The 57,671-nt window shown below is 57.0% G+C and carries 51 protein-coding genes, 1 tRNA gene and 1 pseudogene (1 of these 53 running past the window's edge); 26 read left to right on the forward strand and 27 right to left on the reverse strand.

The features are described 5' to 3' along the window. From HMPREF0183_RS13020 to HMPREF0183_RS01410, 5 genes and pseudogenes are all read right to left on the reverse strand, one after another. Window positions 1-343: pseudogene (locus tag HMPREF0183_RS13020) on the reverse strand (HNH endonuclease signature motif containing protein); the annotation flags it as partial. Between the two features lie 43 nt (window positions 344-386). After that, window positions 387-647 (reverse strand): hypothetical protein, encoded by a 261-nt coding sequence (locus HMPREF0183_RS12720; RefSeq protein WP_040347655.1) that lies wholly within the window; start codon window positions 645-647, stop codon window positions 387-389. 593 nt (window positions 648-1,240) lie between these two features. Next, window positions 1,241-1,462, reverse strand: a complete 222-nt coding sequence (locus tag HMPREF0183_RS01400) for a hypothetical protein (RefSeq protein ID WP_005882019.1) — start codon at window positions 1,460-1,462, stop codon at window positions 1,241-1,243. After that, the gene (locus HMPREF0183_RS01405) at window positions 1,459-1,767 is read right to left on the reverse strand and encodes an ArsR/SmtB family transcription factor (RefSeq protein ID WP_005882021.1); all 309 of its coding nucleotides are present in this window, start codon (window positions 1,765-1,767) and stop codon (window positions 1,459-1,461) included. The genes HMPREF0183_RS01400 and HMPREF0183_RS01405 overlap by 4 nt, the downstream gene beginning before the upstream one ends. Before the next feature lie 98 nt (window positions 1,768-1,865). Further along, window positions 1,866-2,369 carry a DUF4192 family protein gene (locus HMPREF0183_RS01410; RefSeq protein ID WP_005882023.1) on the reverse strand — a complete coding sequence of 168 codons (504 nt, stop codon included), beginning with the start codon at window positions 2,367-2,369 and terminating at the stop codon, window positions 1,866-1,868. A gap of 652 nt (window positions 2,370-3,021) precedes the next feature. Here HMPREF0183_RS01410 and HMPREF0183_RS01420 point away from each other — a divergent pair. Beyond that, window positions 3,022-3,531, forward strand: coding sequence for a hypothetical protein (locus HMPREF0183_RS01420; protein ID WP_005882026.1), 510 nt, complete (start codon window positions 3,022-3,024; stop codon window positions 3,529-3,531). Here HMPREF0183_RS01420 and dapD read toward each other — a convergent pair. Next, window positions 3,451-4,383, reverse strand: coding sequence for a 2,3,4,5-tetrahydropyridine-2,6-dicarboxylate N-succinyltransferase (gene dapD, locus HMPREF0183_RS01425; RefSeq protein ID WP_005882027.1), 933 nt, complete (start codon window positions 4,381-4,383; stop codon window positions 3,451-3,453). The genes HMPREF0183_RS01420 and dapD overlap by 81 nt on opposite strands. Window positions 4,384-4,434: 51 nt before the next feature. On the opposite strand from dapD, the gene dapE reads away from it, so the two are divergent. Genes dapE through HMPREF0183_RS01445 form a run of 4 tightly spaced genes read left to right on the forward strand, consistent with a single transcriptional unit; the run spans window position 4,435 to window position 7,791 of the window. Continuing rightward, window positions 4,435-5,526, forward strand: coding sequence for a succinyl-diaminopimelate desuccinylase (dapE, locus tag HMPREF0183_RS01430; protein WP_005882029.1), 1,092 nt, complete (start codon window positions 4,435-4,437; stop codon window positions 5,524-5,526). Next, the gene (locus tag HMPREF0183_RS01435; RefSeq protein WP_005882030.1) at window positions 5,523-6,269 is read left to right on the forward strand and encodes an LOG family protein; all 747 of its coding nucleotides are present in this window, start codon (window positions 5,523-5,525) and stop codon (window positions 6,267-6,269) included. Before dapE ends, HMPREF0183_RS01435 begins: the two co-directional genes overlap by 4 nt. 2 nt (window positions 6,270-6,271) lie before the next feature. Beyond that, window positions 6,272-6,628 (forward strand): hypothetical protein, encoded by a 357-nt coding sequence (locus HMPREF0183_RS01440; RefSeq protein ID WP_005882032.1) that lies wholly within the window; start codon window positions 6,272-6,274, stop codon window positions 6,626-6,628. Then, entirely contained in the window at window positions 6,625-7,791 is a 1,167-nt protein-coding gene (locus tag HMPREF0183_RS01445) for a hypothetical protein (protein WP_005882034.1), read from the forward strand. Before HMPREF0183_RS01440 ends, HMPREF0183_RS01445 begins: the two co-directional genes overlap by 4 nt. Window positions 7,792-7,886: 95 nt before the next feature. Here the strand turns inward: HMPREF0183_RS01445 and HMPREF0183_RS01450 are convergent, their stop codons facing one another. Both HMPREF0183_RS01450 and HMPREF0183_RS01455 read right to left on the reverse strand, forming a co-directional pair. Continuing rightward, the gene (locus tag HMPREF0183_RS01450) at window positions 7,887-9,668 is read right to left on the reverse strand and encodes an oleate hydratase (RefSeq protein WP_040347657.1); all 1,782 of its coding nucleotides are present in this window, start codon (window positions 9,666-9,668) and stop codon (window positions 7,887-7,889) included. A 68-nt stretch (window positions 9,669-9,736) separates the two neighbouring features. Then, complete coding sequence (locus HMPREF0183_RS01455; protein ID WP_040347658.1) at window positions 9,737-10,366, reverse strand: TetR/AcrR family transcriptional regulator; 630 nt, start codon at window positions 10,364-10,366, stop codon at window positions 9,737-9,739. 132 nt (window positions 10,367-10,498) lie between these two features. Here HMPREF0183_RS01455 and HMPREF0183_RS12390 point away from each other — a divergent pair, with 132 nt between their 5' ends. After that, window positions 10,499-10,669, forward strand: a complete 171-nt coding sequence (locus HMPREF0183_RS12390) for a DUF3117 domain-containing protein (RefSeq protein ID WP_005882039.1) — start codon at window positions 10,499-10,501, stop codon at window positions 10,667-10,669. 59 nt (window positions 10,670-10,728) lie between these two features. On the opposite strand, the gene HMPREF0183_RS01460 is transcribed toward HMPREF0183_RS12390, so the two are convergent. Next, window positions 10,729-11,361, reverse strand: a complete 633-nt coding sequence (locus HMPREF0183_RS01460; RefSeq protein ID WP_005882041.1) for an O-methyltransferase — start codon at window positions 11,359-11,361, stop codon at window positions 10,729-10,731. A gap of 53 nt (window positions 11,362-11,414) precedes the next feature. Here HMPREF0183_RS01460 and HMPREF0183_RS01465 point away from each other — a divergent pair, with 53 nt between their 5' ends. Beyond that, window positions 11,415-11,807 carry a twin-arginine translocase TatA/TatE family subunit gene (locus tag HMPREF0183_RS01465; RefSeq protein ID WP_040347675.1) on the forward strand — a complete coding sequence of 131 codons (393 nt, stop codon included), beginning with the start codon at window positions 11,415-11,417 and terminating at the stop codon, window positions 11,805-11,807. On the opposite strand, the gene HMPREF0183_RS01470 is transcribed toward HMPREF0183_RS01465, so the two are convergent. Further along, the gene (locus tag HMPREF0183_RS01470) at window positions 11,804-12,901 is read right to left on the reverse strand and encodes an Mrp/NBP35 family ATP-binding protein (protein ID WP_005882044.1); all 1,098 of its coding nucleotides are present in this window, start codon (window positions 12,899-12,901) and stop codon (window positions 11,804-11,806) included. The genes HMPREF0183_RS01465 and HMPREF0183_RS01470 overlap by 4 nt on opposite strands. A 99-nt stretch (window positions 12,902-13,000) precedes the next feature. On the opposite strand from HMPREF0183_RS01470, the gene HMPREF0183_RS01475 reads away from it, so the two are divergent. Further along, complete coding sequence (locus HMPREF0183_RS01475; protein WP_005882046.1) at window positions 13,001-13,462, forward strand: YflT domain-containing protein; 462 nt, start codon at window positions 13,001-13,003, stop codon at window positions 13,460-13,462. Here the strand turns inward: HMPREF0183_RS01475 and HMPREF0183_RS01480 are convergent. Continuing rightward, window positions 13,459-14,514, reverse strand: a complete 1,056-nt coding sequence (locus HMPREF0183_RS01480; protein ID WP_005882049.1) for a P1 family peptidase — start codon at window positions 14,512-14,514, stop codon at window positions 13,459-13,461. The two genes, HMPREF0183_RS01475 and HMPREF0183_RS01480, sit on opposite strands and share 4 nt — an antisense overlap. After that, window positions 14,498-16,021: an aminopeptidase P family protein gene (locus tag HMPREF0183_RS01485; RefSeq protein ID WP_005882051.1), complete on the reverse strand. Its 1,524-nt coding sequence runs from the start codon at window positions 16,019-16,021 to the stop codon at window positions 14,498-14,500. Before HMPREF0183_RS01485 ends, HMPREF0183_RS01480 begins: the two co-directional genes overlap by 17 nt. A gap of 78 nt (window positions 16,022-16,099) precedes the next feature. Here HMPREF0183_RS01485 and HMPREF0183_RS01490 point away from each other — a divergent pair, with 78 nt between their 5' ends. Next, window positions 16,100-16,939, forward strand: a complete 840-nt coding sequence (locus HMPREF0183_RS01490) for a PHP domain-containing protein (RefSeq protein WP_005882053.1) — start codon at window positions 16,100-16,102, stop codon at window positions 16,937-16,939. Window positions 16,940-16,956: 17 nt separating this feature from the next. Here the strand turns inward: HMPREF0183_RS01490 and HMPREF0183_RS01495 are convergent, their stop codons facing one another. Then, entirely contained in the window at window positions 16,957-18,336 is a 1,380-nt protein-coding gene (locus tag HMPREF0183_RS01495) for a DEAD/DEAH box helicase (RefSeq protein ID WP_005882054.1), read from the reverse strand. A gap of 56 nt (window positions 18,337-18,392) precedes the next feature. Here HMPREF0183_RS01495 and HMPREF0183_RS01500 point away from each other — a divergent pair, with 56 nt between their 5' ends. Continuing rightward, a complete protein-coding gene (locus tag HMPREF0183_RS01500; protein ID WP_005882056.1) occupies window positions 18,393-19,004 on the forward strand; it encodes a ferritin-like fold-containing protein in 612 nt (203 codons plus the stop codon). Window positions 19,005-19,053: 49 nt separating this feature from the next. On the opposite strand, the gene HMPREF0183_RS01505 is transcribed toward HMPREF0183_RS01500, so the two are convergent. Both HMPREF0183_RS01505 and HMPREF0183_RS11965 read right to left on the reverse strand, forming a co-directional pair. Next, on the reverse strand, window positions 19,054-19,278 hold the full coding sequence (locus tag HMPREF0183_RS01505; protein WP_005882058.1) for a DUF3107 domain-containing protein: 225 nt from the start codon (window positions 19,276-19,278) through the stop codon (window positions 19,054-19,056). Between the two features lie 25 nt (window positions 19,279-19,303). After that, window positions 19,304-19,939, reverse strand: a complete 636-nt coding sequence (locus HMPREF0183_RS11965) for a TetR family transcriptional regulator (RefSeq protein ID WP_083801413.1) — start codon at window positions 19,937-19,939, stop codon at window positions 19,304-19,306. Between the two features lie 61 nt (window positions 19,940-20,000). Between HMPREF0183_RS11965 and HMPREF0183_RS01515 the strand changes: the two genes are divergently transcribed. Together HMPREF0183_RS01515 and HMPREF0183_RS01520 are read left to right on the forward strand one after the other, a co-directional pair. Next, window positions 20,001-23,126, forward strand: coding sequence for a PD-(D/E)XK nuclease family protein (locus HMPREF0183_RS01515; protein ID WP_005882062.1), 3,126 nt, complete (start codon window positions 20,001-20,003; stop codon window positions 23,124-23,126). Then, window positions 23,123-26,434, forward strand: a complete 3,312-nt coding sequence (locus HMPREF0183_RS01520; protein WP_005882064.1) for an ATP-dependent helicase — start codon at window positions 23,123-23,125, stop codon at window positions 26,432-26,434. Before HMPREF0183_RS01515 ends, HMPREF0183_RS01520 begins: the two co-directional genes overlap by 4 nt. A 29-nt stretch (window positions 26,435-26,463) precedes the next feature. Here HMPREF0183_RS01520 and HMPREF0183_RS01525 read toward each other — a convergent pair whose 3' ends face one another. Further along, window positions 26,464-27,561, reverse strand: coding sequence for a phosphotransferase (locus HMPREF0183_RS01525; protein WP_156798039.1), 1,098 nt, complete (start codon window positions 27,559-27,561; stop codon window positions 26,464-26,466). 126 nt (window positions 27,562-27,687) lie between these two features. Between HMPREF0183_RS01525 and nudC the strand changes: the two genes are divergently transcribed. Continuing rightward, window positions 27,688-28,668: an NAD(+) diphosphatase gene (gene nudC, locus HMPREF0183_RS01530; RefSeq protein WP_005882068.1), complete on the forward strand. Its 981-nt coding sequence runs from the start codon at window positions 27,688-27,690 to the stop codon at window positions 28,666-28,668. Beyond that, entirely contained in the window at window positions 28,665-30,701 is a 2,037-nt protein-coding gene (locus tag HMPREF0183_RS01535) for an ATP-dependent DNA helicase UvrD2 (RefSeq protein ID WP_005882071.1), read from the forward strand. Before nudC ends, HMPREF0183_RS01535 begins: the two co-directional genes overlap by 4 nt. Here HMPREF0183_RS01535 and HMPREF0183_RS01540 read toward each other — a convergent pair. Further along, entirely contained in the window at window positions 30,662-31,558 is an 897-nt protein-coding gene (locus tag HMPREF0183_RS01540) for a hypothetical protein (protein ID WP_005882073.1), read from the reverse strand. The genes HMPREF0183_RS01535 and HMPREF0183_RS01540 overlap by 40 nt on opposite strands. Before the next feature lie 518 nt (window positions 31,559-32,076). Here HMPREF0183_RS01540 and HMPREF0183_RS01545 point away from each other — a divergent pair. Further along, on the forward strand, window positions 32,077-32,625 hold the full coding sequence (locus HMPREF0183_RS01545) for a M48 family metallopeptidase (protein ID WP_005882075.1): 549 nt from the start codon (window positions 32,077-32,079) through the stop codon (window positions 32,623-32,625). Here the strand turns inward: HMPREF0183_RS01545 and HMPREF0183_RS01550 are convergent. Next, window positions 32,591-33,142, reverse strand: coding sequence for an NUDIX hydrolase (locus tag HMPREF0183_RS01550; RefSeq protein WP_005882077.1), 552 nt, complete (start codon window positions 33,140-33,142; stop codon window positions 32,591-32,593). The genes HMPREF0183_RS01545 and HMPREF0183_RS01550 overlap by 35 nt on opposite strands. Further along, window positions 33,139-34,449: a zinc-dependent metalloprotease gene (locus tag HMPREF0183_RS01555; RefSeq protein WP_005882079.1), complete on the reverse strand. Its 1,311-nt coding sequence runs from the start codon at window positions 34,447-34,449 to the stop codon at window positions 33,139-33,141. The genes HMPREF0183_RS01550 and HMPREF0183_RS01555 overlap by 4 nt, the downstream gene beginning before the upstream one ends. 183 nt (window positions 34,450-34,632) lie before the next feature. On the opposite strand from HMPREF0183_RS01555, the gene HMPREF0183_RS01560 reads away from it, so the two are divergent. The 9 genes from HMPREF0183_RS01560 (at window position 34,633) to HMPREF0183_RS01600 (ending at window position 47,489) form a co-directional block, all read left to right on the forward strand. Further along, window positions 34,633-35,709 (forward strand): YlbL family protein, encoded by a 1,077-nt coding sequence (locus tag HMPREF0183_RS01560; RefSeq protein ID WP_005882081.1) that lies wholly within the window; start codon window positions 34,633-34,635, stop codon window positions 35,707-35,709. Between the two features lie 12 nt (window positions 35,710-35,721). Further along, entirely contained in the window at window positions 35,722-38,694 is a 2,973-nt protein-coding gene (locus HMPREF0183_RS01565; protein ID WP_005882083.1) for a UPF0182 family membrane protein, read from the forward strand. 122 nt (window positions 38,695-38,816) lie between these two features. Then, window positions 38,817-38,893: transfer RNA gene (locus tag HMPREF0183_RS01570), tRNA-Met, on the forward strand. Window positions 38,894-39,064: 171 nt separating this feature from the next. After that, the gene (locus tag HMPREF0183_RS01575; protein WP_005882087.1) at window positions 39,065-41,065 is read left to right on the forward strand and encodes a type I restriction-modification system subunit M; all 2,001 of its coding nucleotides are present in this window, start codon (window positions 39,065-39,067) and stop codon (window positions 41,063-41,065) included. Then, window positions 41,058-42,224: a restriction endonuclease subunit S gene (locus HMPREF0183_RS11970; protein WP_005882089.1), complete on the forward strand. Its 1,167-nt coding sequence runs from the start codon at window positions 41,058-41,060 to the stop codon at window positions 42,222-42,224. The genes HMPREF0183_RS01575 and HMPREF0183_RS11970 overlap by 8 nt, the downstream gene beginning before the upstream one ends. A 1-nt stretch (window position 42,225) precedes the next feature. After that, window positions 42,226-45,765, forward strand: a complete 3,540-nt coding sequence (locus HMPREF0183_RS01585; RefSeq protein ID WP_005882090.1) for a type I restriction endonuclease — start codon at window positions 42,226-42,228, stop codon at window positions 45,763-45,765. Between the two features lie 76 nt (window positions 45,766-45,841). Continuing rightward, the gene (locus HMPREF0183_RS11975; RefSeq protein ID WP_005882092.1) at window positions 45,842-46,318 is read left to right on the forward strand and encodes a GNAT family N-acetyltransferase; all 477 of its coding nucleotides are present in this window, start codon (window positions 45,842-45,844) and stop codon (window positions 46,316-46,318) included. 36 nt (window positions 46,319-46,354) lie between these two features. Then, the gene (locus tag HMPREF0183_RS13160; protein ID WP_005882094.1) at window positions 46,355-46,627 is read left to right on the forward strand and encodes a hypothetical protein; all 273 of its coding nucleotides are present in this window, start codon (window positions 46,355-46,357) and stop codon (window positions 46,625-46,627) included. A gap of 79 nt (window positions 46,628-46,706) precedes the next feature. Then, on the forward strand, window positions 46,707-47,489 hold the full coding sequence (locus HMPREF0183_RS01600) for an aminotransferase class V-fold PLP-dependent enzyme (protein ID WP_245527077.1): 783 nt from the start codon (window positions 46,707-46,709) through the stop codon (window positions 47,487-47,489). A gap of 66 nt (window positions 47,490-47,555) precedes the next feature. Here HMPREF0183_RS01600 and HMPREF0183_RS01605 read toward each other — a convergent pair whose 3' ends face one another. The 5 genes from HMPREF0183_RS01605 to HMPREF0183_RS01625 form a co-directional block, all read right to left on the reverse strand. After that, the gene (locus HMPREF0183_RS01605; protein WP_005882098.1) at window positions 47,556-48,782 is read right to left on the reverse strand and encodes an aminotransferase class I/II-fold pyridoxal phosphate-dependent enzyme; all 1,227 of its coding nucleotides are present in this window, start codon (window positions 48,780-48,782) and stop codon (window positions 47,556-47,558) included. Beyond that, entirely contained in the window at window positions 48,779-49,552 is a 774-nt protein-coding gene (gene hisN, locus HMPREF0183_RS01610) for a histidinol-phosphatase (RefSeq protein WP_005882100.1), read from the reverse strand. The genes HMPREF0183_RS01605 and hisN overlap by 4 nt, the downstream gene beginning before the upstream one ends. 87 nt (window positions 49,553-49,639) lie before the next feature. Then, entirely contained in the window at window positions 49,640-50,656 is a 1,017-nt protein-coding gene (gene rsgA, locus HMPREF0183_RS01615; RefSeq protein WP_040347661.1) for a ribosome small subunit-dependent GTPase A, read from the reverse strand. Further along, window positions 50,653-51,936 carry a 3-phosphoshikimate 1-carboxyvinyltransferase gene (aroA, locus tag HMPREF0183_RS01620; protein WP_040347662.1) on the reverse strand — a complete coding sequence of 428 codons (1,284 nt, stop codon included), beginning with the start codon at window positions 51,934-51,936 and terminating at the stop codon, window positions 50,653-50,655. Before aroA ends, rsgA begins: the two co-directional genes overlap by 4 nt. Next, entirely contained in the window at window positions 51,933-52,379 is a 447-nt protein-coding gene (locus HMPREF0183_RS01625) for a DoxX family membrane protein (protein ID WP_005882105.1), read from the reverse strand. The genes aroA and HMPREF0183_RS01625 overlap by 4 nt, the downstream gene beginning before the upstream one ends. Window positions 52,380-52,588: 209 nt before the next feature. Between HMPREF0183_RS01625 and HMPREF0183_RS01630 the strand changes: the two genes are divergently transcribed. Continuing rightward, the gene (locus tag HMPREF0183_RS01630) at window positions 52,589-53,203 is read left to right on the forward strand and encodes a sigma-70 family RNA polymerase sigma factor (RefSeq protein ID WP_211205307.1); all 615 of its coding nucleotides are present in this window, start codon (window positions 52,589-52,591) and stop codon (window positions 53,201-53,203) included. Beyond that, a complete protein-coding gene (gene rsrA / locus HMPREF0183_RS01635; protein WP_005882110.1) occupies window positions 53,200-53,475 on the forward strand; it encodes a mycothiol system anti-sigma-R factor in 276 nt (91 codons plus the stop codon). Before HMPREF0183_RS01630 ends, rsrA begins: the two co-directional genes overlap by 4 nt. An 89-nt stretch (window positions 53,476-53,564) precedes the next feature. On the opposite strand, the gene HMPREF0183_RS13465 is transcribed toward rsrA, so the two are convergent. The 3 genes from HMPREF0183_RS13465 to HMPREF0183_RS01645 all read right to left on the reverse strand — a co-directional run. After that, window positions 53,565-53,639, reverse strand: coding sequence for a 50S ribosomal protein bL37 (locus HMPREF0183_RS13465; RefSeq protein WP_102238326.1), 75 nt, complete (start codon window positions 53,637-53,639; stop codon window positions 53,565-53,567). An 85-nt stretch (window positions 53,640-53,724) separates the two neighbouring features. Further along, window positions 53,725-54,333, reverse strand: a complete 609-nt coding sequence (locus HMPREF0183_RS01640; RefSeq protein ID WP_005882112.1) for a GDSL-type esterase/lipase family protein — start codon at window positions 54,331-54,333, stop codon at window positions 53,725-53,727. Next, window positions 54,334-57,671: the 3' portion of a multifunctional oxoglutarate decarboxylase/oxoglutarate dehydrogenase thiamine pyrophosphate-binding subunit/dihydrolipoyllysine-residue succinyltransferase subunit gene (locus tag HMPREF0183_RS01645; protein WP_040347663.1), read on the reverse strand. The gene runs 391 nt beyond the window's last position; the window shows 3,338 of its 3,729 coding nt (coding positions 392-3,729); the start codon falls outside the window, past its right edge — the gene reads right to left on this strand; its stop codon occupies window positions 54,334-54,336.

Here is a 57,671-nt window from a genome sequence, read left to right on the forward strand (position 1 = left end):
GGATACACACCCCAGCACGACCAACCCTGCTAGCCGTGTAGAGGACCCGGTCAAACCCGATCACACCCTGCTTCGCTAACGACCAGAGTTTGGGCATGAGCACCACAGCCGTCATGATCTTCCGCACCTGGGTCACCACCTGGGCACGCGTACAATCCAACACTCTCGCTAACACGCCCTCAGTCGGAGTCGGTAACTCGTCTGGTACGCGCTCAACACTGGCAACCGTGCACACCTCACCCGAAGGCAAAGCCACACACGCCACCACATCATCCACACCAACAGTGGCGCGCGGACCACCCGCAGAAACAACCCCAGCGCCTGCCTGAGAAGCAACAGCCACCGGTCCGAAAACTGAAGACGAACCCGAAGCTGAGTGTGAAACCTTACCCCGCGTTGGAGCTTTGTCCTGCTTTCCCGTTAGTAACCAGTGGGCCTGTACCCGGGTTGGAGGTGAACACTGCGTGCATGCCGTCAGTGAAATCATCCAACGGCGTCACGTGGGCGCTAATCAACGCAGCGACTGCTTCTGCTTGTTTCACACGTGCTTCGTCCATGATGCGCGTGGTGGTTTTGACTGTTTCGAATAGTTCAACAGCCGGCCCGTCATACATGTCATTGCGTACATGGTGATCTGTTGTGGTCATGCGGTTTCACCTCCTTGCGTGTTTCCATTCTATTTGTGTTCGAATGCAAGAGTCAAGGGTTTTGTTCGTTTTGTTTCGATTTATTCTCGAACGAGTGTTCAGTCAAAGAAACCAAAAGCATCCAGTTGAGGGGACAACGAACGCTCAACCATGGCGACGACGGGCGTTGAGTTGAGGAGACGACAAGCGCTCAGACATTGGCACGGCGAACGCTTAGCTGCGGGCACGGCAAGCGTTCAGTGAAACGCATTCAGCTGTTGAGAAGACGGCGAAGCTCGTTGTGGACGTTAGCTCGAAGCTCGCTAGTGAGAGTCACGGCCCCCACTACTGCTTTAGGGGAGTGAGGCAGGCTGGTTCAAACTTCTAGCCGTTCGCACCACGCCGGACGTAACCGCACAATCCGAGCATGACGGCGCAAAACGAGCGAAACTGCGCAATATAATGCGCCGTTTCGCTCGCTTCGCGCCGTATGCACTGACGCATAAAGCGGGAAGTCACCAGTAGACCCCGCCACAACCCCAGAGCAACAGGCCCGCCACAACCCCAGGCAGAGCTAGAGCTTGTTAATGCATTCTAAAAACGGAAGAGCCTGATTACTCGGGGATCTCGCTGAGTTGGGCCTCAATCCGATCCAACCGCTCGGTGATGTTGCGTAGGTGCTCCACGATGAGTTGGTTTGAACCATCGATCGCCGTCGCCGTTTCGCGTCGTGCGCTGGTGACGGTGCGTACCACCCAGACGGTAAGAACAACGAAGATCGCGAGTGGTAGTGCGGCGGCGAGGATGATAAGAAATACGGTAGCGGTAAGTGTCATGAAGATTCCCTTTTCTGTTCTTGATTAATCAGGTGCCTAATGTGGTCTGGAGTTACTTCAAGCTGAAACGGAGCGACCCAGTAGTGCTTCCTCACTCGGCTCTCTCCGAGCTGTTCCAGGCCACTCTCGATGAGTCCAGCAGCTTCCAAGCGGTTGAGGTGCTGGTAGAGCAGTGGCCGAGACATCCCGAGTCGGCGGGCCAGCTCACTGACGTGGGTCGACTCCGTCTCTAGGGAGGCGATAATTCGCAACCGAGGCTCACTTCCGAGAGCACTGAGCATCTGAGCGAGCCGTGCTGCGTCCATCACTCCTCCGTATCGTAATCGAACGATGTCAGGTGTAAGTATATGCTTACAGTCAGCGGTGCGCAAGTTCTGCCGGGTCTGGCGGAGACGCTGGCTGCTCACCCGGGGTGGCCGGTCGGACTGCGGGCCGGCCTGCACCGCCGGCGAGTACGGGAGGGGTCGACCTCATGGGGTCGGGTGCCCTGGCCCGCTGTTGTGCCGAACAGCAGTCGGTAGGCGGCCCCGGTTGCGATTTCCGAGACATGCCAGCAGGCGTCTACCAGGGCTGTGCCATCGGCGCCCGCGGCGCAGAATAGCAGCTCTTGGGCTTGCAATGCCTCCCCAGAGTCAGGGTCGTCGGTGATGATGACGGCGAACAAGCTGGTTATCGACGCTTGGGCGTCGAGTGCCGCCACGGCCCGGTCGAGATCACCGACGCGGTCGAAGTCGGCGCGAAGCACCGGTCCGATCAGTGCGACCTCATGCGGGTTGATGGCGCAGCTCGTCTCGTCGTTTAGCGTCGTGCAGAGCGTCACCACGACGACGCAGTTCGTCGGGTAGAAGCCCAAGATGCCGGGGATGTTGGCGATGAGCTGGCCTGGCTGGGTGTACGGGGTGGACATTACTGGCGCCTCCTTGCGTGTGAACTGTTGTTGTCCACACGCGCACCTGGGGCGGCAGCAGCCGCCTTGGGCGCGTGAGGTGGGAGGGGATCGTCGGTTGGCGCGGTGGCCGTCGGCACCACCCCGGCGCTCCCGTCACAGGCGTCGGCGGCGCACCGGCAGGGTCTACTGCGGCGCATCAGGCGCTGCCGACGCAGCAGGTTCTGGGGTTGAAGTGCTCAGCCCGAAAAGGCAAAAATTTAAGCCACGAGCATACTTTTGAGCATACTGTCGCGGCTTTTGCGTGTTTTAGGCTGTGTATTAGCCGGTCAAGCGCCCCAGAGAGGAATCGAACCTCCGACACCGGCTTTAGGGGGAGCGAGGCAGGCTGGTTCGAACTTCTAGCCGTTCGCACCACGCCAGAAGAAACCGCGCAAAGCGAACGAAACCATGCAATATAACGCGCCGTTTCGCTCGCTTTGCGCCTTCTGATCGTGAAAGACGAACCAAGAACGCAAGCCCCCAGCCACCCAGGAACCTGCAACCCGCCCATCGCACATAGCGTCACCGAGCCCCCGTGTAGCTAAACAAGCACACGCCCAACACGTCCTGACACTCCAGAAGTGAGAGCGTAAAAACAACGAACTCTTCACGAAGCGGAGTACAAACAAAAATGAAAACATCCAAGTGGGTTGCAATCGGCTGTCTGCTCGTATCCATCGCAGCCGGAATAATTGCATGCACGTTTCATCTAGCAGTCTGGACGGGACCGCAAGGCACCCCACTGCGTCTGCTTGACGACATCAACGCGCTTACGGTCCTGATCCTTATCGCCCTCTTTGTTCTCCCTGCTATCGGGACCCTCGTAGCGCTCACCTATAAAAAGCCCCTTATTCCAGCCATTCTCGCTGCAGCAAGCACTCTGCTCTTGCTAGTAGTCACACTTACTTTGGCAGAGGTGGTGACCAACGGAATCTTGATGTGGGACGGCCAAACACCCGACGGCACACCAATCGGTGGCATGGAAACAACACGGCCAGCTACAGGGTACTTCGCGCTGGTGTGCGCGAGTATCCTCCAGCTGGCCGCGACTGTGTTCTTCTTAGTGCAGGTCAGGGTTGAGAGAAACTCCCGAGGTGCGAGGAAGGGCCTCGACGATACCGGACTCGGAGTTTCGGCGTAGTAGCATATCGCTCTGTCCAGACAGCTCTGATGCCTTCACGACGGTTCCGTCCTCCAGAGTGACGCGGGTACCTGCAGTCACGTACAAGCCGGCTTCGACAACGCAGTTGTCTCCAAGCGAGATCCCAATACCTGCGTTAGCACCCAAAAGACACTTGGTGCCAATCGTGATCTTGGACTTTCCACCACCTGACAAGGTGCCCATGATGGAAGCCCCACCACCAATGTCTGACCCGTCACCCACGACGACGCCCTGCGAAATGCGTCCCTCAACCATCGCAGCACCCAAGGTGCCCGCGTTGAAGTTGATGAAACCTTCGTGCATGACAGTCGTTCCGGGGGAGAGGTACGCACCCATGCGCACACGGTCAGCGTCGGCAATGCGCACACCAGACGGCACCACAAAGTCGGTCATGCGCGGGAACTTGTCGATCCCGTACACCGCAACCGGCCCACTTGCCTGCAACCGCACCCGCGTAGCCTCGAAATTCTCAGGCGAGCAAGCACCTCGGGACGTCCACACAACGTTTTCCAACTGCCCGAAAATGCCATCCACATTCACCTCATTAGGGCGAACCAGCCGGTGCGACAGCGCGTGTAGGCGCACGTACGCGTCCTCGGCGCCCTGCGGAGCCTCATCCACCGCAACGGTGACGGTCACGATCTCGGAAGACACACCTCGGACGGGGTCCGTGCCGGTCAAAGGACTCAAGTCCAAATCTTGAACGGCAACCTCCGCGGCGCTCTGGGCTTTTTCTTCCGTGTCTTCAAGCACGGGAGCCGGGTACCACACAGCAAGCGTCGTGTCCTGATACTTGGTCGCCACACCTGTGGCAGAAATATACGAACTCATAACACCAACCTTAACGGCCACGCGAAAGTCAGGCAGGTAGGCTTAACAAACATGACTGATGTTTCACGGCTCATCCCACATTTGGCAGACCCAGTAGCCCTGACGCGCGAACTCATTGACATCGAATCCGTGTCGGGCAACGAAAAACCAATCGCCGACTCTGTGTACGCGGCTGTCGAACACATCAGCGACACAGGTGTTGAACTGGAGCTCCTGCGCGACGGAGACACGATCGTCGCTCGCACACACCAGAACCTGGGGCAGCGGATCGTCATCGCCGGACACCTGGACACCGTACCCATTGAAAACAACGTGCCGTCCACCCAAAGTGACGACATCATCTACGGCCGCGGGGCCTGCGACATGAAGTCAGGCGTCGCCATGCAGCTGTGCGTGGCCGCTGCACTCCGCCAACCCGCATACGACATCACCTGGGTCTTCTATGACCACGAAGAAGTCGACGCCTCACTCAACGGGCTGGGGCGAGTCGCGCGCAATCACCCAGACTGGCTCCACGGCAACTTCGCCATCCTGGGCGAACCGTCAAACGCCGGAATCGAAGGCGGGTGCAACGGAACCATCCGCGTGGAAGTGCGCTCCACAGGTGTGCGCGCCCACTCAGCACGCGCCTTCGTGGGAGTCAACGCGATCCACGGGATCGCCCCAGCGCTGGCTCAACTCGCTGACTTCGAAGCGCCCACCATCACCGTTGACGGGCTGGACTACCGCGAATCCCTCTCGGCTGTGGGCATCACCGGTGGCGTAGCCACCAACGTCATTCCCGACGAATGTGTTCTCACCGTCAACTACCGTTTCGCACCGTCGAAAACCGTGGACGACGCGGAACAGTTCCTCTGCCACTTCTTCGACGGCTACGACGTCACCGTCACAGACGTGTCGCCGGGCGCACGCCCCGGTCTGAACCAGGACATGGCCGCTGAGTTCGTGAAGACCGTCGGGCAAGAGCCCAAACCCAAACTGGGCTGGACCGATGTTGCGCGCTTCTCAGAACTGGGCATTCCAGCAGTCAACTACGGTCCCGGCGACCCGCTGTACGCTCACCGTGCCGACGAACAGGTGCCCGTTTCCGATATCATCACGGCTGTTGAGAAACTCCACGCATTTCTTGAGGCTGACTCGTGACCGACCAGAATGTTTACCGCAAGGGGCCCATGTACTTCAAAGGGCGCCACGTCCCAACCACCACAACAGATCAGCGACTCCTAGCTCCGCAGTCGGAGGTGTCATGGCTCCACGAAGACCCATGGCGAGTGTTGCGCATCCAAGCGGAGTTCGTCGAAGGTTTTAGCTCATTAGCCGAGCTGGGGCCGGCTATCTCGCTGTTTGGGTCCGCCCGCCTGCGTGAGGGAACGCCGGAGTATCAGTGCGCACGCGACGTGGCCGCAGGAATTGCGAAGGCCGGGTATGCGGTCATCACGGGAGGTGGCCCCGGACTCATGGAGGCCGGTAACCGTGGGGCCACCGAGGTGGGAGGCACCTCGGTGGGGCTGGGTATTGAGTTACCGTTCGAGCAGGGCATGAACCAGTACGTGGAAATTGGAATGAACTTCCGGTACTTCTTCGTCCGCAAAACCGTGTTCTTGAAATACTCCCACGGCTTTGTGGTGCTTCCCGGTGGGTTCGGGACACTCGATGAGCTGTTTGAAGCCCTCACCATGGTGCAGACCAAGAAAATGTTGGCCTTCCCGATCGTGCTCGTGGGCAAGTCGTACTGGTCGGGGCTCATCGAGTGGATCCGTGAACAGATGTTGGCGAACCAAACGATTTCCGCCAACGACCTCGATTACGTGACGGTGGTGGACACTGCTGAAGAAGCCGTCGCCGCGGTGACGAGCGGGGTTGGCCCGCACTCAAAGGTGAACTAATCATGTGGATACTTCTGGGAATCATCGCCGCGCTTGCCGTTCTGGCCGTGGCTGTCGCAGGTTCAATGGGACTGTTCGACTCACCCATGACCCAGAACACCGACCAACTGTCGGAGCTTGACGAAACGGAGGACAATCCCCGTTTCGCCCCCGCGATGTTCGGGTACAGCCGAAACGACGTCGACGCCTATCTCACGCGGTTGCAGGACCGTATTCGTGACCTCGAAGGTGAGCCCGGGGCAGCAGGGGAGTCCAGCACCTCAGCGAAGCCCGGGCAGTTGAAGAAAGGTTCCGCCGAGGTGTCAAAGAGTTCCCGCGCAACGTCCGCCAGCGTGAAGAAAACGGCACGTGACAAGTGACACGTGACGCTGTGGCCACCCGCCTGATGCGAACCCCCGTGTGGGTTCAGGCGCTTGTCGTCTATGCCTTGTCGAGGCTGCTCACGCTCACGATTGTGGCCAGCGCGGCACAACACCAAGGCGAAACTCCGTGGAATGGCCCCGACGGGCCCAGCGTCATCGAGTACCTCAACTTCTGGGACGCCGGCTGGTACGAACGGATATGGAAAGACGGGTACCCGGCCCCACTCCCGCTCAGAGAAGACGGCTCTGTGGCACAAAACGCATGGGCCTTCTACCCGCTATACCCATGGCTAGTGGGTGCTCTGTGCTCGGTAACCGGACTGGAGTTTAAGACTCTGGCGGTCATCACCTCGGTGGCGTGCGCGGGGGCCGCGTCCGTGGTCATTCTGTACCTGTTCCGGAAGTTCGCTGACCCTGCTCAAGCGCTCACTGGGCTCGCATTCTTCCTGGTGTTCCCCGCGACCGCAACCCTCATGGCAGGCTATGCGGAAGCCATGGCAATTCTCTTCCTTGCCGTGGCCCTGTGGCTCACCGCCCAGCGGCGCTATCTCCTCGCCATCCCTGTGGTCGTTCTCATGGACGTGACACGGCCCATCGGCGTGGGTTTTTCCTTCTTTATGCTCATTCACCTGCTATGGCGCTGGCTGGGCCCGGAACCGTATCCCAAACGCGAAGTCTTCACGTCGTGGACCCTGGGTGTGCTCAGCTGCGTCGCTGCCCTGCTGCACCCCGCGTTCGCGTGGTGGAAAACTGGCCAGTTTGACGCCTACACATCGACGGAATCCGCCTGGACCGGGCACTCAGATTTGTTCATCCAGTGGATTGATCGGGCGGACCGCATGGCCGGGCCCCTGGGCATCGTCCTGTTCCTAGCGCTCTTAGTTGTGGCCGGAGTGATCCTGTTTACTGAACCCGGAAAAGCGATGGGGCACGAGAACCGCCAGTTCGTCCTGGGCTACTCCGTATACCTGTTGCTGTTTTTCACACCGCAGACCTCGACGTTTAGACTTCTGCTCCCGTTGTTCCCACTGGCTCTTGTGATTGCGCGACCATCGTCGTGGACTCTGCGGTGGGTCGTTGTGGTGGCGTCGGCGCTCTTGCAAATCTGGTGGGTGACCGCGCTGTGGAGCTTAGGTGGCTCGTTCAATTCGCCACCGTAAATAACCGTCGCTCGGCTGGGTTCCTCAACCCAGCCGAGCGACGGTTGTTCTACCGCGTGATAGCGGTCAGTTACAGAGTGCCATCCGTGCAGGTGTCACTCTTCGACGATGTGGTATTCAGCGAGTAGCTGGCTGATTTCGGTGTTTTTGATGCGCTTCATGAGCATCTTGTGACCAAGCTTCCCACCGGGAACCTTGAGCTCTTTCCCATCACGTAGGTGGTTCAGAGCAGACAGCATCTTGCGCACGTCGTACGTGGAGTTGTACACCTCGGGAACCGGACGTTCAATGTCGAGAAGTGTGTACACAGCTTCCATAGGGGTACGCACCGAGTACTCGGTCGTGAAGATGGTGTCCCGTTCCTTGGATTCCGCGAACTGTCCGATGAACGCAAAATTGACGGACCCTTCGGGAACCACATCTGGACGGTCTCCTGCCTGGCGTGGCATGAAGAATGCCGTCACATACGGCATCATCACTGGGACAGTCTGAGCTCCGGTAGCAGCGAGCTCCTTGATTTCTTCTTCGGGAACACCGATGTGGTATAGCCACTCTTGGGTGATCTCTTCACCTGTGGATTCTTGGATGGTCTTGCCAGTGAAGTCACCTGGCTCATCCGACAATAGCGCGTATACCCAGATGACCGCTTCGTCTGGTGCTTGCTGTTTGAAGTGAGGCTGTCGGTTGACCGTCCACGACATCAGCCAGCTCGAGTCCTTCACCGTGACGACCCCACCGGTGACAACCTTGCCAGTGAAGAGGTCGCGCTTGGCGATCTTCTCAATGTGTTGGTGGATGCGCGGGTCTGAAGTGGTGACGGTGGCAGATTCCCACTTGGTTTCGGGGATGTGACCACCGAATACGTCTGGACGGCCGAACGATGGGTCCTTTGCGGCGATTCGACGCCAGAAATCCCATGCGGGGGCGGGGCCTTCGTCGAGCTTCGCAGCTGTGTGGTGGTCGCCGTCGCTGGAGTTTTCGGTCAGAGATCCGATTGTCATGAACAACAGATCGTCTTCAGTGAGGTCCACGCCGTCGCTGGCCACGCCATCGGCAGTGGACTCCCAGTGAATCCGAGTGGCCTGTTTACGGCCGGTGGTTGCGTCAATGTCGAAGTCGACGTCAGTAACCTTGGTGTTGTACTGGAACACCACTCCCTGGTCTTTGAGCCAAGCCACAAGTGGAAGCACGAGTGATTCGTACTGGTTGTACTTGGTGAATTTCAGGGCTGAAAAGTCAGGCAGACCACCAATGTGGTGGATGAAACGGTGCACGTAGAGTTTCATCTCCAGCGCGGAGTGCCATTCCTCAAACGCAAACATTGAACGCCAATACAGCCAGAAGTTGGACTCGAGGAAGTCTTGCGAGAATACCTCGTTGATGCGTTTGTTCTCGACTTCTTCGCGACTTGCGAAGAAGAGCGTCATGAGTTCTTTTTGCGCTTTCTCAGTGAGCGTGAACTTTCCGTCGGTGTGGGCATCTTGACCTCGGTTGACGGTAGCACGCTGTTTCGAGTAGTTCGGGTCGTCCTTGTTCAGCCAGTAGAACTCATCCAAGACGCTCGCGCCTTCGATTTCAAGAGACGGGATGGAACGGAAAAGGTCCCAAAGCGTTTCAAAGTGATCTTCCATTTCGCGTCCGCCTCGGATCACGAAACCTTTCTCTGGTTTCTTGATGCCGTCGAGGGCACCGCCGGGTAGATCGAGTTCTTCCAGGATGGTGATTTTGTTGCCAGCCATCTGTCCATCACGGACGAGGAAGGCCGCGCCTGCCAGTGAAGCCAGTCCGGAGCCTACGAACCAAGCGCGCTTGTCGTCGACTCCTTGGGGCTTGCGAGGTCGGGCGAATGCGTAGTAGTTGCCGCTGTTGTATTCCATTTCCATTCCTTTCGCTACGACCTGGTCTCGCGGGCCGGGTCAAGGATGCAGGATTTTTCCGGCGACGTTTATGTCGCCAGCTCAAGAGTTCCGGTGACAATCTGTTCAACCTGTAGATTCAGGTCTTCGACACTGTCTTCCGGGTTGTGAGTGCGAGCGGAAAGGCGAGCAATGGCAAGAGTCAGCGCACCGAAAATCGCGGCGCTTGCGGCGCGAAGCGCTTTGTCGCTGATAGAGATTTTGCGCGTTTGTGCGGCGCGCTCAAGAAGATCGCCGATACAGCTTTCCATGCGGGCCATGAGAGCAATGCTTTCTGCACGGTGTGGCTGTTCATCTGAACCAAAAATTAGTTCACGTTGGTAAACCGTACTGTCAGGTTCACGTTTGATGGCCAAGGCCATGATGGGGGCGATGAGTTCTTGAACTTGAGCGGATATGCCCTCAGTCTTGCGGGCAACCGCTTCACCGTGTTCCAGAGCGGAACGAAACTCCTCGTTCAAGACCATGAGGAGCAGTTCACTCTTACTTGCCGCATACCGAAAGAGTGTCCCGGTAGCGACATCTGCACGCTCGGAAATCTCCTGCGTGGTGACTCGGTCAAAGCCGCGCTCAGTGAACAGTTCGTGAGCGGCGCGAAAAATGCGCTCGCGCTTATCTCGCATGTTCTGAACGCGTCGTCCAACTGTTAGTTCAGTCATTCAAACTCCATTTCTGACTGCACTCAGTAATGAGTGTACTCCGTTTTTCTGTTCGTCATAATTCACAATGTGGAACAAGCATGCCCGATAGTGGATAATTAAAAGCACAACACGTGATTGAAAGGATTCTTCATGGCAGCTCAGAAGCCACGCACCGGTGACGGCCCCCTCGAAGTGACGAAAGAAGGCCGTGGCCTGGTTCTACGTCTCCCCATCGAAGGTGGCGGACGTCTGGTCATTGAGGTCAGTCAGGAAGAAGCACAGAACCTGGCTGAAACCTTGAACGAAGCGCTGGGTCAGTAACCGTCAGGTGTAAACGGGCAGAATTTCCCGCGGTTCTCCGCGGGATTTTTTGTGCCCGCTCAGTCCGCGCGGATGAGCGCCAACAATCCTGCATCCACAGGTAGCAGGACACGTTCGGTGTTGGGCACCTCGGACACGTACGTGAGCATCCTGCGGGTCGCCGAGGTGGTCGCCGAGCGGTCTGCCGGGTTGGCGACCGCGCCGGCGGCCATCGCGTTGTTCACCACGATCAACCCACCTGCGCGGAGTTTACTCATGGCCATGGGGAAGATTTCGAGGTGGTTGAGCGGGTCCGTGTCTAAAAACACCAGGTCATAAGAGTTCTCAGCCAATCGCGACAAGACGTTTTGGGATTGGCCCGTGATCATGCGGGCGCGGTGTCGCGAAATTCCTGCGACGTCAAAAAGTTCAGGCACCACTGCTTGCCGCTGCGGGTCAGTGTCGATCGTGGTGAGGACCCCGCTGGGCGGCATTGCAGAAAGAATAGTGACCGCTGAAACTCCCGTTCCCGTTCCCACTTCAATCGCCGAGGTGGGGCGGGCTAGCCGTGTCAGCATCGACAGAACGTGGGTGGACGTGGCTCCCAGCGGGGCGCAGTGGAATTCGGAAGCGAGCGAACGTGCCGCGTCAATCACTGCGTCACTGTGGTGAAAACGGTCCGCAAACTGTGCAGCGGCTGGCAGATTGCGCACGCATCCCTCCTGTTCTTTTCCGGTTAAGTTTAACGGTAGATAGAATGGACGGCATGTTTGGCATCAACGGAACAGAGATGATCATTCTGATCGTCTTGGCCCTGATAGTCGTGGGGCCATCGCGGATGCCAGAGTACGCAAAAAAGTTAGGCGAATTCGTTAAAACCTTTCGCCGGAAAGCCCTGGATGCGCGCCGTGCAGTCCGCGAAGACTTTGGCGACGAATTCGACCTTGATTGGCAGAAGCTCGATCCACGCCAGTACGATCCCCGGCGGATTGTCCGCGAGGCACTAGCCGAAGAAGACGGACAACAGATTCAGCAGGGCCAACAGAGCCAAACGGCCACCCAGACAGCAGTCACGGTGGGCCCCATCGAACGCTACATGGAACAGGCCAAGAAACGTGACCGTTCCAAACCGGCCCCCTTCGATTCTGAAGCCACTTAAGACGGGGTGACGCCCAAGGAGCGGCCGGAAAGACCTCGGGAACGGTGGGACAGTTCATGCGCCATTTGGCTGAACACTTTGGAGGCCACGGACTCCGGGTGCGCAATCACCGCAGGGGTGCCTTCGTCACCACCTATGCGGACCGGTGGGTCTAGGGGCACCTGCCCCAGAACTTGTACCGGGTAGTCCAGCGTGTCCGTGAGGTTTTGTGCGACGTCTTCGCCGCCTCCGGAACCAAACACGTCCAAGGTGGAACCGTCGGGCATGATCATGTGCGACATATTTTCAATCACGCCCGCTACTTTCTGGGACGTCTGCACCGCGATCGAACCCGCCCGTTGCGCCACCTGGGCTGCCGCATGTTGAGGCGTGGTGACCACCAGCAGCTCAGACTGGGGGAGCAGCTGGGCTACCGAGATCGCAATGTCCCCGGTTCCGGGCGGCAAGTCTAGGAACAGCACGTCCAGATCACCCCAATGAACATCGGTGAGGAACTGTTCAAGAGCGCGATGCAACATGGGGCCACGCCACACAATCGCCTGGTTGCCACCAATGAACATGCCGATACTCATGACCTTCACGCCGTGGGCCACACGTGGCAGGATCATGTCGTCAACCCGGGTTGGTTGCCCTGTGATACCGAACATGCCAGGGATCGAAAACCCGTAAATGTCAGCGTCGATGACCCCCACTTTGAGGCCCTGCTGGACCATGGACGCAGCCAAGTTAGCGGTCACTGACGACTTGCCCACACCACCTTTTCCAGACGCAACAGCGTAAATGCGGGTCAGGCTGTCCTTAAACGGGTTGGAACGTTTGAGTTTGTTACGCAGTTCGGCACGCTGTTCGGGTGTCATGGTGCCTAAATGGACGGTCACCTCGGTGACCCCATCGACGGCCAAAACTGCCTGTTCAGTGTCGCGTGTAATGGTGTCTTTGAGCGGACAGCCTGCAATCGTGAGCAGAACAGTCACCTCAACGTGACCGGAGTCTACTTTGACGGTGTCCACCATTCCCAGCGTGACAATATCCACGCGAAGTTCAGGGTCGATGACGGTGCCCAGAGCCTTCATTACCGCGTCGCGGTCAACCACAACAACCTCCTCATAGGTCTTTTTAACTCTACTGCCTGACTGCGGGTGTCTCAGGTGTGGGTGATTTAATCTGCAAGGCAGAACCACCATAATGGGAGTATGAGCATGCAACCCAACGTGATGCCCACTGGCGAAGTTTTAGGCACTTATCGTAGTCGTGAAGAAGCCCAGGCTACGATCTCGTATCTCGCTGAGAACGGTTTTAACGTGCGTGCGCTGTCGATTGTGGGATCCGACGTCCGCATCGTGGAGACGGTTATGGGAATCACGTCGTGGGCACAAGCAGCAGGTCGAGGTGCCCTGACAGGTGCCTGGCTGGGTCTGCTGTTCGGTTTGCTCATGTCTTTCTTCTCAGGTGAAGAAACTCTCAGCTCCGGTGGCCTGCTGCCAGGCGTCATCATTGGTGTGGGACTGGGAATGCTGTGGGGGATTGTCACCCGCGCAATCATGGGACGTAAGAACAAGGTCATCGCTCGCCCGCAAGTGATTGCAAACGAGTTTCAACTGCTGTGCAACCCCATGCAGGCAAACGAAGCACGAGCCCTGTTGAGCAAGCGCTAATTTCTGGCCACCTCCCACGCGGACACCGTCTCCGGTGCGAACTGACGCACCGCGGGAATAGCCAACGGGCCCCAATCCTCTTGCGCCCCCGCACTCAGAACCGCGTCAATACACGCCAAACTCATCGCATCGGCCGCCGCGGCACCCACATGCGTGAGCGCCGGTGACGTGTAATCGTTGAGCTTCGATGCATCTGCGTCTGCGGCTGGAACGGACGCAGCGAACACCGTGTCGCCGTCAAACAGTGTGTGCGACGGGTAGATCGCCCGTGATAATCCAGCGTGTGCAGTGGCTGCCACACGGGTGATCTGTGCGTCCGTTAACGGTGCGTCCGTGAGCAGACACGCAATCGTAGTGTTCGTAGCTGAAGCGTTGAGCGCGCGGGCTCGCTCAACCTGCTCATTCAGTACCGCAACGGGCACGGCAGGCACCTCAATGCCATATTCCGCAAGGACACCCGCAGCGTGTAAGCGGCCACGGGCATCAAAAATCGACCCCATGGGATTGGCCGTCACAACAGCTGTCACTCGCCACCCCTCAGAGGTGGACACGGACGCAACGCCTGTGCCGCCTCGGGCGAACCCCCGGCCGGACCACGCACCCAAACCAGCACCCAAAGAACCACGGCACGCCCCTTCACTGTTGCGCGCCGCCAGTGTGGCTGCCGCGCCAGTGTCCGCGTCCGGGGTGTGGGAGGCACCTCGGCCGAGGTCGAAAACAGCGGCCGCGGGAACGATAGGCACGCGGATCCCGGGGAGGGGTTCACAGCCAATCGAGGATGTCGCAAGGGTGTCTTGGACACCTCGGGCGGCACTGAGTCCTAAGGCAGAACCTCCGGTGAGTACCACGGCGTCAGCCCCATAACCCAGGGTGCCGGGCGCCAAAATATTCGTTTCGTGCGTGGCCGGGCCACCACCTCGGGAATCAACCCCCACAGTGGACCCGGGAGGTAGCAACAACACCGTGGTGCCTGACAGACCGCCGGGAACCTCGGCACATCCCATCCGCACACCAGCGGGCAGGGTGAGCGAAAAATCAGCCGCGAGCGCCACGGATCCACTCCTCGATTTCGGCACGCGTGCGTGGGAAGTTCGCTGACAGGTTCTCAACACCGTCTTCGGTCACCAGAATGTCGTCCTCAATGCGCACACCAATCCCACGGAACTCTTCAGGGATCAGCAGGTCCTCGTCCTTAAAGTACAAGCCGGGTTCAATCGTGAACACCATGCCTGGTTCCAGGTAGGCGTCCGTGTACATTTCAGCGCGTGCCTGGGCGCAGTCGTGCACGTCCAGACCCAAGTGGTGGCTGGTTCCGTGCACCATCCAACGGCGGTGCTGCTGACCTTCTGGGCCCAAAGACTCTTCAGCCGAAACCGGGAGCACACCGAACTCTTCGAGCTTGTGGGCAATCACGTGCATGGCAGCGTCGTGGACCTCGGAGAACTTCACCGGGCGTTGGACGTGTTCGCCAGCTTTAGCGAACGCAGCCTCACAAGCTTCGAGGACAGCGTCATAGATCTTGGCCTGGACCTCTGTAAACGTTCCGTTAGCTGGGAGCGTGCGGGTGATGTCAGCGGTGTACAGTGTGTCTACTTCAGCGCCCGCATCCACCAACACCAGGTCGCCGTCGCGTACCTGACCGGTGTTCTTAATCCAGTGAAGCGTGCACGCGTGGTTCCCCGACGCTGCGATCGTGTCATATCCGACGCCGTTGCCGTCGGTGCGGGCAGCCAGTTCAAATGCCGTTTCTATCACGCGTTCACCGCGCTCATGTTCGATGGCGCGGGGGAGGGACTGCACGACATGGTCGAAACCGTCGCGGGTCACGTCCACCGCGTGGCGAATCTGGCCGATCTCGAATTCGTCCTTGATGAGTCGCATTTCTGAAAGCGTTTGGGTGAGTTCGTCGTCACCGGCCGCCGACACATCAGAGTCGGCGCCAACTTGCGCCCTGGCCTGGTCGATTTGTGCATCGATAGTGGTGTCCGCGCCTCGGACCACACGCACAGAGATGGACCCCAGGTCTTTGGTGAACGCGTCGGAAGCTACCGCGATGCTGTCACACGCGATTCCGGTTTTGGTTGCCATGGTCTCAAGGTCCTCGCGTGGACCCACCCAGAACTCGCCGTAGCGGGAGTCTGAAAAGTATTCCTCGGTGTCCGCGCCAGCACGGGGACGGAAGTAGAACGTGACGTCGTGGCCGTTTTCTGTAGGTTCAAAAACCAAGACTGAATCTGGTTCTGAGTCCATTTCCAGACCGGTCATGTGGACGAATGCTGAGTGAGCGCGGAACCGGTAGTCGGTGTCGTTGGAACGGACTTTCAAACCGCCTGCCGGGATGACAAGGCGTTCCCCTGGGAAGGCCCGAGACAAGGCTTCGCGACGTTGAAGCGCGTACGGGGCAACTTCCATGGGTTGTGCGGGAACAGGTGTGCGGTCCCACCCGCTTGCAACAAATTCGCGAAACGCCTTGGTTGCTGGCCTGCGCGAACGGTTGTTGACGCGGTCTGACAAAGGCTGGTCGTTAGATGCGGTCGAAGAAGCGGTATCTTTTGTCATACGGCCAGTCTATGCACTAAGCCCTCATGAGGCACTAAGACCGTATAAGTGCTTACGCGTGGGCACTAGACTTTGAGCATGATCGATCTGCACACTCATTCAGCGTTTTCCGACGGCACCCAGACACCTGAGGAACTGCTCGCACAAGCCTCTGATGCAGGCGTGACGACGCTGGGGCTCACCGACCACGACACGGTCGCCGGGTGGAGCCCTGCGGTGCAGGCAGCGCGCACCCACGGCGTTCAGCTGGTCCGTGGCATGGAAGTGTCGTGCCGTTTTCAAGGTGTGAGCGTGCACATGCTCAGCTATCTACACAACCCCGACGGTGCTCGCCTGACAGCCCAGACAGAAGAGATCCGCAAAGCCAGAGTCACCAGAACACGCAAGATTGTTGACCTGCTCAGTGCTGATTTCCCGATCACCTGGGAACACGTATGTGAGCACGTGGGAGAAGGCGCAACCGTGGGCCGTCCGCACATTGCTGATGCTCTGGTCCACCAGGGGATCACGCGGGATCGCTCAGAAGCCTTTGCCACACTCCTGCACCGCGACAGCCCCTACTACGTTTCAATGCCGGTGATTTCGCCCATTGAAGCCATTGACATGATCCATGACGCCGGGGGTGTGGCGGTGTTTGCTCACCCGGCCGCAAGTTCGCGTGGGCAGGTCGTCACTGATGCCGGCATGCGCACCATCATCGAAGCTGGGCTAGACGGACTCGAAATCGATCACCGTGACAACCCGCTAGCTGAACGTCAGAAGCTTCGCGAACGCGCACAAGAATACGGCCTCATCGTCACCGGTTCGAGCGACTACCACGGGGCGGGAAAACCGAACACGTTGGCAGAAAACACCACCAGTCCACACATGTGTGAACGCATCCTTGAACGCGCCCACGGCGTAGACCTGGTGGTGTAAAAGCAGCGATTGTGCGCTTAGTCGTCAGCCTGGGAGCGCTCAGTCTGGGGACGCTGGGTGGGCTTGCCACCTCGGGTCCGGCGCCGAGGTCGTTTCTGCGCCCGTGGTTTCCGCTGAGGTGCGTTGCCCCGAGCCGAGCGGCTCTTGGCCGGCCTTTGCGAGTTGGAACTCTTTTCGTCCGCGTCCTTGGCACGTGGCATGCGACCCTTTGTGCCCTTAGCGATGTTGAGGTCGCTGAACAGGTGAGGTGACGTCGAGTACGTCTCTACTGGGGCGTCGAAGTCGAGTCCCAGAGTGCGGTTGATGAGCTTCCACTTAGCGACGTCTTCCCAGTCGATCAGGGTGACAGCGATACCCGTGTTGCCTGCTCGACCGGTGCGTCCAATTCGGTGCACATACGTCTTGTCGTCTTCTGGGCACTGGTAGTTGATGACGTGCGTGACATCGTCAATGTCGATTCCGCGTGCAGCTACGTCGGTTGCGACCAGGACGTCAGTTGTGCCGTCGCGGAACCGCTTGAGTGCCTTTTCGCGCATGTGCTGGTTGAGGTCCCCGTGGAGTGCTTGTGCTTGGAATCCGCGGGCTTTGAGCTCGCCTGTCAGACGGTCGGCCGTGCGCTTCGTGCGAGCGAAGATAATGGTGCGTCCGCGGCCTTCGGCCCGCAGGATCCGCCCCACCAGCTCGGTCTTGTCCATCGAGTGTGCGCGGTAGACGTACTGTTTGGTGTTGACTGAGGTCGTAGAAGTGTCCGACGCTTGCGTTGCGCGGATGTGGGTGGGTTGCGTCATGTAACGGCGAGCAAGTGCGATCACCTGACCCGGCATGGTTGCTGAGAACAGCATGGTCTGACGTTTCGCTGGCAGGGCAGCCACGATCTTTTCGACATCAGGGAGAAACCCTAAGTCGAGCATTTCATCGGCCTCGTCAAAGACTGCGGTAGTGATGTGTGAAAAGTTGAGCACTCGACGCCCATACAGATCTAGGAGACGCCCGGGAGTACCCACAACGACATCGGCGCCGTCCTTCAGAGCACGAATCTGCGGCTCAAAGTCCTTACCGCCGTAGATGGTGACGATCGAAGGTGAAAACGTGCGCGAAGCCACGCGCAAGTCATCAGCGACCTGGTGGGCAAGTTCACGCGTAGGCACCACGACGAGCGCTCGCGGGGCACGACCCTGTTCACGGGACTGCTCATCCAAAATGCGCTGCAAAAGCGGGATTCCAAAACCCAGGGTCTTTCCGGTTCCGGTTTTAGCCTGACCAATAATGTCCGCACCCGTGAGCGCGACCGGAAGGGTCAAAGCCTGGATAGGGAACGGGTGCGTAATGCCTGCGTTCGTCAGCGACTCGACGATGGGTGCTTCAACACCCAGATCAGCAAAGGTTTCTTGTGTCACAAAAGTCCTCGTTGTTGTGTGTACCAGGGGATTTACTGTGCGGATAGGCTAGGGGCATGCACAACGACGCCCCAACCGCGATCCTGGCCACTTTGGCTCTCTATGAGCTGTCCGTCTTCCAAAGCACTGCAACGGATGCGCAGTTCGCTCCTCATGTGCGAGACACAGTCGAGCTATCTCGCGTGAGCGGCTACGCGCTCAACCATTTTGAAGCGCTCATGGAACGCATTGGACAGTTAGGTGGCGATGCGCTGGCACTCATGGAAGAAAGGGCGCCGTCTTTAACTGCATTCAACGAACGCACGCAACCGAAGGATTGGCACGAGAGTCTCATGAAGTCCTACGTGCACGATGGACTGTTGCGGGACTATGCCAAAAGCTCTCTTCCGGCACTCGATGCGGACAGTAAAAACGTCATCACCGCCGTACTTGATGATACACGTCGAGAAGAACTGTTGCGCGCTCGTCTGGGCGAACTCATCAGCGATCAGGATATTTTGGGCTCACGCCTCGCCCTGTGGGGGCGCAAACTCGTTGTCGAAACGGCGAAACGTTTAACAGAAATTGTTGAGCTCACGACTGACCGTGAGCACCTGGACGCGAAAGCGTGGCAGAGTGCCCTCACCGGGCACTCGCGACGCATGAGTGCGATTGGTCTAGTGGCCTAAGTTGGCGTAGCTACGCTAGCTTGCGCTGTCGTGTTCTAGGAGTTGCGTCCTAGCCGATTCCGAATCCCACACGGTGAGCAGTCTCGGATCCGACTTCAACGTACGCGAGGGCCTGGGCGGGAACCAGAACCGTGCGGCTCTTCGCATCCTTGAGTGAAAGCACTGTTCCCTGCGAGATTGCCTCGTTGATCTGCGCGGTGATGTCTTCGACAGTTGCGTCGACATCGACGGTAAGTTCACGGTTGGACTGACGAATTCCGATCTTAATTTCCATGTGAGCTAGTCTAGCCGGAATGCATTTAGGATGAGTGCTTGCTAGGGATGGGATCGCGAGTCAGAGTGAACTTGGATTTCTCAATACCGGCGAGTCCTTCAAAGGCCATTTTGGCGGTGAGACGGGCGACTTCTTCAACGTCCACATCGTCGTAGTCGATGCACACTTGCGACGCCTGTTCAGCCATGCCAGCGATTGCGCGACCCATGACATAGGCTTGAACTTCGCCTAAGTTGTTCCGGCCGCGAATGGACTCTGAAATGATCTGAACGTAGGTGTCTACAGCACGGTTCCACCGTGTGCGCGCATCGGCGAGTTCACTACTGGTCCGCGACATGACGATGAAGGCGCTACGGTTTTCTTTCACGAACTCAAAGTACCCGTAAAAAGTCTGGTGTACTCGGTCTTCGCGACTGTCCACAGTATCCAGAGTTGTCGTGAGACGCTCAGCAAGTTCTTCGATCGCGCTGTCCATGATCGTGGTGAACAGCTCGTGTTTAGACTCAAAGTGCTGATAAAGAATGGGCTTTGACACTCCCGCTTCGAGTGCAATGTTGTCCATTGACGTAGCGTGGTAACCCTGACGAGCGAAAACCTCAGTGGAGACACTGAGAAGTTGGCTTCGACGTTGCGCCCGCGGCATGCGTTTTCGGGAGGTCATAGGCGCAAGTGTAATTGACTTATGGGCTAACTGTGTCAGTGCCTCGTGATGGAATGGCTACATGAAGGATTTTTTCAGCGTCCGTACCGCCACTGACGAAGTCGTCGGCAACCTGAGCCGTGGCGAATCACTCGCTGTTCTGGGAATTCCCGGGGCTGGTAAAAGTACCGTTGTAAAGGACAGCTTCGCGCGTTTGGCTACAAGCAGGAACGCCGATTCCGTTCTGGTGCTCACCCCAAACCGTGAACACGCTGACGTTTTGCGTAACGAGTTGAAGTCTCCTGTTCGTTCATCTGCTACTGCGCGTTCAGTTCACTCATATGCTTTTGGAATCGTTGCCGCGCACACGGCGACAACGAAGGGCGTCCCCGCACTGTTTGTTTCTGGTGCCGATCAAGACGTGCGTCTAGCTGAGCAACTTCAAGGGTACTTTGACTCCACGGTGACGGGTCCTCAATGGACCACGTCAATGACGCCTGAACTTGCGCGCACAGACGTGTTTCGAACACAGCTGCGTGACTCCATTTCAGAAATCATGGGTCACGATTTCTCATATGACCGCATTGTCGAGCTCGCACACACTCATAACCGACCCGAATGGGAAGTGCTCGCGTTTATTGGTCGTGAGTATGAGGAACTTCTCACCTTTTTAGGAGAAGGTGCCGTTGACACCTCGGCGGTGTTCACGAAAGCAAAGCACATCGTTGAAGAATCACGCGTCGTTCCTGGTAAAGCGTGGGACTTTGCACCAGAAGTACTTCCAGCCTGGATACTGTGTGACAGCGTCCAAGACTTTCCTGACTCAGCGTTAGGGTTCCTGCAAGCACTGTATCAACGGGGTGTGTGTTTCGCCCTGACGTGCTCACCGGATTCCGCGACCCAGAGTTTCCGAGGCGGAAGCGGTGATGTTTTTGCAGGACGTCATCGACTTGGGGTACACACGGATATTGCTCTAGATCCGCTCGATCCTCATATTCGGGGAGCCGGTGCAATCACCCAAACAGTAGATTCGCTCATGCGTGACTCTGCCGATCCCGTTCACGCACTGGGCTACATGGCGCCACGGGGGAGCGCAGAAGGTTCTTCGCAAGTATTTAGCTGTGAGTGTTCATCTGGTTCAAATGCCGCCCGAATGATTGCGTCCATGATTTACGACCGTCATCAAGACGGTGTTCCATTTGCCGAAATCGCGGTTGTGACTCGTCGCGCTTCGTCAGCGACTCAGTTGAGTGACGAACTGGCCGCGTCTGGAATTCCTGTGCGTACGTCGGTCCGTGCCTTGGCTAGCGACCCTGCCACATTGCCACTCCTTCGAATTCTGAGCCTGCCTCCTGAATCGCCCGAATGGCCGAACGCTGCAACCGCGTGCGTGACAGGCGCCTTTGGGGGACTCGATGCCCTCACGCTGCGTTCGCTGCAACGTGAACTCACCCAGCTGTCAGGTGTGGAAGGCCCGCTCGAAACGCTCATGGAATGGGCGCTGGAAACAGACACTGAGCTTCCAGCCGCAGTTGAGCGGGCAAAACGCATGGTCAAAGCGGCTCAGGAGTCCTCACATGAGCTGGCACAGTACGCAGTGTGGGCGGTGTGGAACGCAGCCGAGGTTGCTGATGAGTGGCAAGAAAACGCGCTACGCAACCCGGCCGGGCACCACTCGTCCTACCTCGACGCGGTGATACGTCTTCTGGCGTTGGCGGAAAAGCTCAATGAAGGTGCCACCAGTCAGGTGACAGGACGCGACTTCGCAATGAAGGTCATGTCGCAGAAGTTCGCACAGGATTCCTTAGCGCACACAGCGTTGAACGACATCGTGACGGTGACGACGCCTGCGGGTGTCGCGCACACCCACTTTGACACCGTGATCGTGACTGATCTGCAAGAAGGTGTGTGGCCGAATCCCACAGTACGTGGAACCATTTTCAAGACGCCGCAACTCATGCGGGTGCTCAAGGACCCGGCTACGCAAGAGGAGCTATCCTCGGAGAACTTTTCACAGCACGACTTCCTCGCCAGGCGACGTGAAACTATTCGCGACGAAGGGAAGCTGTTTGTCGCTGCCTTGAGCCGTGCACGTACGCGTGTTGCAGTGGTGGCAGTCAACGGGCATGGTGAGCTTCCCAGCCCTCTGTTCACAGCCGTGAAGGGCATGCCGTGGACGTCCCAGTACTGGGTAGATGAGCCGGATATCCTTCCAAGCACGCTGTCCGAAATTGCAGGTTCTGCCCGCTTACAGGTGAACCAAGCGCTTGACAGCGGGGACGAAGACTCAGCGAAACCCTGGGCGCAGTTGCTCAAGACACTGCATAGTTCGGGTGTGAGCGCAGCTGACCCCAACACGTGGTGGTTGAATCCCAGCTCTGAGCTTCCGGCAATGCCCTCTGATGAACCGGTACGTATTTCGCCGTCGCAAGTAGAAACGTATGACCAATGCCCACTCAAGTGGTTCTTCAATCAGAACTCGTCACAGACTGTAGATACGTACCCGCAGGCGTTCGGTAATCTCATCCACGAAATCGCACAGACCTACCCCCGCGGGGGTCTTGCTGACATGCTGAATCACTTTGACGAAAAGTTCGAAGAATTCACCTTTGAGTCTGAGTGGGAACGCCAGCGCGAATACGCTGACGGGCGCGCCACGGTTGAGAACCTAAACGAGTATCTCAAGAACCGTGGGGATAAGACTTTTGTGGCCGCCGAGGTCGTCGTCAGATCTGATCTCGATGTGCCGTTAGGTCCCGCCCGGGTTAGTGGTCGGATTGACCGTTTGGAAAAGACTTCGGACGGTGCTGCCTACATTGTCGACTTCAAGACCGGGAACAACCTTCCTTCTAAACCAAGTGTTCAAGAGAACCCACAGCTTGCGACGTATCAGGTTGCGATTGAAGCAGGCCAAGCCACTTTCATCAACGACGTCGAACTCATTAGAGGGATCACCGAATGTGCAGGCGGTGAACTAGTGTACCCCCGCAAGGCAGCCGGCCAGCGCAAACCTCCTTCAAATGTACGCGAGCAGGGTCCCATCAAGGACACCGATGTGTATACAAAGACAATTGCAACTATCGAAAGCTTGGTCCGTTCAGCTCGCACGCACACATTTACTGCAACTCCCTCAGATGACGCGTGTCGCACGTGTGCGTTTACTCAGTCCTGCCCAGCATTTGCAATGGGTGAAAGTGAGGAATCATGAAATACAGTGCCAAGCAAATCGCTGAACGCTTGGATTTGCCAGAACCCACAGATGAACAGTGCGCCATCATCGAAGCTGACCTCACTCCAGGAATCACGATTGCGGGAGCTGGGTCAGGTAAAACCACGGTGGTGTCTCAGCGCGTGCTCTACTTGGTTGCCAACGGGCTCGTGGAGCCTCAACAAATCATTGGGCTGACATTTACCAACAAAGCGGCCGGTGAGATGAGCGATAAGATTTCATCTCACTTCGCCACATTCCGCAAAAAAGAAGGCATCACCTCGCCTAGTACCGAGATGCCTACCATCCAGACATACAACTCTTTTGCCTCTGGTCTAGTAAGCGAGTACGGAGCCACGATTGGGGTTGAGCCTGACACTCAAGTTCTTGACGATGCCAGTGCGATTGAACTTGCAGATCAGATCGTTGCAACAGCTCACCCAGATTTCATCCCAGCAGGTAAATCACGTTCGAGCCTGGTGAAAGAACTCATTCAACTCGCGGGCCACGCAAATGAACACCTGCGTACTCCTGAAGACATCATCACGTACCTCGACACGTGCCTTTACGCATTTCTCAACCGTGAGTTCATTGACGATTGCATTGCGGCAATCAAACGCAAACGAACCATTGGCCCGCATGAAAAAGAAGACCACATCAGTCTTTTGCAGGAATTGACCGCGCCTTTTCTCGATGCTCCGGGCAAGCTGTGGCCAGCAGATGTCATAGAACAGGTGTTCACTCACCTTGAGTCGCTGGAAATGTGCTCCCAGATCGCTGATGTGCGGAACAAAAAACGTCTCGCACACCTCCTGGACACGTTCGCAAGCGTCAAGAATCAAAATCGCGCCATGCAGTTCTCCGATCAAGTGTCATTCGCCTATCAAGCCATGATGGCTGATCCGAACATTGTCGAGAGCGAACGCGCTAAGTGGAAAGTGGTGTTCCTTGATGAGTATCAAGACACCTCTGACAGCCAGGTAAAAATGCTCAAGACGCTATTCGCTGGTCTCCCCATCACCGCGGTGGGTGACCCACGTCAGTCAATCTATGCGTGGCGTGGAGCCTCAGAGTTGAACATCGAAGGGTTCCCACACGATTTTGTAAGTCCGGGTCAGCGAGCTACGTCCTTCACAATGACCACAAGTTTTCGAAACTCGCAGCGAGTCCTGGCAATCGCCAACGCGATCGCAGGGCGACTCCCTGAAGACTCAGAAGACACCCGCCTTAAGCCCATCACCACGAATAATGAAGTGACCTCACCTCTAGGCGACGTCGAGGTGAGCGTGACACAAGGGAAAACCCACCCCACGTACGTGAGCGACCAACTGGAAAGCCTGGTCGAATGGATGCGGGGCCGCACGGGCCACCGGGCCGTTCTGGTACGTAAACGTATGCACTTCGCTCCCGTGGCTCAGGCCTTGACTGCGGCGGGCTTTGACGTGCAGGTTGTCGGTGACGCTGGCGGCATGGGCGATCCGTTTGTCGCCGATACTGTCGCTATTCTCAACGTCGCTACTGACCCTCACGCGGTGGAACACCTGATGCGGCTGCTTACCGGCAGAGTCTGTTCACTAGGCGCCCATGACCTCCGGGCGTTTAACACCATTGTTAAGAATGCCAACGCTGAAGCTTCCGCAACTCCACTCACAGCAGTCGAGTGCGTTGATAGCTTCGCCACCCGCGAGTATTCGGAACTGTCACTCCAAGCCAATGAGCGGTTGCGCAGTTTGGCGTTCAAACTCCGTGAAGTGCGTAAGAACCACGGGGGCGCCATCCATATGATTCGTACGATCATGCGTGTTTTTGATATGTCGTACGAACTTGCTTCACTGCCGCACGAACGAGCGGAATCCCACCGAGCAAACATCGATACATTCGTCTCAGCGGTATCCAGCTACGTCGCACGTAACCCTACTGTGAGCATGACGGCAGTCCTGGCCTGGCTTGAACTGGCCAACGAGCACGACGCCATATCGCCTCCACCCGAAACGCTCGATGAATCAGCAGTGACCATCATGACCGTGCACGCCTCAAAAGGTTTGGAGTTCGACGCAGTGGCACTCCCGTTCCTCACAATGGGAGATCTACCTACACAGCCACGGAGCTACCAAGCATGGCTCACTTTAGGAGAGCTGCCCTATCCTCTGCGCGGTGATGCCACAAAACTTCCACACCTGGATTTGGCGCAGGAACCACACGTATCAGTGTCCGAAATGAAGAATATGTTTAAACAAACTCAAGCAGACAAAGAGGACATTGAAGATTTCATCGACGCTGGGAACATTGACGAGAAGCAGCTCCCCATCAGAGACCAGATAGCGCTGTATCACCGACGCCAAGAAAGGCGTTTGGCGTATGTGGCGGTCACACGCGCAAAAGCGCACTTGTGGTTGGGAGCGAGCTACTGGGGCCACCGCACAACGGCAAATCAACTTTCACCGTTTCTGCTAGAAGCAATCGGGACACTCAACGTTGCAGGAGCCAATATCGAGATCCCTGAGAGCGAACCTGATAAACCTGAAGGCTTACCGGTTGAGGTTCAATGGCCCCCAGTGATCTCCGAAGCTGAGCAGAAGAAACAGAGCCGCACACGCGACTTTGTGCGCAGCCAGGCGCCGTTGGACCTTGACAGTCCTGTGAGCATTGGCGATGAAGGGTTCCACAGAGTCTTCGCTCGCGTTCAGAAAATCATGAGCGACGCGCGGCCACAACCGCCTCGGGTTCCTCAACGCATGTCCACGACTGATTTGGTGAAATACCGCGCTAACGCAGACGCATACATGCGTGAAGTTCAACGGCCAATGCCGCAACAGCCCAGTGAATACGCGGCACTTGGGACAGCGTTTCACGCGTGGGTTGAACGGCATTTTGGGCAGTCGGCTCTTACCGACATTCACGAAGCTCAGATGCGCAAAGCTCTTCCCGCACATGTGCGAAAACGGTTTGATTCGCTGGTTGCCACATTTGAACGATCCGCATACGCCAACCGAGTGCCTCACGCAGTCGAGTTGCCATTTGAGTTAGAACTGGGTGGAAGGAAGGTGCCTGGCAAGATCGATGCTGTTTTCAAGGATGGTGACCGTGTCACGGTCGTGGACTGGAAGACGGGTAGGAAACCATCGGCAGACATTCTGGACACCATGGCCACCCAGCTCGCTATCTATGTTCATGCGGTACAGAAACTGCCGGAATACGCTGACTGTGAAGTGGGTGCAGAGTTTTACTTTGTGGGAAGTGACGAAACGTTCACACCAGACACGTTGCCCAGTCTCGACATCGCAGGAATCCTCGACGCCGCGCCTTAAACACGTGCGCCTGAAACACTGGAGAGCAGTTACGTGTCGATCCGGTTGGTGGGCATAGAGTCTTCGTCATCCGGGTCGATCGCGGAGTCTTTGGTCGGGATATCGGTGGTGGCGATGTTTTCGGCGCTGTCGCTGTCTTCGGTACCACTGACAGCCACACCCGCATTTGCGGGACGGAACTCGTCTTCCTCAGTAGGCTGGCGGGAAACCTCATCAGGTGAGGCGACCTCGGCGAAATTACGCAACATGTCGGCTACCTCATCCACGCTGTGCTTATCACCGCTGTCAACGGCGGTGAGCAAGAGCTCTACCATGACAAACTCGTTCATCAAGTCGATGCGCTGGCGTAGGCCCGGGTCATCGACCTCACGGTGAGTCGCGTAGTGTTCGAGGAACTCCTCAAAGCTGTTCGGTGATAGCAGCGCACTGGCAGCTGCTAAGTCGACGGCCGGGTCGCCCACACGAAGCCGGTGAATATCAGTGAGTGCGACAATGTGCGCACCGTCGCACCGCAGTGCATCAACGTCGATCGCGTCGTGGATAGGGGCGGGAAGGAAGTGCCACGCCGAGGCGGTTTCCAGCACTCGCTCCCACCTTTCCAAAAGCGCGGTAGGAACCTTGCGGGTCCCAGCGGCACGGTCTAGGTTGTCCAACAGTTGTTCGCGAGTCTCCTGTGGCTCTTGCGCTACCAGCCCTGAATCTGCGACCGCTCCCGCATCGCAACTGTGCAAAATGGCCAGGGTTTGCGCGAGTGATTCGATGAGTGAGGGCTGTTCGACAAAGTCCTGAGTTGAAACGGGAACACCTGGCAGTGGGTCTGCGACCACCAGGGTGCTGCGGGCATCTGTGAGCTCACCTTTTGCAAAAGCCTGGGAAGCAACCGTACGAGGGACCGTAAAAGGGGCGTCCTTGGGTAGGACTGAGCGCAAAACTGCCGATGCGACATCGCTGGCACCTGCGTCAACAGCCTGTTTCTCATTCCACAGTGAGACTGTGTAGGAAGTGTCACCTTGCGACATCAGCAATCGGGGGCCACGGGGGTCGTCCAAGGGCATCCACTTGTCAGGTGTGAACTGCTCGAGGATCGAATGGGCCGCTGCAATCATGCGAAGGTATACCGTATCCACCCTTCCAATGTACCCGTACCTGCAAACGATCACGCTGTGTAGAAAAGGTGTGTCAGACCCTTTCGCTAGGGTTGAACAGAACGGATGCTGAAGCGTGGATAAGGAACTTCCTGAAAGGGGCGCACCATGAAGAACTCGTACACGATCACACCAGCGAGTCTCGCGCGCTCAGACGTATGGCGGAACCACCGTGCGCGTGGCTCGGATGGTTCCCTGACCGAGGTGCTGGCCCGGTCTGGGACGCGCGTTGTGTGCTCCCACCGTGGGTATCTCCTGGTGTCATCAGGGGGTCTTCACCGGTTTTCAGTATCTGATGTCGACAAGCTCGCAATGACCGGAACTCGAATCTACTTGGGTGAAACAGATGCCGGTGACGTCGTTGGGATTGATATCGACGATGAAACGAAAGCCCGCATCGACAACCATGTGAACCCACCGGGGGCATCAGCCGAAGACTACCTCGACGCGCCAGCCCAGAGCATTCACGTGAGCGATCCCGTGTGGTTTGACCTACGGACCATCGCGTTAGACCTTTCAGTCACAGACACCGGACTAGCCACAGCCCTTGTCGCGGTAGGCAACTGGCACCGCACCCACACTCACTCGCCGCGCAACGGGAAGCCCACAACGGCCTCGGCGGGGGGATGGGTGCGCACCGACACCAGCACGGGCAGCGAACATTTCCCCCGGACCGACCCTGCCGTCATCATGGCGGTCATTCACACAGACCCTGACGGCACTGAACGTATTTTGCTGGGGAACAACGTCATGTGGCCGCAGGGGCGGTACTCTCTGCTAGCAGGATTCGTCGAACCAGGTGAAACGCTCGAAGCGGCGGTGGTACGAGAAGTCCGCGAAGAAGCCGGAGTGATCTGCGAAGACCCGCAGTACGTTGGTTCGCAACCGTGGCCGTTTCCGTGTTCGCTCATGTTGGGGTTCTTTGCCCGGGCCCAGTCACGGGAGGCGTGCGCTGACTTTGATGAAATGCGGACGGTTCGCTGGTTTACGCGAGGCGAGCTTCAACAGGAGATTGCGGCAGGCACCGTGTCTGTTCCTGGCCAAGTATCGATTGCGGGGCAAATGCTGGACAGGTGGATGAGTGCGTGAACGAACTACTCGATAACCTCGATCCAGAACAGCGTGAAGTCGTCACCCACGAAGGTGGCCCGCTCGTGGTGCTCGCGGGAGCTGGAACAGGTAAGACGCGCGCCATCACCCACAGGATCGCTCACGGAGCACACACTGGACACCTCCCAGCTCACCATGTGCTCGCTCTGACCTTCACCGCGAAGGCAGCAGGGGAGATGCGCTCCCGGCTTCGTGGATTGGGTGTTCCTCAGGTTCAAGCGCGCACATTTCACTCGGCAGCTTTGAGACAATTGAGATACTTCTGGAAAGACTTTGCGCAAGGCCCCTTCCCAGAACTCATGGATGGCAAGCACCGCCCGTTGGGAAGAATCCTGTCAGGGTTGGGGATTGAACCTGAACGTGAAACTATTCGCGACATCTCAGCGGAGCTGGAATACGCTGCAGTGAACCTTGTAGGGATCGACGACTACCCGCAGTTTGCGCAGTCCCGTGAACTGCCACCCGGAATTGATACCACTGCCATGGTCGCGATCATGCGTGCCTACGCAGAATACAAGACCACTAACCGGCTCATTGACTACCAGGACGTGCTGTTGATCCTGTCTGGAGTCATGGCCAGCACGCCCCATATCGCAGCCCAAATTCACCAACAGTACCGGCACTTCGTTGTGGACGAATTCCAAGACGTTTCACCCATCCAGTACGAACTACTGAAGAACTGGTTGGGCGAACGCGACAGCTTGTGTGTCGTGGGGGACCCGGCACAGACCATTTACACGTTCGCTGGAGCTCGGGACAGCTACCTGATGAACCTAGGTAACGTGTTGCCTCAAGCTCGAACGATTTCGCTTGTACGTAATTACCGGTCAACGCCACCCATCGTTGAAGCGGCAAACCGGGTGCTTGCCCACACCGGACGAAACCGCATGGTTTTGCAGCCACAGAGAACCGGGGGAGTACCGCCCTCGTTCCACGAGTACCCTGATGACACGTCAGAGGCTACCGGGGTGGCTCAGCGTATTGCGGCGCAAATCAGTAGCGGTGTGCCTGTAAGCGACATTGCGATTCTTTTCCGGACCAACGGGCAAAGCCCCGCTTTTGAACACGCGCTCGATGAGCACGGCATCCACTATCTGGTGCGTGGCGGAGAACAGTTCTTTGCACGCCCTGAAGTTCGACAGGCTGGCGCGCTCCTACGCGCCAACATGTCACAAGGAAAGACAGGAAAACTCGACACGGTCGTGTCGGATCTGTTGACGACTCTGGGATGGCAAGAAGTGGGTCCGCGCGTCCACGGGGCTGTGCGAGCGCGTTGGGAATCCCTTAACGCCCTGGTGAACCTCGCAGCTGATATGCAGCAAGAAAGCCAACTCCCGGTACCGCTTAGTGAGTTTGTCGCTGAACTCGAACAACGAGCAGAAGCCCAACATGCGCCCAGTGTTCAGGGAGTGACCTTGGCGAGCGTGCACGCTGCGAAAGGCTTGGAGTGGCCACACGTGTATCTGGTGGGAATGTCAGAAGGGCTCATGCCCATTTCATATGCGTCAACACCACTGGAAGTCGCTGAAGAACGGCGACTGTTTTACGTTGCGGTGACGCGTGCACAAGATTCACTGACCGTGAGCTGGTCACAAGCCCGCCAAGCAAGTTCGCAGTCAACCCGGAAGCCTTCGCGGTTCATCAGCGAGATGCGTGGGCATACTCCCACCCAACGCGAACGTCGGGGTCACACTCGCAGATCGTCAGCGCGCACATGCGGGTGTGGAAATCCACTTGTCAGCTCTCAAGAACGTCGCGACAAGGTATGCCACGAATGTAGCCAGGCAGTCGACGAAAACCTGGTGAACGCCTTAAAAGAATGGCGTACACAGACCGCTCGTGAACTCAGCGTCCCCGCTTATATGGTGCTCACCACGGCGACTTTACTGGCGATCGCGCAAGCGCGTCCACACACGCTTGATGATCTGGGCCAAGTTTCCGGGATTGGCCCGGTGAAACTGGGGCAGTTTGGTCAAGACATACTTGAAGTTGTGAGGTCTTCAAGCACCTGAGCCATACGGCAGTCGCACGCAGTATGAAATTGCGCCACCTCTGAAGCCGTATCGCCGGCGAGCCCTAGCCTGTGGGTCTGCGGGACGGTGAAGTCCTCCAGCACGTGCTCGCGAAGCACACGCGCACAGGTGACGAGTGACGACCACGCGAGCAAAGGGTCCACGCGCCGAGCTGAAGGTGCCTGTTCGCGTATGCCGCGCCACCCAGTCATCCATTCGTCATCGACATCGATCACATAATGCGTCAGGCAGGCAAGACATGGACTGAGACTGGGGCGCACCACGTGGGTGACAGTGGCTTGTGCCTGCTGCACACACACGCTGACATGCTGCGTCCCAGAATCCTGCAGGGAACGGGCACCCATGAGATCGGGGACCCACACTGAAGTGACAACTACGATCGCGCCATCTCGAACTGTCGCCTGGAGAACGGACGGGGCAGACGTGACGCTGAACCCACACGCTGAAAGCAGTTTGGCAAGCTCAGGTGCAAGAGGACCTACGCACACGACTCTCTGGTTTTTCAGCGCCATGAGTAACTCACTGGGGTTCGCCCCGCGTAAATGTGCCACTGCGTCGACCTGGTGAGTCACCGGCGTGGTGTGTAACTGTACGCGGGGGACCAAAGCCTGCGACTCTTCTAACAAACTCAGCAGTGAGGCTGTGCGTTCATGTGTGAGACCTAGTTGGGACGCTTTGTCGGCCAAAACTTCAGGCGAAATCCCCATTTTGATGAGCTCGATCAGCTCGCGGTCAGCCACACTCAAACCATCAATGAGCACGGGGTCGTCAATCCCGATTTGTAAACACGAGGACGAACGCCACACCAGTGGCACCGATCTGTTGAACATCAGCATTCGTCTCACCTCCTCTTTTAGCGTAGGAAGACGCGCGCTCGAAAAGAAGAGGGTCAAGAAAAATGTGGATAACCTGTTGATATTTCATGCGAACACACGAACGAGGAGACTTTCTAACTGGGTTATCCACAGGGAAATACCCAGCCGAACAGTCTCCTCGTTCGTGGAGTCTCGCAGCCGCTCGCGGACTTCATAGACCTTCCCCTTGCCATGAAGTCCGGGTTTTCCGCGAGTCTGAGATAAAAATTTAGACCTTTATGACTCCGTGATCAATTTCGTTATCCACAGATGATGTGGAATGTTCGGGTTCTGTTGTGTACGTATGTGCGTAATCTGTGGACAACAGTGTGTGTAAAGACAGAAATATGTGCTCTTCCACTTGGGCCTCACCAACCTAAAGCCCCGGTAAGTGGCCCAAAAACCAGGCTTCCGACCACATTCCACAAGCTGTAAACCATGTGGAAGAAAAAACTTTTCTAGAACGGCGTGTTGAATGTCATCTGGTACAACTAATTGCTATGAGTAACAGCTTCACTGCACAAGACGTAGCTCGCATGCTCGAATCCGGCGAACTGAGTATCAAACACTCATCACGGCGAAAGAAGACCGTGACTCTCAAGCGAAGCGGTGGTCGGTGGGTATTGGCCGCCCCCGTACATTACGACCCTCGGAGCGACCTCGGGCAGATTGCTCAGTTGCTCACTCGGCTGAGTGCTAAAAGCGGCCGTGAATCCTCGGACGACGATCTTTTGTCCCGTGCCCGCGAACTCAACACCACGTACTTCAACGACGGAATCGAACCGGAGTCGGTGAAGTGGGTCGAAAACCAGAACTCCCGCTGGGCTTCCTGTTCCACGGCCACACATTCCATTCGCGTGTCCCACCGTCTACAAGTGGTGCCAGAGTGGGTGCTCGACGCGGTGCTCGTCCACGAACTTGCGCACTTACGCGAAAGCGATCACGGGCCGCGCTTCCGTGAACTTACGGATCGGTATGCGCGGTCCCGTGACGCTGATATCTTCCTCGAGGGTTTTAGCCGAGGTATTGATTACGGGTCGAACGAATAAGGCCAGGCAGGCGTTTGGGCAGATCGTCAACGACCGTGTCCGGTAGTTCATCAACCGGGAACCACTTCACATCGAGTGACTCATCTGAGACGTGCGTGTGCGCATCAGGGCTCAGAATCGCGCCATACACCACATCGTGATGCGTAGCGCACTTTCCGAACGCGCCAGGCAAGTCATGGGAGTGCACGTCAATGGGTTGTTGGGAGAACCAGAGGAAATCTTGCACACCGGATTCTTCCCGTGCTTCGCGAAGTGCCGCCTCCCGCACAGTAGCGTCACCCGGTTCCACATGCCCACCGAACTGCACCCAAAATCGTCCTTTTGCGTGATGCGTCAGGAGCACATGGGTGAAGTCGGGGGAGAAGACCACGCAGCTGGCAGTCACGTGAGCAGGCCCGCCGGAGCGGTCCAGTGGGCGGGGGTTGTTAGACACGAATTCGGTGACGGAAAGCGCCGAGGTGGTTGCCACCTCGGCGAGGGCACGCACCGTGTGTGCGGCGCGAGGGTCAGCTGTCACGACTCTTCTTCAAGGAGGCGGCGCAGAGCTTCGTCCATGTCATCCTCTGTTTGAGCCTGTTCTGTGTGGCGTTCTGAGTAACCCAACGGGTCGTCGAGATCGGCGGTGGTGGGCAAGGCGTCGGGGTGGCGGAATACCGCGTCCCGTGCCTCTGCGCCTTCTGAGGATTCCAGGTAGGTGAAAAGTGCTGCCGCGTCACGTAGGCGGGTGGGGGTGAGATCCAGGCCGATCAGCTGGCTCAAGGCGTCTTCCGAATCGGACGTCATCGTGGTGCGTCGCCTGAGCGCCTCACGAATTTCGTCGCGCTGTTCCAACGGTTCGCACGCGTTGTATGCCACGACATCTGCCCAGCCAGCGACTGCGGACACGATTCGCGTGAGCGACTCTTTTGCCTGTTCGCCTTCTTCGGTGGACACAGGTTTGAACATTCCGTTACGCAGCTCTTCAGTTGCCGCGTGGAGGTTCTGTGGGTCGATATTGCCCATCATGTCGTGGATGTTGGAAGAGTCGACTTCGACATTCGAGGCGTACTTGGCAAACGCTGTCCTGATGTGACCAGCCAACCACGGAGTCGAAGCGAACAGAGAGTGCTTGGCCAACTCAACACAGGCCACGAAAATGCGCAACTGCGTGTGGTCGAGATCAAGTTCAGCTGATGCTCCAGCAATGTTGGATTCGATCAGCGCGGGCGCGTCAAGAATTGGGAGGTTGTAATCCGTTCCGGTGAGAACGCTTCCAGAAAGAGTACCCAGGGCTTCTCCGATTTGTGCCCCGAAAAGTGACGCGGACATGTTCGTCATCATCGCCGACATTGACGACATGAACGGGCGCATTTCTTCAGGAATTTGATCGGACAGCGAATCGGTGAACGTGCGTGACATGTTCGCCTGAATCGGCTGTGCGAGCTCGACCCAACCGTCAACGGAACCTGTTGCCCAATCTTTACGCGTCAAACTTTGCGGCTCGTTTGTCGTGGTGAACTCGGTGACGCGTTCAAGCCACAGTTCCGCCAAACGGAAAGCGTCATGGGTGCCGCGCGCAACCTCGTCGGTCACGGAGGGGTCAGGGGTGGGAACTTTGCTGACAGCAGTCTGACGTGCCACATCGCTTGCGCTTCCTGACTGTCCCATAAGTCCCTGGATCTGACCGAGGAAGGACGACAGCATGTTTCCGTCGATCGGGATTCCTCCTGCAGGGAACTGTCCCTGGGCGCCTCCCTGAGCACCCCCGAGGCTAAAAAGCATGCCAAACAGGTTGTTCAGTGGGTCGTCGCCCGATGAATCTTTGTCGCGATCCTTGTCGCTCATCGTTTCTCCCTTGGTTTGCTTGTCTAAAAGCGTAACGATCTAATTTGAGAAAGCCTTCCACGTGGAACCCGCATTTGAGCTTTTTTCGTTCTGAGCGAACGTGGGGAGGGGAGACATCTTTCGATGCCGGGAGTTATCTGTGTATCGGCTAGACTAGTTGTGCTTTAAAGAAAGGACCGTCGCGTGACACCGAGTGCCCAGGCCAATACGCCTAAAAAGCGACTCCACGTGACAACCCTTTCCACTCTCATTACGTACACGCTCGTCATAGTTGCAGCACTCATCCCTGTCCCGTACATGGTTGAAATGCCCGGCCCTGTTTTTAACACGTTGGGTGAGCATGAAGGGACCGAGGTGGTAACCATCTCGGGCGCGAAAACCTACCCCACTTCGGGAACCTTAGATATGCTCACCGTCGCCGTGGCCGGTGGCCCCGGCAGGCAAGTGTACCCTTCGCAGGCTTTGTGGTCGGTCGTGAAGGAGAAGGATACGGTCGTTCCCAGCGAGGCCTACTACCCACTGACCACCACGCGCGACCAAGTCACGCAGGAAAACAACGCGCAAATGGCCACCTCGCAAGACTTCGCGGTGGCGGCTGCTCTGAACCACCTCGGCAAGAAATACGACACGCGGTTGGGGATTGGAAGCGTGGCGGCAGGTGCGGCAGTTGAAGGAGTCGTGAAGCCGGGTGACATCATCACCAAGCTCAACGGCGAGGACATCAACGGGAGTGCGGAAGACATTGTTCGCGTGCAGGACACAGTTGCCAAGGGTGATCCGGTAGACCTGGACATTGAGCGCGAAGGCAAGAAACTACACGAAACCATCACGCCAAAAGAAACGGCCGACGGGCCCAAACTGGGCGTGGTACTGGCTCCCACATACGATTTTCCCATTGATGTGAAATTCAACCTGGAAGATGTAGGCGGGCCCAGCGCCGGTCTGGTGTTCGCGCTGACCATTATCGACAAGCTCGAGCCGGGTGACTTGACCGGTGGGAAGCGGATAGCGGGCACCGGTCAGATTTCAGAAGACGGGACCGTGAGTCCTATTGGTGGTGCTCGGCAAAAAGTCGTGGCAGCCAATGAAGCAGGAAATGACTATTTTTTGAGCCCAGCGGACAACTGCGCTGAAGCAGCTCAGGCCGCAAAAGGGCTCGACATGAAAGTGATTCGCGTGGACACCTTAGACACGGCTGTCAACGCCATCGACGCAATCACAAACGACGACATTGGCACAGTCACCATGTGCTCTGGTTAACAAGGAGAACGGTTGAGTACACCAAGCCAAAAAACGAAGAAGCCTTCGCCCCTATTGCTGACACTTGGAGCAGTAGCTGTCCTTCTGGTTTTGTTCGTGGTGTTCGCGCAAGTTTTCACAGAAGCCCTGTGGTTCCAGCAGCTGGGATTCTTGCAGGTTTTCACTACGGAGTGGATCACTAAAATCATCCTGTTTGTTGTGGGTGTGATCCTCATGGGAGGTGCCGTTTGGTTTCCGCTCATGCTCGCGTACAAGAAACGGCCAGTGTACGCGCCCACGTCCCCACGCCAAGAGAACCTCGATCGGTATCGTGAAGCGATCGAGCCCTTGCGTCGCGTTGTCACTCTAGTTGTTCCGGCCGTTATTGGTGTCATGGGTGGTTTTGCGTTGTCAGCTGCATGGCAACAGGCGCTCATGTTTGTGCATTCGACCGAATTCGGGCAAGCAGACCCCCAGTTCAACATTGATCTGGGCTTCTATATGTTCAGTTTTCCGCTGATCCGAACACTTGTTGACTACGTGGCGATGGCTCTGCTGTTGTCCCTTATTGCGGCTGTTGTCGCTCACTACCTCATGGGTGGGATTCGCCCAGGTGATGACTCCAAACTGACGGTGTCAAAAACAGCGCGCTACCACTTGGCTATTTCGGCTGGTCTGCTCATTCTGGCGCAGGGTGTTCGCCTGTTCCTTCAGCGGTACTCAGTCATGACGTCTACGGGCGGACTGATGACCGGTGCGTCGTACAAGGACGTGCACATCACGATTCCTGCCATGTTGATATGTGCGATCGCAGCCGTTGTGGTGGCCCTGATTATGGCGGCGAATGCGTTCCGCGATGTGTGGAAACTGTCGATTACGGCTGTAGTGATGCTGTTGGTTTTGGGTGCTGTGTCAATCATTGCGCTTCCGGCAACCGTGCAGCAGCTACAGGTGCAACCGTCTGAGCAGAGCTTGGAGAGGGAATACCTTCAGCGCAACATTGATGCGACGCGCCACGCGTATGGGATCGACGATGTCGAAGTCATTCCGTACTCGCCTTCAACGGACGGTAAATCGGGTGCCTTGCGTGAGGACGCTCAAACGGCGGCATCGATTCGCCTGCTGGATCCGAACCTCGTGTCGGATACTTTCCGTCAGATCCAACAGCAACGCCCCTTCTATTCGTTCCCGGAACAGCTCGACGTGGACCGTTACCGTATTAATGATGAAATGCAGGACACGGTGATTGCGGTTCGTGAGCTTAATCCTGCTTCACAGGCCGATTCGTCGTGGTTGAACCAGGCTGTTGTGTACACGCACGGGTTCGGTGTCGTTGCTGCATACGGTAACCGCCAAGGTGGAGACGGCCAGCCCGCGTTCTTGGAAGCAAACATTCCGCCTACTGGTGAACTGGGGGAGTACGAGCCACGTATCTACTTTGGTGAACAGTCACCTCGGTACTCGATTGTGGGTGCCCCTGAGGGTGCTGATCCACGCGAAATCGACTATCCCGCTGACAACGAAGACGGTGGAGCCCAGGTGTATAACACCTTCAAGGGCGACGGCGGTCCCAGTGTGGGCAACTTTTTCAACCGCTTGTTGTTTGCCATTAAGTTCCAAGATGAACAGATTGTTCTGTCTGACGCGTTGAACTCGGAGTCACAGATTCTGTTTAACCGTTCACCTCGCGCGCGTGCGCAGAAGGTGGCGCCATTCCTGCAGATTGACGGCGACCCGTATCCGGCGGTGGTTGACGGACGTGTGCAGTGGATTATGGACGGGTACACCACGTCCAAGGAGTACCCGTACTCCACGCCGCAGGTACTGCAGGACGCGACGCAGGACTCAAACACGCAGCGTTCTGGCACTACGGCGGCCCTGCCTCCTCAGCAGGTGAACTACATCCGTAACTCTGTCAAGGTGACCGTTGACGCATATGACGGATCGGTCAACCTGTATAAATGGGATGACGAAGATCCCGTCCTGAAGACATGGTCCAAGATCTTCCCTGACATGGTGAAGCCCATGTCAGAGATGAGCGGGGATCTCATGAGTCACGTGCGATACCCAGAAGACATGTTTAAGGTGCAACGGTCCCTGTTGACGCGTTACCACGTGGACGATGCGAACTCGTTCTACACTGGGCAGGACTTCTGGACGACACCTACCGACCCCACGGTGAATCAAGAGTCGCGTCTGATGCAGCCACCGTTTTACTTGACGCTTCAGATGCCGAACCAGGAGTCGCCAGCGTTCTCGCTCACATCGTCTTTCATTCCGCGCCCCACTGAAGGTCAGACGCGTAACAACCTGACTGGGTTCTTAGCGGCCAATGCGGACGCGGGTAATGAGAAGGGTGTTAAGCACGACGACTATGGAAAGCTTCGGCTGCTGCAACTTCCCCGTAACACGACGTTCCCTGGTCCTGGTCAAGCACAGAACAACTTCAACACTGAGCCTAATGTTCAGTCGAGCTTGAACCTTCTGCGCCAAGGTGAGTCGAAGGTGCAGAACGGTAACCTGCTGACGCTGCCGGTTGCTGGTGGGCTGTTGTACATCCAGCCGGTGTATGTGCGTTCGGCTGGTGAAACTTCGTACCCTGTGCTTCAGCGTGTGCTTGTGGCGTTCGGTGAGCAGATTGGGTTCGCACCTACTCTTGACGAAGCGCTTGACCAGGTGTTTGGGGGAGACTCCGGTGCGCGTGCTGGTGACGCGGACTCCTCTGGTGAAGCAAGCGAAGGAGAGAAGGGTGGCGCCGACGCCGGGGACGAGAAGGATAAGCCGGCGCGTGAACCAAACCTTCAGAAAGCGCTTGAGGATGCCCGCAACGCTATGAAGGAGTCTGACGAGGCACTGAAGAACGGTGATTGGAACAAGTACGGAGAAGCTCAAGAGCGTCTGCGTAAGGCACTCGACGAGGCTGGAAAACTCCAGGACCAGCAGACCGGTGGCGGCCAAGGTGGCGGCCAGGGCGGTCAGAACAACGAAGGTGGCCAGAACGGCTAAAGGTGGTGGCCGTTCGTCAACCGGTGATGAGCCGGTTGACGAACACGCACCTGCCTTGTGGCGAGGATCACGCGCTGTTTGTTTGGTGGTTACGCATTCTTAACGTATAGTTGTATGTGCGTCGCGGGGTGGAGCAGCTAGGTAGCTCGCCGGGCTCATAACCCGGAGGTCGGAGGTTCGAATCCTTCCCCCGCCACCAAGACAAAGCCCGCTTTACCAAATCTGGTGAAGCGGGCTTTCGCATGCCCGGATAAAGCCCGAGCTTTCGGCCTATAGTCCGAGCTTGTGGCGTGGCAAACGAGCTGTCGACTTTGACTGTGAGAAGCTCAAAGTGTTTCGTGGATAATCTCGTAGAAATAAGGGCGCCTCTATGTCTGACACTTCAGAAATTCTTGACTCGATTACCCCGAAGCAGACTGCCAAAGTCAACAGTCTCAACGCCGCAATCTGGCAAACCGCCGACGACTACTTGCGTCTGATCGTCCCGGCCGAAAACTACGGCGACTACATTATCCCGTTCACTGTGCTTCGTCGTCTCGAAGGTCGACTGGCGCCCACCAAGCAGGCTGTGCTCAATCTTGTCGAACGTGAAAACGCTCAAGGAACCGACCCCGCGATCGTGGGGCTCAAGATTGAGAACAAGTTCAAACTTCGCTTTTGGAACACGTCTGAACTGTCTCTTGAACGACTGGCGAACTCCGACGACGCACTTAAACCAGGGCTGAAACAATACCTCAACACGTTCTCTCCCAACATTTTGGAGATCTGGAATGCGTTCGAGTTCGACAAGTTGATCGATCTTTTGGACCGTAACAATCAGCTGTGGAACGTCGTTCAGCACTTCGCTTCTATCGACATGTCTGATGAAGCGCTTCAAGATCAGACCATGGGCGACATCTTCGAGAACCTGATGTATCGCTCGTTTGCGCGAAAAGGTAAGGACGCTGGTGAGTTCTACACCCCGCGTGACGCGATTCGCCTGATGACCTCCATCTTGTTCACGTCTAATGACACCGAACTTGAAGAAGACGGCATCATCCGGTCTGTGTACGATCCCACCGCTGGGACATGCGGGATGCTCATTGCAGCTCGTGACGCGCTTCGCGCGATCAACCCCGGTATCGAGGTGGTTGTTGCCGGACAAGAGTTGAAGGAGTCTTCCTTCGCGATGGGGAAGTCTGACCTGCTGATGCAGGGCTTCAAAGACCCCGAGGTGTTGAAATTTGGTAACTCGCTTATCAACGACCAGTACGCGGGAGACACATTCGACTACATCATGGCGAACCCGCCGTACGGTTCATCGTGGAAAGCGTTCCAGAAGGATGTGAAGAAACTTCAGGAACAGGGCGACCCCCGTTTCTCCGAAGGGCTCCCAGCCGTCAGTGACGGGCAGATGCTCTTCTTGATGCACATCGCCCACAAGCTCGCTCCTGCTGATGGCACCACAAAGGGCGGGCGCGCTGCTGTGGTTACCAATGGGTCTCCGCTGTTTACGGGAGACCCAGAAAGCGGTCCGGACGGTATCCGCAAATACTTGATGGGTGCACAAGGCGGCTCAGAAGTCTTGGACGCGATCATCGCGTTGCCGAATGACATGTTCTACAACACTGACATCGCCACCTACATCTGGATTCTTGACCAGAACAAAGAACCTCGTAGGCGGGGGAGGATCCAGCTCATTGACGCCACAGGCATCAGCGCTCCCATGCGCAAGAACATGGGAAAAAAGCGCGTCGAGCTGTCAGAAGATAACATCCGCGAAATCACGAAGCTCTACAAGGACTTCGAGCAGAACGAGCGCTCCATCATTGTCACCGCTGACGACCTCACCTACCGTGACGTTCCCATGTTCAAAGTGGCACACTACGCGGTCAACGTGACTGAGGAGACCGTTGCAGAAGCTATGAGCCACAAGTCTGCACTCGCGGAACACGAAGCAGTCATCCGTGAGATGAAGGGACGCGAATACAACGAACTTCCCGCAGCGCTGAAAGTGTCGGCCAAGGCGCACGGTGTGAAGATGGGTGCGCCACTACTCAGGCACATTGTGAAAGCGCTCGCCGTTGAGGACCAGAACGCCCCCGCGTCACTCGATGAGAAGGGCAACCCGATTGTGGACGCATCTTCCAAGGTGATTGAGCGTATTCCGTACTTAGACGATGTGTCTGAACACATGGAACGTGAGATACTTCCATTTGTCCCAGACATGCAGTGGGATGAGTCCCTGGCGAAGGTGGGGACGGAACTCCCACTCACGCGCTTGTTCTACAAGCCACAAGAGACACGCTCGCTAGAAGAACTAGACGCGGACATCGCCGCCTCACTTGACCGCATTTACGCCATGTTCCGGAAAGTGCGTGAAGATGACTAGATGGCAAAGTGTTCCGTTCCATACGCTTTTCCGTAGAGTTCCGAAACGTACTGGTTTCCCTGCTGAGGAACTTCTTTCCGTTTACAGAGAATACGGGGTCATCCGCAAAAGCGACCGGGACGACAATTTCAACCGTCCGGGAAACTTAAATGATTACCAGTTAGTGAAGACTGGCGACTTAGTGCTCAACAAGATGAAGGCTTGGCAGGGGTCGCTAGGTATCTCACCCCACACTGGCATAGTTTCTCCTGCATACTTTGTCTACACACCTGTTTCTGACAACGATGAGAGTTTCCTTCACTACGCGCTTCGATGCCGGGATGCAGTTGATTACTACGCAGCTCACTCCACTGGGATAAGGGTAAACCAGTGGGACGTCAGCCCTGAATGGTTGGACGCAATGCCGGTCCCCGTACCTGATCTCGCAACACAGCGTCGCATTGTTGATTATCTCGACAAGGAAATCAGCGAGATGAATGCACTGATCGAAGAAGTACAGAGATTGACAAAACTTGTAATCGCTCGTAGGGACGCGACTGCAGGTAGCCTGCTCGCTGATTTGCCTGTGGCGCCAGTATCAATGTTTTGGAGAGTTATTGATTGTTTGCATATCACGGCGCCTTTCGTTGAGGTAGGCACCAACTTTCTGGTTAGTATCGAGCAACTCGGTCACAGAAACCTTGATCTAACAAGGGCGAACCGAACCGATGACGAAACCTTTTCTATCTTGCGAGTGGGCGACCGAAAACCGGCTCCAGGCGATGTGATCATGAGTCGCAACGCTAGCGTGGGAAAGTGCTCAATCGTACGAGAGACTGACCCGCCAATTGCTCTGGGCCAGGACGTAGTAATCTTCAAGAAAAATGACAAGCATGATTCACGTCTCCTGCTTCACTTTTTAGGTTCGGATGTTATTAAACGAACTATAGAAATGAGCACAGTGGGGTCTACATTAAAACGTATAAATGTTGGCACCATCAAGAAACTTCCTTACCCGGTAGCAACCCTCGAAAAGCAACGCGAGATCGCAGATGAACTAGACCGTGAGTTCATGCGCATGGACTCGCTCATTGAGGAGTCCACACGCCTTATCGAGAACCTGAAAGCACACAAAACCGCACTTATCACTGAAGTCGTTACCGGGCGGAAAGAGGTCTGAAATGGTCAATCCGATTCTTGAGGAAGCGATGGAGCTAACCATTTGCCGGTCCCTGAACTCTCAAGGCTGGATCTGGAACGAAGGCGCTAACGACGTTGGGTTCGACCCTGAGCTCGGGCTGTTCCCAGAAGACGTGTTGCACTGGTTGAAGACCCAGCACCCAGAGCAATACGAACGTGCAATCCCACCCACTGCCAATGACACCGAACGCCAGTCCCGTGAACGCAAACTCCTCACTCGTCTGACAAAAGAACTCGACTACACGCCGATCCTTGACGGCATCACCAAAAAGGTCAACGGCGGACTCCTAGGCACTCTGCGCGACGGTTTCTCGTTTACCCAAGCCGACCTCGGCACCGTGAACTTCCCAGACATGGCAGGGTTCTTTCCATACGATCCCGCGAAAACAGATGTGACCGAGAAAGCCACATACAACCGCTTACGAGTGCTCCAACAAGTCCACTTCGAAAAAGGTGACGGGGGCGAAATTGACCTGGTTCTCCTGGTTAACGGTATCCCCGTCATCACAATGGAACTGAAAACGGACAACACCCAGTCCATTGAAGATGCAGTCCTCCAATACAAACACGACCGCAAGCCACACCGGTCCAAACGACCACTACTCAACCCCGGACGCTGCCTCGTCCACTTTGCCGTGTCCTCCCGAGAAGTCATGATGACCACGGAACTCAATGGTGCCAACACCGTATTCCTTCCGTTTAACCAAGGAACCGAAGACGGGCGAGCCGGTAACCCAGACAACCCCAACGGTTACAACGTGGCCTACCTGTGGGAGTGGGTGTGCTCACCGGATCTGCTTTTGCGCATCCTCAAGGACTACGCCCTGTGGGAACCCTCAACTAAAGGCAACGAAGGACGCCTGATCTTCCCTCGCTTTCACCAACTGCGCTCAGTGGAGCGAGTCACCAGCGACGTTGCAGTCAACGGAACCGGCAGGCGCTACCTCATCCAGCACTCGGCCGGATCCGGCAAGACCAAAACGATTGCGTGGATGGCACACCGCGCCAACAAGATGATCCATAATGACGGCACGAAACTGTTTGACTGCGTCATCGTGGTCACCGACCGTACCGTGCTCGATAAAAACGTGGCAGACGGGCTTTCATTACTTCAAGCATCCGAGGGCATGGTCATCAATATCACCAACGATGACACCTCCAAGTCCGACATGCTGAACCACTACCTCACCCAAGGCAAACGCATTCTGTCCTGCACGCTGCAGACCTTCCCTGCACTGGCACAAACGATCGACCGTTCGCCTAAACTGCGAAACCGTCGCTGGCTTGTCATCATCGATGAAGCACACTCCTCACAGCACGGCAAGGCCTCGCGCACACTGCTGGAAACACTTTCAGATACGCCTGATGAAATCGCAGAAGCAGCGTCACGCGCGGCCGCTGATATAGAAGGTGGCGAAGATACCTACGCAGGGGAGGAGTCGCACAACGAAACACCCACCACCACATCGGCGGCAAGCCTCACTCGCGCCGAAAAGGATCGCTTGCAACAGCAGCGTGACTCCGCTGTAGCTCGCTCCTCCAACGTCACTATTGTGGCTCTGACCGCCACCCCCAAAGCGAAGACGCTCGCTGTCTTCGGAGAACCCTCACCGGACAACCCGGAAAAACGAGTGGCATTCGACCTGTACTCCATGGCGCAGGCAATCGATGAGAACTTCATTCTGGACGTGCTTCACAACTACATATCACTCTCGCTCTACGCAAAAATTGAAGACAAACTTGGTAGAGAAGACGAAGTGGTCCTTGGGGAAGCAAAATCTGCGCTCAAAAAGTTTGTCCGCTCACATGAAAAAACGATCCGTTCAAAAGCAGAAGTAGCCGTTGAGCACTTCAACAACAACGTACGCAACCTGCTTGGCTCAACAGCGAAAGCAATGGTGGTCTGCGACGACCGCATGAGTGCCTACACCTGGTTCAGAGCAGTCCAGGATGTGATTAAGTCCAACGTCAAGTACCAAGGATTAGAAGCACTTGTGGCGTTTTCTGGCTCACTCGATGTGTCTAAGGATGAAGACATTGAAGAGTTCGTCACGGAATCCTCCCTCAACAACGAGAACGCGCCTGAAGGTAAGCGCCGGATGGAAACCACCAAGATGTTTGACGGAGATTCGTATAAGTTCCTCATCGTGGCAAACAAGTACCAAACAGGTTTCGATGAGCCTCGGCTGTCTGCCATGTACGTGGACAAACCGCTATCCGGCGTTCTAGCGGTGCAGACGCTTTCACGTTTGAACAGGACACTGCCGTCCAAGAACAAGTCCAAAACGTTCGTGGTCGACTTTATTAACGACCCCGAATCGATTCTGCAAGCTTTCCAACCTTACTACTCACAGGCCTCCATCGACACCGATGTGGACCCGGACGTGCTCACTGATCTCGCACGAGTACTGGACACGTCTCAGTTCTACGACATTGAAGAGATGGAAGCCCTAGCCAACGTGGTCATGGACCCAGACGTAGATGTGAAGAAAAAAGACTCCTTGATCCGGGTCGGAATTGACCCTATTGTCACCCGCTGGGCCGACTTCTACACCGAAGCAGTGGTGAGTGGCAATAAGGACAACGAGGCCGTAGCGACGGACTTCCGTGCAAACCTGAAAAAATACGTCCACGCGTGGGACTTCCTCAGCCAGTTCATCGACTTCCAGGACGTCACGCTACACAAACGTGCCGTTTTTGCGGACCTCCTGGAGCGTAACCTCAAACTTGGTAAGAAAACGCGCGAAGAGGATTACGTCACTGGGGTTGACGTGGTGAAATCTGCAGTGACAGGTGATGTGGAAAAAGGGACGAAACTCGAGTTGAAAATCGAGGACGCGCAGACTCCGCTACCCGTTCCTGGTTTTGACGGGCGCATCTCATCAGGTGGCGCCTCCGATCCCTTGCAAGGAGCATTCCGCAAAGCAGTAGAGGAAGTCAACGAGTTGTTTTCTGCAGCGGGAATTGACATGTCGAACTCCGCGAACACCCGCATGGTCCACGCAGTGTGGGAAGCACTGGCAAATGACGAAGAAGTGGAGATGCTCGCAACCAAGAACCCACAAGACACCCTGGCCAAGTCTTCGAGACTGCGTGAAAAAGTACTGTCCGCAATTCTGGGCGCGGGTACTCAACATGAGAAGTTCACTAACCTTATGCTCGGAGGCGACGATGCACTGAACGTGCTGACTGCTGCCATGTCACGCTTAGCCGTTGCTGCAATGGAAGACAAAGTACGCGGGATCAAAGTTCCTGACAACGCTCTGGTCAGAGAAATCGAGGAAGGCTCAGAAGAGTCACCGGCTACGCGTCGTGTCGAAGAACTACTCGATGTGATGCGCATGCACGCCGGAAGCAACCGCGTTGAAGCGCACTTAGCGCGAGTGCTGGACGACGCGCTGGTGAAGCGTGGAAACTCCAACGTGTTCGAGACTCTACGCGCTGAGTTCTTGAAACACTCACTACCTGTGGACGGGGAGCTTTACCAAGGTGTAGTGATGTACGCGGTTAAGCGCTATTAAGAAGTTGCGGGCTTTCGCATGTCCTGCGAGAACTAAGACTATAGTGGCACACATCGAGAATCCCCCGGGAGTTAGCATGGCTCAATCTCACTTCATAGTCCGCATGACACAGAACGATTGGTCCCGCGTGCGTGCAATTCGTCTCGCATCGCTCAAAGATGCCCCGGCAGCTTTTGGTGGGTCATACGAGCGCGAATCTCAAGTAGATGAAGCAAAATGGCGGGAACGCGTCGAAACAGCCACCACCTTCATGTGTGTAAAGCAGGGACACGACATCGGATTCGCAACGTTTGCGGTAAGAGACGGTTGCGCCGACCTCGGCGGCACGTGGGTACACCCTGCACACCGAGGCCACGGTGCCGTGGACGCGCTGATAAATGCGGTTTTCACTGAAGCCCAACGCGCGGGATACGCGGAAATCCGGCTGAGGGTGTTTGAAGAAAATCAACGGGCGATTGGCGCGTACCTTCGCTTAGGTTTCCGTATGACAGGCGAAATCGACCGTCTACCCGATGGCCGTGAAGCCTTATACATGGTTCACACATTCGGCTGAATTTCTTTACTGAAATAAACGGCTATTGTGAATGACATGACTGCAAATGAACTACCTCGCCCAGACGTCGACCCCGGTGGCCTCCTCGAATACTCAGTCGTGTTCACCGACCGGTCACTCAACCACATGTCCAAACGCTTTGTGAACGTCATGCAGGAAACCCTGCACATTCTGCGTTCCACGTACAACGCTCACACGGCAACGATCGTCCCTGGCGGTGGTTCATACGGCATGGAATCCGTTGCTCGCCAGTTCGCCAACAACAAAAACGTTCTGGTTGTGCGCAACGGTCTCTTCTCCTACCGATAGGTCACAAATCTTTGACACCGGCAACATCCCAGCCCGCCACGATGTCCTCAAAGCACAACACGTAGGCAACCACCAGTTCGTGCCAGCACCCATCGACCAGGTGGTAGCTCACATCAAAGACACTAAACCAGACCTGGTTTTCGCACCTCACGTCGAAACCGCTGCAGGCATGGTTCTGCCCGACGACTACGTGCGCGCCCTGGCTGACGCAACACACAGCGTAGGCGGACTGTTTGTCCTTGACTGCGTGGCCTCCGGTCCGCTGTGGATCAACATGGAAGAAGCTGGCGTAGACATCCTTGTCAGTGCACCCCAAAAAGGTTGGAGTGGCTCACCAGCATGCGGGTATGTCATGTTCTCAGAAACCGCGCGCGAACGCCTCGATTCCACCGAAACCTCGAGCTTCGCACTGGATCTGAAGAAGTGGACCAACATCTGTGACGGCTACGTCACCGGAGCACACGGCTACCACGCCACCATGCCCACCGACACCATCCAGCACAACCTGGGCCTCATGAAAGAAGCCGTGGACACCGGACTGGACGTTCTACGCGAACGCCAGAACGACCTCGGGACGCGGATCCGTGAAGCACTTACCGAACGTGGTTTCACCTCCGTTGTCGCACCTGGGTTCGAATCCCCAACCGTGGTGGTTGTCAACACCGACCGCGACGACATCGTGCCTGCTTTTGCACGCGCTGGCGTGCAGGTTGCCGGGGGAGTGCCACTGCAGGTGGACGAACCAGCAGACATGAAGACGTTCCGAATTGGCCTGTTCGGCCTAGACAAATGGGCTGACGTCGACGCGACAGTAGAACGATTCACCACAGCACTCGACGCTGTGCTGGCCGAAAACCAGTAACCACAAAACAAGCCGGGGCCGGCCTCAACCGGGGTAACCACCCCAACTAAGGCCAGCCCTCGCCACCTACTTCAACGCGTCCATGTTCTGCGCGAGGCGGTCAATGCGAGTGGCCACCTCGCGCATTTCGTCTTCCGTTTTACAAAACGACAGACGCAACGCGTGCTCCAAACGTTGCGCCACCGGGGAACCTGCCCGGCACAAACGATTCACCGGAATCCCCGTGAACCCAAACTCGGTGGTGAGAAGCTCATTCAACGCGTGCGAATCACGTGTGGTGACCTCAGCGAAATCCACCACAGTGAAATAACCGGCAGCCGGAACATTGAACGTAATCCCGGGCACGCGCTCCAAAGACTCCATGAGGACATCCCGGCACCGCTTCAACGCGTCACGGTTCTGATCAGCGAAATCCTCATGCTCGTTGAGCGCCCGCGCGATTGCCGGCTGAAGTGGCGTGCCTGAGGTGTATGAGAAGAACTGCTTAAGCGCCTGAATCTGCTGCCGAACCTGCGGGTGCGCCACGAGCCAGCCGATCTTCCACCCGGTCACATTGAACGTTTTACCAGCAGACGACACCGTGACAATCCGGTGTGAATCCGGGAACAGCGCCGCCACCGACACGTGCTCAGCTGGGTCAAACACCAGGTATTCGTACACTTCGTCGGTAATGAGCCACGCGTCTGCGTCCTCACACGCCTGGAACACCCGGACCAGGTCGTCCCGGCCCAACACCATTCCCGTGGGATTGTGTGGCGTGTTTAGCAAGACCGCATCTGCAGAGCTCACCGCAGCGTCAAACGCGTCCCAGTCCGGCTGCCACACCGCCCCGTCGAAGACCAGCGGAACGGTCTCCAGCCGCGCCCCGGCCATCTCACACGCCGCCGCGTAAGAGTCGTAGAACGGTTCGAAGGTCAGCAAAACGCCGCCAGCGGGCACCAGCGTCATAATCGCCGAGGTGAGAGCCTCCGTGGCACCCACCGTCACCAATACATGGTCCCGGGTAACAGCGTGGTTGTACCGGCGGGAACGCTGAGCCACGATCGCGTCAAGCAGTTCCGGCACCCCGGTTGGCGGTGCGTACTGGTTCATGCCGGCTCGCATGAAGTGAGCGACGTCGTCGATGAGGAAGTCAGGGGTAGGACTCGAGGGTGCCCCTTGCCCCAGGTTAATCGCACCGTGCTGCGCGGCCAATGTGCTCATCTCGCCAAACACCGTGCCGCGGATATTACCCTGGGCGTCCAGAAGCCCCGCTGCTTCACTCACCCGGTAAGGCAGTGTCTGTTCGTTCACGAAAGCAACTCCAGTGCGCTACTGTGCACGAGCCCGTTAGAGGCGAGCGCATTGCCGTCAAACGGGCCGGTCTTTCCGTTGAGGCTGGTGAACGTGCCACCGGCCTCGGTGACAACGGGAACCAGGGCGCCCATGTCGTAGATTTCGAGTTCCGGTTCAGCTGCGATGTCTACCGCGCCTTCAGCGACCAACATATATGACCAGAAGTCCCCGTATGCGCGGGTTCGCCACACGGTGTCACACAATTCAAGCAGGGCGTCACGTTTGCCCAAGTCTTTCCACCCGCCCAGGGACGCATACGAAAACGACGCGTCTTCCAGCTTTGACACCTGTGACACGTGAATCTGAACTGGTTCTGGGTCGTGTGCCACTGTGGTCCAAGCGCCTTCTCCCTTGCTTGCCCACCACCTGCGGTTCATCGCAGGGGCGCTCACAACGCCAAGAAGGGGAGTTTCACCGTCATAAAGCGAGATCAGGGTCGCGTACACCGGCACTCCTCGAACAAAGTTTTTCGTCCCGTCGATAGGGTCGATGATCCATTGGCGGGTGCCTGTGCCGGTGGTGGGTTCGAACTCTTCGCCCACGATCGCATCATCAGGAGCGTGGAGTGCGAGCAACTCACGGAGTTTCTCTTCAACCGCGCGGTCCACTGTGGTTACCGGTGTCATGTCGGGTTTTGTGTCCACGGTGAAGTCGCGGTTATAAAACGAGTCGAGTGTCAGGTGATCTGCCGCGTCGGCAAGAGCGATCGCAAGATCAAGGTCTTTCACGGGTCCTCCACGTGGTGCGGTGGCCTCAACACCAAAGCCAGCATCGAGCTAACACAGCGCAAATGCTGTTCCAGCGCCAACACAACGTCAGTACTGTGGTGCAGAAGCCAGGTTTGTCAGTAGCCGTCTGAGCGAGTTGAGCCGGTCGGGGCCTGCATCTCCAGCTTTACCATTTGTAACCCATGCGTCGAGCGCGCAACCGGGGGAGTCCTTAGTGTGAGAACAGCCGCGGGGACATTCAGCGGTCGCAGGGACCAGCTCTTCGAACGCGCTCAGAACAGTTTCTGGGGTGACGTGGGCAAGACCAAAACTGCGCACACCAGGGGTGTCAATGAGCCAGCCGCCGTCAGGAAGTTCGACTCCCAGCGCCGATGAAGATGTGTGCCGACCCCGACCCGTCACCTCGTTGACGGAACCGGTCGCGCGACTTACATGAGGAACAAGCGCGTTCATCAACGTTGACTTGCCAACTCCTGAGTGCCCCACCAGCACGCTGACGTGACCGTCCAAAAGTCCACGCAGCTGATCCACGCGCGGATGCCCATGATCGTCAAACCCGCACTCAACAATCTGCACGCCACTGTGAGCGAAGCGTTCGCGCAACGCGTCAGCCGGCTTCAAATCAAGTTTGGTAATCGCCAGAATGGGAGTGATTCCCGCGTCAAAAGCGGCAATGAGCGTGCGGTCAATGAGCCCTTCCGAGGGGTTCGGGTCCGCAGTCGCCGTCACGATCACCAGTTGATCGGCGTTGGCTACCAAGACCCGCTCGGTGAGGTCGGTGTCATCGGCTGTGCGCCGCAAAACCGTGGAGCGGGGTTCAATCTCCACAATCCGCGCCAAGGTTCCTTCCGCGCCCGAGGTGTCACCCACCACCCGCACCCTGTCGCCGGGGACTATGGGGCGGCGACGGAGGTGGGAGGCTCGCACTCCTGTTACGCGGGTGCCGTCGGGCAGGGCGAGGCGGTAACGACCTCGGTCGACAGAAAATACGAACCCCACCAGTGCGTCAGAATAATCTGGGCGGTCCTTAGTGCGGGGCCGGGACCCACGACGGTTGGGGCGCGGCCGGTAGTCCTCTTCTGTGAAGTGAGAGTACCGACTCACGCACTCACCACACGCTCGAACATGTCAGTGAACTGGGGCAGGGTCTTGGCCACAGTGTCGGGGTCTTCAATGGTGACATCTTGCGTGAGCCCCACCAGCGCTCCGGCCATGACCATGCGGTGATCGGCGTAGCTGCTCCACGCACAGCCCGTGGAAACCGTCGAAGTGATGGTGAGGTAGTCAGGGCCCTCTTCCACCTGCGCTCCGGCCTTGGTGAGTTCGGTTGCCAGGGCGGTGAGGCGGTCGGTTTCGTGTCCGCGCAAGTGCCCGATCCCACGCAGGTGCGACGTACCGTGCGCGTGTGCCGCAATGGCAGCGACCACAGGGGTAAGTTCACCCACCTGGGAAAGGTCAAGGTCAACCGGTTGCACGGTGCCTGAGCCTGTGACGGTAAGACCTGCGGGGGTGAGCTCCGCGGTGCCTCCAAACGCCCGCGCTATGTCCATAAACGCGTGTCCGGCCTGATCCGTGCGCTCCGGCCAGTGTGGAACCGTGACAGAACCGCCCGCAATGAGCGGCACGCCTAAGAACGTCGCTGCGTTGGACAGGTCCGGCTCCACGGTGACATCGGTGGCTTGAATGACCCCGGGTTCCACAACCCAAGTTGTGGGATCAGGCTGGGTGACCTTCACGCCGTACTGCTTGAGCGTGGCTACAGTCATGTCGATATGTGGCTTTGAGGGAACTGTCTCACCGAGGTGTTTAACAGTGAGCCCGTCCGGGAACCGGGCCGCGGATAGCAGGAGCCCTGAAACGAACTGGGAGGATTGGGAAGCGTCAATGGTGACGGTGTTTCCTACGTGGTCACCGGTCGTGATCGAAAACGGAAGGAAACCGTCGTCTGAATCCACTGTGGCTCCCAGAGCAGTCAGTGCGTCGAGGATGGTCTGCATGGGGCGGACGCGCGCTTGCGGGTCCCCATCAAAGTGAGCACGGGTGCCAGTGGCTAAAACAACCGGGGGCACAAAGCGCATCACCGTGCCAGCCAGACCGCAGTCGATCGTGGCGTCACTGGCGCTGTTGTCACCACCCATGATGGGTTCAACGCTTATATCATTGCCGTGCGGCGTGAAAGTAGCTCCCAGCGCGTCGAGCGCGCGCATCATGAGTTCGGTGTCACGCGAAACCAAAGGTGAACGCACAATGGAAGGCGCATTCGAAAGAGCCGCTAGCACGAAATAACGGTTTGTCAGCGACTTAGATCCTGGAATATCACATGTGGCCCGTACCGGTGCGGTCGCACGCGGAACGGGCCAGTGGGTGCGGTTTACCACCGTTATGCGTTGGGGGAAACTGCGTCGATTGCCTTTGCCGAGGTGCGTTCAACTTCGCGCCACAGGTCTTCTGCGGCGTGCTGTGCACGCCATGCGAGGCCAGGCTTGCCTGCGGTGTCGACCGAAGCGAGAAGGGCACCACCAAGAATTGCGGTCTTTGCCAAAAGGCCGTCAGTGGAGCGAGTTTCCTTGTTGAGCTGCTGTCCGACGACCTCGACAAGGTACGTGGTCACGAGGATGCTGGAGGACAGGCGTGGGAACTTGCCGATCGCCAGAAGAGAACCGGCGGTCACCTGTGCAACACCGGTCGCGCGGGCAATGAGTGCGGGGTCGACGTCAACGTCAAGTTTCTTCTTGGCAAGTGCTGAGATGGGCTGAACAGAACTTGCAGCTACGTCGGGGTTCTTTACACGGACGAGTCCGTTGGCGATGTAAGCGGAAGCCAACATTGGGCGAGCAATCAACCTTACAAGTGACACAGAAACAACCTTTCCGATTGGATTCGCTACGTTCAGCATAGCGCGGGGAATAACCAGGAAAGCAAAAAGGTTGTAACAGACACGTACAAAGCGTCGGACAAACGCACATGCGGAACATTCCAAGCGAGGTGACAGTGACGGCGACCTTAGTAGACTGGGAGCTGATGGAGAAAAATACTATGAGTGCTCCCAGCGATCACGATGTTGATCTCACAACGGAAACGGAAGACGAACGTCGTGCGCGTTTTGAAAACGAAGCACTTGAATACGTCAATCAGCTCTACGCTGCTGCGCTGCGGATGACGCGCAACCCGGCAGACGCTGAAGACTTGGTTCAAGAGGCGTATCTCAAGGCGTATGCCGCGTTTCACCAGTACCAGCCGGGAACCAACCTCAAGGCCTGGCTGTACCGCATCTTGACGAACACCTTTATTAACTCGTATCGAAAGAAACAGCGCCAGCCTCAAGAAACCGGTGGCGACACCATCGAAGACTGGCAGATCGCACGGGCCGCGAACCACACGTCTTCTGAAGGAAAATCAGCTGAGATTGAGGCCCTTGAGCGGATCCCAGACTCTGATATTAAAGAAGCGTTGCAATCACTTCCCGACGACTTCCGCATGGTCGTGTACTACGCGGACGTGGAAGGTCTCCCGTACAAGGAGATCTCCCAGATTATGGACACACCCATGGGGACTGTGATGTCGCGCCTGCACCGAGGTCGTCGCCAGTTGCGCGAAATGCTGGCTGATTACGCTGCCGAACGAGGATTTGGAGAGGGGGTAGGTTCATGACACGCGAAACGTCCTGGTCGCAAAGCCGACTAGAGTCGCTTGAACGGATCTACGCGTTTCTCGACGGTGAGGCGAACGACGATGCGATCCTTGCCATTAAAGAGCACTTACAGTGTTGCCCGGAATGTGAACGCGAATACAAGATCGAAGCGCTCATGAAGGAGCTTGTGCGTCGCTCCTGTTGTCAGGATCAGGCACCGCAGGATCTTGCGGACAAAATTCGTGCGCGCATCACTGTAGAACGCACGCGCATTACGTATCACCGCGAGTAGCCAAACCGGGATCGCCTTAGCCGGGGAACATCAACGCGCAGATATAAAGATAGGGCAGGTGTTTACACCTGCCCCATCTTTTTATGTCTTTATGCGTTTGGGCGCTTGCCGTGGTTCGCCTTGTTGCGCTTACGGTCGCGACGCTTGCGTGCACGCTTGCTCATATATCTCTCCTTTACTAGACCACCCTATTTTTCCATAGAGGGGGCACCACTTCAACAATGCTGGGTGGAGGCACGGCAGTGTGGGCTAGCCTTCCATGACGTTTTGAACGCCCAACCAGTCAAACCATCCACGGTTGAGCACAAGCCACGCGATGAGCCCATAACCTTCTTGTGCGGGAAGCTCGCGGGAGCTGGAAGCAAGGTCACGCTGCCACACCGGATGGGATTTCAACGGCGAAAAACAATCGACGTACGGAACTGCACGGCGGTGAGCCACATCCGCAAAACCTGTCGATAACTGCGCAACCTTTTCATTCCGACTCTCACTGCGGCCAGGGGTGGGACCCACGACAAAGGTCGACACCTCGGCGGCAAGAGCCTCATCCAACACATTGGCAAGATTCAAACGCGACCGGGCAGTCGAAAGCCCCGAATCAACATCATGCGACCCGGGAGCGAGAACCAGACGGTTGATTCCACCGTCGCTAAACCGAAGCGAAGCTTCCGCAAAAGCGCGCTGAGCGAAAGCACCCGTGTCTTCCTGCGGAACAGCCAGAGTATAAAACTCAGCGTTGGCCAAAGACGGGTGCGTGCGCACGGCAACCCTTCCGGCCCACCCAAGACTCCGAGCATCGCCGTGGCCGGCGACGAGTTCGTCACCGGCCACGACAATAGTAGTTTTCTTCAACGTCACTTACTTGAAAGTCCGTTCGATCACATCGGCCTGTTCAACGTCGTGCTGCTTCTTCAGACCAGTAGAAGGTGACGCTGATGCCTTACGGCACACAACCTCGACCTTGCGGTCTGACAACAGCTGCGAGAACTTGTAGTGCATGAACGGCCACGCACCCTGGTTTTCTGGTTCTTCCTGAGCCCACACCAGTTGTGCGTCCTCAGGGTACATACCCAAAAGCTCGTTGAGCGCGTCAATTTCGAGCGGGTACAGCTGTTCGACGCGCACCAGAGCAGTGGTGGTGTCTTCCAGCTTCTGACGCTTTGCCAACAGATCCCAGTACAGCTTTCCAGCAACCAGCACGACACGCTTAACGTTCTTCGCGTCAACTGACGTGTCCGGAATGATCGGTTCGAATCCACCGGAGGTGAACTGCTCAACATCGGTGGCCGCAGCCTTGAGACGAAGCATCGACTTAGGCGTAAAGACCACAAGCGGACGCTTGACTTCAGCGTGTGCGTGGCGACGCAACAGGTGGAAGTACGAAGCACCGTTGGACGGGTACGCAACCGTCATGTTGGCTTCAGCGCACAGCTGCAAGAAACGCTCAATACGCGCTGAGGAGTGGTCAGGGCCCTGGCCTTCGAAACCGTGGGGGAGAAGCAGGACGATACCGGAAGTTTGTCCCCACTTCTGTTCCGAACTCGAGATGAATTCGTCAATGACCGACTGAGCGCCCTGTGCGAAGTCACCGAACTGGGCCTCCCACAGCACCAGAGCGTTGGTGCGTTCCACGGCGTAGCCGTACTCGAAGCCCATCGCCGCGTATTCGGACAGGAGCGAGTTGAAGACCCAGAACTTAGCCTGGTTGTCCGTGAGGTTAGCCAGCGGTGTCCACTCGTTGTCGTTCTCGTGGTCGATGAGCACCGCTTGACGCTGGGTGAAGGTTCCGCGACGTGAGTCCTGACCCGCCAGGCGAACCGGCACGTCTTCCATCAGAAGCGAACCGAATGCCAGCAGTTCGGCAAAGCCCCAGTCGATGCCACCTGAACGCGACATTTCCTTGCGCTTTTCCAAAAGGCTACGCAACTTCTTGTGCACGTTGAAGCCCTCAGGAACTTCAGTGTGAACATCACCGATGCGTTCCAGCACTGACGCTGGGACAGCAGTTTCGAACGTGGAGTCGGACTCCAGGTCGTCTGGGCGTTCCCACGGTTTCGTCACGCCGAGGTTGTCGGAAGCTCCCTTTTCAGCTTCCTTGGTCTCAGCGAACGCAGCTTCGAGCTTGTTCTGGTAGTCCTTAACGACCTCGGCGGCTTCTTCCGTGGAGATGCAACCGCGTCCCACCAGCGAGTCTGTGTAGAGCTTACGTACCGACATCTTCTTTTCGATGAGCGAGTACATGACCGGCTGCGTCATCGATGGGTCGTCACCTTCGTTGTGACCGCGGCGACGGTAGCACACGAGGTCGATCACGATGTCGCGGTTGAATTCCTGGCGGTAGTCGAACGCGAGCTGTGCCGCGTGGTAGACCGCTTCAGGGTCATCGCCGTTGACGTGGATGACGGGTGCCGAAATCGCCTTGGCAACGTCGGTGCAGTAGTACGACGAGCGGGAGGAAGCCGGAGGCGTGGTAAATCCAACCTGGTTGTTGATCACCACGTGGATGGTTCCACCCGTGGTGTACCCGCGGAGTTCGGACAAGTTCAGGGTTTCGTATACAACGCCCTGACCGGCGAACGCAGCGTCACCGTGAACCAGCACCGGCAGGATCGAGAAGTCCTGGGTGTCGTCAGACGACACGTCCTGCTTAGCACGAGTGATTCCTTCAAGAACCGGGTTGACGGTCTCGAGGTGGCTGGGGTTAGCAGCGACAGACACCTTGGTTGTGTTGCCGTCTGGCGAGGTGAAGGAGCCTTCCATGCCCAAGTGGTACTTCACGTCACCGGAGCCCTGGAAGGAGTCAGGTGACTGAGTTCCGTCGAACTCGCGGAAAATCTGAGTGTAGCTCTTGCCAGCGATGTTGGTCAGTACGTTCAGGCGACCACGGTGGGCCATACCGATCGTGACTTCCTGCATGCCGGAGTCAGCTGCACGGTTGAGAACCTCGTCGAGGAACACGATGGTGGATTCGCCACCTTCGAGCGAGAAGCGCTTCTGACCGATGTACTTGGTCTGCAGGAACGTTTCGAACGCTTCAGATGCGTTGAGACGACCCAGGATGTGGCCCTGTTCAGCACGGCTGAGTTCTTGCAGTGGAACTTCGAGCTTCTTCTGGAACCAGCGACGCTGTTCAGGGTCAGCGATGTGCATGTACTCGTAGCCGGTTGTACGGCAGTACGAGTCACGCAGGATACCCAGAATGTCGCGCAAGCGCATCTGTGAACCATCGCCCAGACCACCGGTGGAGAACTTGCGCTCCAGGTCCCACAAGGTGAGGTCGTGGTTGTTGATGTCGAGGTCTGGGTGGCTGCGTTGGCGGTACACCAGTGGGTCAGTGTTGGCCATAAGGTGACCGCGGGTGCGGTAAGCGTCAATGAGTTCGATGACGCGTGAAGCTTTCGAAACGTCGTCCTGGTCCTCGGTGTGAACGTCAGGCTGCCAGCGAACTGGTTCATATGGCAGGCGCAGTGACTCGAAGACCTCATCGTAGAAGCCGTCGGCTCCCAAGAGGTATTCGTGGACGAGCTTGAGGAACTCTCCCGAACCGGCACCCTGGATGACACGGTGGTCGTAGGTGGAGGTCAGGTGCATGACCTTGGAAACTCCCAAACGGTCAATGGTCTCTTGGCTCGCACCCTGGAATTCTGCGGGGTAGGTCATAGCACCAACACCAATGATGCAACCCTGGCCCTTAGTCAGACGTGGAACCGAGTGGACGGTTCCGATTCCACCGGGGTTCGTCAGCGAAACTGTAGTGCCCGCGAAGTCATCAGCGGTGAGCTTTCCGGAACGTGCACGGTTCACCAGGTCGTCATAAGCGTCCACGAACTGCTTGAACGTGAGAGTTTCAGCCTTCTTGACGTTTGGCACCAGGAGCGAACGCGTGCCGTCCTTCTTAGGAATGTCAATGGCTAGACCAAAGTTCACGTGAGCTGGTTGCACCATGACTGGCTTGCCGTCACGGACTTCGTAGTACACATTCTGGGTTGGGAAAGCCTTGAGCGCGCGGATGACGGCGAAACCGATGAGGTGGGTGAAGGACACCTTGCCACCGCGTGTGCGACGCAGGTGGGAGTTGATGACAATGCGGTTGTCAATGAGTGCCTTCGCAGGAAGTGCACGCACCGAGGTGGCGGTAGGGACTTCGAGGGAGGCGTCCATGTTTTCGGCGATGAGCTTTGCAGGCCCGCGCAGTT

It is taken from the genome of Brevibacterium mcbrellneri ATCC 49030 (assembly GCF_000178455.1).
In the GTDB taxonomy this organism is placed as follows: Bacteria; Actinomycetota; Actinomycetes; order Actinomycetales; family Brevibacteriaceae; genus Brevibacterium; species Brevibacterium mcbrellneri.

What these genes read in the sequence shown, in the direction of transcription:
- HMPREF0183_RS01630 (WP_211205307.1), top strand. Translation starts at nt 52,589, where the DNA reads ATGAGTGCTCCCAGCGATCACGATGTTGATCTCACAACGGAAACGGAA.
- HMPREF0183_RS01400 (WP_005882019.1), bottom strand. Translation starts at nt 1,462, where the DNA reads ATGACACTTACCGCTACCGTATTTCTTATCATCCTCGCCGCCGCACTA.
- dapD (WP_005882027.1), bottom strand. Translation starts at nt 4,383, where the DNA reads ATGAGTTCGTATATTTCTGCCACAGGTGTGGCGACCAAGTATCAGGAC.
- HMPREF0183_RS01545 (WP_005882075.1), top strand. Translation starts at nt 32,077, where the DNA reads ATGAGTAACAGCTTCACTGCACAAGACGTAGCTCGCATGCTCGAATCC.
- HMPREF0183_RS01540 (WP_005882073.1), bottom strand. Translation starts at nt 31,558, where the DNA reads ATGCTGATGTTCAACAGATCGGTGCCACTGGTGTGGCGTTCGTCCTCG.
- HMPREF0183_RS01515 (WP_005882062.1), top strand. Translation starts at nt 20,001, where the DNA reads ATGAAGGATTTTTTCAGCGTCCGTACCGCCACTGACGAAGTCGTCGGC.
- HMPREF0183_RS11965 (WP_083801413.1), bottom strand. Translation starts at nt 19,939, where the DNA reads ATGACCTCCCGAAAACGCATGCCGCGGGCGCAACGTCGAAGCCAACTT.
- HMPREF0183_RS12720 (WP_040347655.1), bottom strand. Translation starts at nt 647, where the DNA reads ATGACCACAACAGATCACCATGTACGCAATGACATGTATGACGGGCCG.
- nudC (WP_005882068.1), top strand. Translation starts at nt 27,688, where the DNA reads ATGAAGAACTCGTACACGATCACACCAGCGAGTCTCGCGCGCTCAGAC.
- HMPREF0183_RS01500 (WP_005882056.1), top strand. Translation starts at nt 18,393, where the DNA reads ATGCACAACGACGCCCCAACCGCGATCCTGGCCACTTTGGCTCTCTAT.
- HMPREF0183_RS01420 (WP_005882026.1), top strand. Translation starts at nt 3,022, where the DNA reads ATGAAAACATCCAAGTGGGTTGCAATCGGCTGTCTGCTCGTATCCATC.
- HMPREF0183_RS01585 (WP_005882090.1), top strand. Translation starts at nt 42,226, where the DNA reads ATGGTCAATCCGATTCTTGAGGAAGCGATGGAGCTAACCATTTGCCGG.
- rsrA (WP_005882110.1), top strand. Translation starts at nt 53,200, where the DNA reads ATGACACGCGAAACGTCCTGGTCGCAAAGCCGACTAGAGTCGCTTGAA.
- HMPREF0183_RS01505 (WP_005882058.1), bottom strand. Translation starts at nt 19,278, where the DNA reads ATGGAAATTAAGATCGGAATTCGTCAGTCCAACCGTGAACTTACCGTC.
- HMPREF0183_RS01520 (WP_005882064.1), top strand. Translation starts at nt 23,123, where the DNA reads ATGAAATACAGTGCCAAGCAAATCGCTGAACGCTTGGATTTGCCAGAA.
- HMPREF0183_RS01485 (WP_005882051.1), bottom strand. Translation starts at nt 16,021, where the DNA reads ATGACAAAAGATACCGCTTCTTCGACCGCATCTAACGACCAGCCTTTG.
- HMPREF0183_RS01405 (WP_005882021.1), bottom strand. Translation starts at nt 1,767, where the DNA reads ATGGACGCAGCACGGCTCGCTCAGATGCTCAGTGCTCTCGGAAGTGAG.
- HMPREF0183_RS01465 (WP_040347675.1), top strand. Translation starts at nt 11,415, where the DNA reads ATGTTTGGCATCAACGGAACAGAGATGATCATTCTGATCGTCTTGGCC.
- HMPREF0183_RS01455 (WP_040347658.1), bottom strand. Translation starts at nt 10,366, where the DNA reads ATGACTGAACTAACAGTTGGACGACGCGTTCAGAACATGCGAGATAAG.
- HMPREF0183_RS01490 (WP_005882053.1), top strand. Translation starts at nt 16,100, where the DNA reads ATGATCGATCTGCACACTCATTCAGCGTTTTCCGACGGCACCCAGACA.
- HMPREF0183_RS01575 (WP_005882087.1), top strand. Translation starts at nt 39,065, where the DNA reads ATGTCTGACACTTCAGAAATTCTTGACTCGATTACCCCGAAGCAGACT.
- HMPREF0183_RS01410 (WP_005882023.1), bottom strand. Translation starts at nt 2,369, where the DNA reads ATGTCCACCCCGTACACCCAGCCAGGCCAGCTCATCGCCAACATCCCC.
- HMPREF0183_RS01625 (WP_005882105.1), bottom strand. Translation starts at nt 52,379, where the DNA reads ATGTTGGCTTCCGCTTACATCGCCAACGGACTCGTCCGTGTAAAGAAC.
- HMPREF0183_RS01450 (WP_040347657.1), bottom strand. Translation starts at nt 9,668, where the DNA reads ATGGAATACAACAGCGGCAACTACTACGCATTCGCCCGACCTCGCAAG.
- HMPREF0183_RS01440 (WP_005882032.1), top strand. Translation starts at nt 6,272, where the DNA reads ATGTGGATACTTCTGGGAATCATCGCCGCGCTTGCCGTTCTGGCCGTG.
- HMPREF0183_RS12390 (WP_005882039.1), top strand. Translation starts at nt 10,499, where the DNA reads ATGGCAGCTCAGAAGCCACGCACCGGTGACGGCCCCCTCGAAGTGACG.
- HMPREF0183_RS01555 (WP_005882079.1), bottom strand. Translation starts at nt 34,449, where the DNA reads ATGAGCGACAAGGATCGCGACAAAGATTCATCGGGCGACGACCCACTG.
- HMPREF0183_RS11970 (WP_005882089.1), top strand. Translation starts at nt 41,058, where the DNA reads ATGACTAGATGGCAAAGTGTTCCGTTCCATACGCTTTTCCGTAGAGTT.
- HMPREF0183_RS13160 (WP_005882094.1), top strand. Translation starts at nt 46,355, where the DNA reads ATGACTGCAAATGAACTACCTCGCCCAGACGTCGACCCCGGTGGCCTC.
- dapE (WP_005882029.1), top strand. Translation starts at nt 4,435, where the DNA reads ATGACTGATGTTTCACGGCTCATCCCACATTTGGCAGACCCAGTAGCC.
- HMPREF0183_RS11975 (WP_005882092.1), top strand. Translation starts at nt 45,842, where the DNA reads ATGGCTCAATCTCACTTCATAGTCCGCATGACACAGAACGATTGGTCC.
- HMPREF0183_RS01475 (WP_005882046.1), top strand. Translation starts at nt 13,001, where the DNA reads ATGAGCATGCAACCCAACGTGATGCCCACTGGCGAAGTTTTAGGCACT.